Origin of the sequence: Sporosarcina jiandibaonis, from assembly GCF_013184495.1 — a bacterium.
In the GTDB taxonomy this organism is placed as follows: domain Bacteria; phylum Bacillota; class Bacilli; order Bacillales_A; family Planococcaceae; genus Sporosarcina; species Sporosarcina jiandibaonis.
Window position 1 is genome coordinate 1 of sequence record NZ_JAAOIY010000005.1, and the last position, 57671, is coordinate 57671.

Genomic DNA, 57671 nt, shown 5'->3' on the forward strand with positions numbered 1-57671 from the left:
TCTCGGCACCAGTTATTTCGTATGCGCCCGTAGCTCAATTGGATAGAGCGTCTGACTACGGATCAGAAGGTTGTGGATTCGACTTCTGCCGGGCGCGCCATTATTTTTAAAATTATAAAATTATAAACTTATAAATCTCGGGAAGTAGCTCAGCTTGGTAGAGCACTTGGTTTGGGACCAAGGGGTCGCAGGTTCGAATCCTGTCTTCCCGACCAATTTCCGGGGCCTTAGCTCAGCTGGGAGAGCGCCTGCCTTGCACGCAGGAGGTCAGCGGTTCGATCCCGCTAGGCTCCACCATTTATTTCTAAGGAATATATCAACTATCAACTTATCTAAATATCCTGGCGGCGTAGCTCAGCTGGCTAGAGCGTCCGGTTCATACCCGTAAGGTCGTGGGTTCGACTCCCTCCGCCGCCATCATAAGGACCTTTAGCTCAGTTGGTTAGAGCAGACGGCTCATAACCGTCCGGTCGCAGGTTCGAGTCCTGCAAGGTCCACCATCAATATTTATAAATCTCGGAGGAATACCCAAGCCTGGCTGAAGGGACTGGTCTTGAAAACCAGCAGGGGTGTTAAAGCCCGCGGGGGTTCGAATCCCTCTTCCTCCGCCATTTTTAATTGAAATGGTGAAATGAATAAATGTTGATTTAATAAGTTGTTTATTTAATAATATTGTCGCGGGGTGGAGCAGTGGTAGCTCGTCGGGCTCATAATCCGAAGGTCACAGGTTCAAATCCTGTCCCCGCAACCAATTTTAAAACTTTATATACTTTACGTTTTATCTTAGCTTGATTTTAATAATATTGTCGCAGGGTGGAGCAAATCGCATCACGAAGAATGCGATTAACACCGATAGCGAAGCGTAAGGTGTCAAACACAATAAATGCGTGTAAGTTAAAATTTAATACCAATAATATTATCGCGGGGTGGAGCAGTGGTAGCTCGTCGGGCTCATAACCCGAAGGTCACAGGTTCAAATCCTGTCCCCGCAACCAAATGGTCCCGTGGTGTAGCGGTTAACATGCCTGCCTGTCACGCAGGAGATCGCGGGTTCGATTCCCGTCGGGACCGCCATTATGTATTTAATACATACTCATCTTAATAGGTAAAGTTACCAGAATTCAAGTATGGCTCAGTAGCTCAGTCGGTAGAGCAAAGGACTGAAAATCCTTGTGTCGGCGGTTCGATTCCGTCCTGAGCCACCATTTTGCGAGTGTAGTTTAATGGCAAAACCTCAGCCTTCCAAGCTGATGATGAGGGTTCGATTCCCTTCACTCGCTCCAATATGGGCCTATAGCTCAGCTGGTTAGAGCGCACGCCTGATAAGCGTGAGGTCGGTGGTTCGAGTCCACTTAGGCCCACCATTCCGCAGTAGCTCAGTGGTAGAGCAATCGGCTGTTAACCGATCGGTCGTAGGTTCGAATCCTACCTGCGGAGCCATTTATTCGGGGAAGTACTCAAGTGGCTCAAGAGGTGCCCCTGCTAAGGGCATAGATCGCGTAAGCGGTGCGAGGGTTCGAATCCCTCCTTCTCCGCCATATTTGTTTGGCCCCTTGGTCAAGCGGTTAAGACACCGCCCTTTCACGGCGGTATCACGGGTTCGAATCCCGTAGGGGTCATAAAACAATAATAAAAAGCTGTTTCATTTACTGTGTATCAGTAAATGAAACAGCTTTTTTGTTATTTAGGTAATTCTATAAACTACCCGAAGAACTTTGTATTTTATCTTTATTCAGGAATTGTTCGTATTATTTGTTACGCTCTTCCCTACAATATTATCTATTCTAGATATATCGTCGTTCTCACGATCATTATCATTATCGTCCATGTACGAACGTTTTTCACTGTCAATAAAGTCCGATGGAGCGTCGGATGTCCCAAATTCTGCAACCGCGTGAAAACTGTTCTGATAATCAATTGAACGTGTATCTCTCGTACTCTCAAATGGGTTTTCAATTTCATTTATAGCTACATCTTCATCAACCGACTGCTCTTTGATTTCGGCATGTTCAACACAAAAAGTAGTGTAAGGTACTATGAGTAGTCGGTCAAAAGGAATGTCTTTATTACATACTTGGCATTTTCCATAGGAGCCCTCTGCCATTGCATCTAGTGCAATATTGACTTTGCTCAGTTCAGATTCTGCATGTTCATGAAGTGCTAAATCTTTTTCCCTGTCATATAAAGCGGTCCCCATATCAGCTGGATGATTATCATAAGAAGATAGTTCGCCTAAAGATTCTTTTTCACTATCTTTAGGGTATGTTTCTTGTTCACGTGTCGTCGATTTTTCTTTAAGATCTAACAGTTCTTTTTTTAATATAGAAAACTCTTTTTCAGATAACATTATATATCCCAACCTTTTCATATTTTTTATAGTATATCCATCTTATTAACACTGATTCCCTATTTTATGGTTGTGTAAAACATAAATAAAAAACCTATCCAATATAACTGAACTTAATCAGCTTTTTGGATAGGTATAAATATTAAAACAGGTGACCAATAAGAATGCCGGTACCAAGTAATAAGCCAAATAATGTGTTGGTGATTGCAGTTTCTTTCATTGCCGGAGCAACATCTAATGGTTGATGATGTTCTTTAAAAACCGCGATTGCAGTTTTCGGTTTTGGAACGCTTAGAAACACGAGTAAAGCCCAAGCTGTAAGATGACCAAACAAAATAAGTCCGATTATCCAGGCATATGACACGATAAAGAACATCGTAAGAATTGTAATTGCGTTCGAACGCCCCGAAAGAATTGCTAGTGTTTTTCTGCCACTTTTTTTATCACCTTCAAGGTCACGAATATTGTTTGCCATCATGATCGCTGCTACAAGTAACATACTAGGAACTGATAACAAGATGGCCTCTGTGGTCACCGTTCCAGTTTGAATATAAAAAGCAATAAGGATTAGAAGCATTCCCATAACAACGCCAGAAACGAGTTCTCCAAATGGCGTATATGCAATAGGGTATGGTCCTCCAGTATAAAGATAACCAATTAACATCGAAACCAATCCAACGACTGCAAGACTCCAGGATGTTTCCAAACATATGTATATGCCTATTAGTACTGAAATTCCGTATAATAAAAACGCAAGGTTAAGTACTGTTTTCGGTTTAACGCCATTTCGAACGATTGCTCCACCAATTCCGACAGATTTTTCCGTATCTAGACCTCTTTTGAAATCGTAGTATTCATTAAACATATTTGTCGCCATTTGTATTAATATACTTGCAATCATCATTGCAATAAATAATGGAAAATGAATCGCTTCATAAGTCAAAGCAATCATTGTTCCTAAAAATACTGGAGCAAAAGCAGCTGTTAACGTATGCGGTCTAGTTAATTGCCACCATATACGCCATCCAGTATCGGCTTTTATAGTTTGTTGCAAAGTAATTCTCTCCTTATGATTATATTCGCCTTATTTATTATACTCTAAATTGGTACTTCGGGGTATGCTATACGCTTATTGTAGAAGATGGTGTGGTAGAATAGAGATATGAGAATTATTATGGATCCATTAAGAAGGATGTAGTAAAAGCCTTCCTGGAGGGAAAAAAATGAGTCGAAAAATAACGGAAATGCAAAAATTAGAGAGTAAAGAGATTGTTTCAGATTATCGGTTTTTTTCCGAAACAATCGAAATTGGTCGCATATCTCCGCTTTCTTTTTTAGAAGCTGGAAATTTTGCATATAAAGAAAAACATTTTTATTGGCAAAATGCTGATCGAACTTTAACAATTGTCGGTCTAGGTCATGCTGAGGTAATCACTAGTACTGAAGATGACAAACGTTATTTGGAAGTTTCAAAACGTTGGAAAGAATTATGTGATGTTTTAATTAAAGAAGAGAAAGATATTGCACCAGTACTCTTCGGGGGCTTTTCATTTGATCCGAAAAGCGTCCAAACATTGGAGTGGGAGAGTTTTCCGTCTGCTTACTTTGTCGTCCCCTCATTTCAATTGATTAGTAAGAATGGTCAAATGTTTGTATCGATTAACTTGATTACAACGGCTAGCAATGCTGTCGATGAATTCGAAGCATTACGGGAGGAACGGGATCGTTTAATCCATTTAGCAGAAGTAAATGAATTTGCGCCATCTATAAAGCCGACTGTTAGTCATGTTGAAGAAATTAGGAAAAGTGCTTATCTAAAGGCAGTTCAAGATGTAACAGATCAAATTAAAATAGGGGAAGCAGAGAAAGTCGTTATTGCACGTTCAATCCGCATGGATTTTGAACAAGAAGTATCGAATGTAGCAGCCCTTCATCATATTACGAGCGAGCAACAAGAAAGTTATCATTTTGGATTGCAAAAGGACGGCCAGTTATTTTTTGGAGCAACGCCAGAGCGTCTTATTGAAATTGTTCATGGACGAGCCTATTCTGCTTGTGTTGCTGGGTCTATTGAGAGAGGGAAAACTGCCTCTGAGGACCGGAAGCTAGGCGAAGAGTTATTGAATGATGATAAAAATCGTGAAGAACATCATTATGTTGTCAAAATGATTTCTGATGTTTTCGATAAATATTGTACGGACATCCTAATGCCTAAGGAACCGAAACTAATGAGAATTCGTGATATTCAGCACTTGTTCACTCCTATTGAAGGCAAGCTTGAAAGTGGAACGGATATATTTAATTTAGTTGAAGACCTTCATCCGACGCCTGCATTGGGTGGTGTTCCAACGAATAAAGCATTGGAAGTAATTCGTCGCGAGGAACAGATGGACCGCGGTTATTATGCTGCTCCAATTGGTTGGACAGATAGCGATGGGAATGGCGAGTTTGCGGTTGGAATACGTTCTGGACTGTTAGACGGCGATAAAGCTTATTTATATGCCGGCGGGGGAATTGTTGCCGACTCAGAACCGCAGAAAGAATATGACGAAACGTGGGTAAAGTTCAGACCGGTTTTACGGTCGCTTGGAGGAAAATTGAATGGGTGACAAAAAGTCTTTAACGAATTATGTGCGTCGGATGACTAGTGCATTAATGAATGCCGGAGTAAAATCAGTTGTCATCAGCCCGGGTTCAAGATCTACGCCTCTAGCTTATGCATTTGCCACAACAAAGTCATTGGACGTTTATATGCAAGTTGATGAACGCTCTGCGGGTTTTTTTGCGCTAGGATTAGCTAAGGCAACAGGTAAGCCTGTTGTTCTTCTTTGCACGTCGGGAACGGCTGCATCGAACTATTTTCCAGCGGTTACAGAAGCCCATTATGCACGTATTCCGCTCATAGTTATTACAGCTGATCGCCCGCATGAATTGCGAGAAGTCGGTGCTCCTCAAGCAATTGATCAAATTCAATTATACGGCAATCATGTGAAATATAGCGTTGATTTTCCATTGGCAGAGGATAACAGCGATGTCGATGATTATATTGAACGACATGTACAACGAGCAGTATCGGTTTCGATAACCGCGCCAATCGGCCCGATTCATCTAAATGTGCCATTTAGAGAACCATTGCTCATTGATTTTGAAATGGAAACACCATCTACAACTTTTATCCAACATATGAAGGGGATAGATTTGCTAGATGCTTCCGCGACACAGTTCATAGCGAGCGTCTTAAATAACGCGGAAAAGGGTTTACTAGTCGTTGGCGAGCTGCCTGTTGGAATTAATAATGAGTTGTTTTGGAAATTTGCAAAAGCACTGAATTGGCCGGTTTTATGCGATCCACTTTCAAACCTGCGTTCAAAAGTTCCGAAGAATTGCATGGACCTTTGTATTGATAAATACGATGCATTGTTAAAGAGTGATTTATTTAAAGAGAAAGTAATTCCGGATACTGTGATTCGCATTGGTGCACAACCCGTTTCAAAACCGTTATCACTTTTTCTTAAAAAAGTGAGACCTCAAACTGTGGTGTTAGTTGACGAATCGCCTCAGTTTCGGGATCCGCTTGGGATCGTTACTCATCATATTCAATCATCAGTTGAGGCATTTCTTCAAATCAATGTCCAAAAAGAAGAAAGCTCTTATGCAAGAATATGGAGCGAGGCAAATGATGAAGCAACCATTGTTATGGAAAATTCATTAGGCAGTGATGAAGGGGCCTATATTCAAATGCTATTCACTAATTTACCGGATGGATCGGACCTGATTAGTGGTAGCAGTATGCCTATTCGCGATGTAGATACATTTTTCGGCAAAACAGATCGGGATATTACTATTTTTGCGAATCGCGGCACGAATGGGATTGATGGTGTTGTTTCGACTGCATTAGGAATTCAAGAAGCGCGTCAGCGACCAACTTGGTTATTAATCGGTGATTTATCATTTTTACATGATGTAAATGGGCTGATTGTGTCGAGATTCCATGAAACCGATTTAACGATTGTTATTATGAATAACGATGGCGGCGGTATTTTTTCCTATCTTCCGCAAGCTGAATCAGGCAATCATTTTGAAAGGCTTTTCGGGACGCCGACGGGTTTGACGTTTGAACATATTGCGGCAATGTACGATGCACAATACAAGGCTATTGAAACGTTGGAAGAGTTTGAGCAAGAATTGAAGATAGAAAAAGCGAAGAATGTCCGTATTATCGAAGTCTTTACTAACCGTGAAGCGAATGTAATCGCACATCATGCACTTTGGAATGAAATTACGAAAAGAATTGATGCAATTGAATGAAGAAATCATACCTATAAATGGAATTGATTATTATGTGCGGCGCAGTAATGATTTTACTTTGCCAGTCATCGTATTTTTACATGGATTTACGGGAAGTGCAGGGACATGGTCTGAAATAACCGGCTTGTTAAAAGAGAAATTTCATACAATTGCTATTGATTTGATAGGCCATGGAAAAACAACTGCGCCTCGGGATCCAGGTCGGTATTCAATGGAAAAGCAAATTGCTGATTTGGAAACATTGTTTAATGAATTAAATATTGAAAAGTTTATCCTTTTAGGCTATTCGATGGGCGGGCGGATTGCATTAAGTTATACGATTATGTACCCAAAGCGCGTGGAATCTTTAATACTTGAAAGTTCAACTCCCGGTTTGAAGACGAATAATGAACGAATGGAACGAATGAGCAACGACAAATTGCTCGCACAGAGAATTAATAGTGAAGGAATTCGATCATTTGTTGAGTTTTGGGAAAGCATTCCTTTATTTTATTCCCAAAAGAAGTTATCAGCAGAACACCAACAAAGAATTCGAGATGAACGTTTATCGCAAAATGAAGTTGGGTTAAGCAATAGTTTGCTTGGAATTGGAACGGGTAGTCAGCCTTCGAATTGGCATAGGCTTAAAGAAATAAACGTACCAGTGTTACTTATTACGGGGGAATTCGACAGGAAATTCATAAAAATTGCCCAGGAAATGAAAAAAGCACTTCATTATTCGAAGCATTGCTCTGTAAAAGATGCGGGGCATGCAATACATGTGGAAAAACCGACTTTATTTGCTACAATGATAGAGGAACATATTCAAAAGATAAAAATGGAGGAGGAAAAACTATGACTCGTCAATGGGAAACATTACGTACATATGAGGATATAAAATACGAAAAGCATAGTGGCATTGCTAAGATTACAATTAATCGTCCTGAGGTTCGCAACGCATTTCGTCCGAAAACGGTTACGGAACTAATCGATGCATTTTCACGTGCGCGTGACGATGAAAGCATCGGCGTCATCGTTCTGACTGGAGAAGGTGAAAAAGCATTTTGTTCAGGGGGCGATCAAAGAGTTCGCGGTCATGGCGGATATGTCGGGGAAGATGAAATACCGCGTCTGAACGTGCTTGACTTGCAACGGTTAATTCGCGTGATCCCAAAACCGGTTGTAGCTATGGTTGCAGGATACGCGATTGGCGGCGGACATGTCTTACATGTTGTTTGCGACTTAACGATTGCTGCGGACAATGCCATCTTTGGTCAAACAGGTCCGAAAGTGGGATCGTTTGATGCTGGATATGGTTCTGGCTATCTTGCACGCATTATCGGACATAAAAAAGCCCGCGAAATATGGTTCTTATGCCGTCAATACAATGCACAAGAAGCGCTTGACATGGGGCTGGTAAACACGGTGGTTCCTTACGACCAACTTGAAGATGAAACGGTTCAATGGTGTGAAGAGATGCTTTCAATGAGCCCTACAGCACTCCGTTTTGTTAAAGCAGCTATGAACGCAGATACAGATGGTCTTGCGGGGCTTCAACAAATGGCTGGAGATGCGACTTTACTTTATTACACAACGGATGAAGCGAAAGAAGGGCGCGATGCGTTTAAAGAAAAACGTAAACCGGACTTCGGTCAATTTCCGCGCTTCCCTTAATTTAACGAACAATGAGCTGCCCGAGTATATGGGCAGCTTTTTTCTAAATGGAAGGTGATTTTTTTGATACCTAATTGGCTGAAACAACGGGTTTATTTAACGCCGCATAAAATTGCGTTGACGTATCATGGCGAAAGTTGGACTTTTAAGCAGGTGGAAGAAAAATCGATGACGCTTGCGCGAAAATTAAAGGCGAACGGTTTAACTAATGGAGATCGCATTGCATTACTCGGGCCATCCAATGATGAAATGGTCTTTATTATCCATGCGTGCATGCTTCTTGGCCTTGAAATTGTGATGTTGAATAGTCGCTTGACGAAAAAAGAGATTGAATGGCAAGTGGATGATTCAGCGGCATCAGTTGTTCTTATTGCGGATGAATTTGAGAAACTATTGGGAGAATCTACTTCTAAGTTATCATTCTCCGAAATTCAGGCAAGTGATGAATGTATGTTTGAAGTCGAGGAACTCTGGGATCCGGAGCGGACAATTACAATTATGTATACCTCGGGGACGACTGGTTTTCCTAAGGGAGTTCGACAAACTGCAAATAATCATACTTCGAGTGCGCTTTCTTCCGTGTTGAATTTGGGTCTTGAGGAAAACGATGTTTGGCTTTGCTCGATGCCGTTATTTCATATTAGCGGTTTTTCAATTCTTGTCCGCTCAGTTTTGTATGGCATGGAAGTGAAGCTTTATGATAAATTTGATGCTCAAAAAGTATATGAGGATATCCGGCAAGGATCGGTGACACGAATTTCGGTTGTATCGGTTACATTGGATAAAATACTACGTGAATTTGAGAAGCACGGAACGGTCGCCCACGCTTCCTTTAAAACAATGCTTGCGGGTGGAGGACCTGTTCCGATTGACTATTTGGAGAGAGCACAAACTTGCGATATTCCTGTGTTGCAAACGTATGGGATGACGGAAACAAGTTCTCAGACTGCAACTCTCTCATCGCAAGATGCGATTCGGAAAATAGGATCTGCCGGGAAACCGCTATTTTTCAATCAAATAAAAATTAATGAGGCAAGAAGTCCGAGGGAAAATGGTGAAGTCTATATTCGTGGTCCTCATGTAACACCTGGCTATATCGGACATGTTTCAGATCAAAATCCATTAATCGATGGGTGGCTTCCAACTGGAGATATAGGATATTTTGATGAAGAAGGTTATCTATATATTGTGGATCGCCGTTCTGATTTGATTATTTCGGGCGGGGAGAATATTTATCCTGCTGAAATTGAAAATGTACTGGCTTCACATCCCTTCATATCTGAAGCGGGTGTTTGCGGGAAAGATGACGATGAATGGGGAAGTGTGCCGATTGCGTTTGTCGTTGTAACAGAAAATGTGTCGGATGAAGAATTGAGGGTGTTTTGTAGAGAAAGGCTTGCATCATATAAAGTGCCAAAAGCATTTTGTTTTGTCGAAGAGTTACCGCGTAATGCATCCAACAAATTATTACGGCGGGAGTTGAAGAAATGGGCAGATTTACAATAACAGAAATTCGCTTGTATCGTGTTTCGGTTCCTTTAAAAAATCACTTTTCAACTCATCTTCAAACTGTGACTGATCGGGAAAGTATTTTAGTTGAGATGGTTGATTCGGACGGAGAAATCGGGCTTGGCGAGTGTGTGGCATTTTCCTCACCTTGGTATACAGAAGAAACGGTGCAGACATGTTGGGATGCACTTGTAAATTGGCTGATACCTGTATTAGTCGATAAGGAATTTATACATCCGTCTGCGTTAAATGACGAATTTTCGCATATAAAAGGAAATCGGATGGCAAAGGCATGTTTGGATCAGGCAGCTTGGGATTTATTTGCAAGGAAAAAAGGGTTGCCTTTATGGAAGCTTCTTGGTGGCATTCGACATGAGATCGATGCCGGGGTTGTATTGACGGGCGGTATTGATGATTGGATGGTTTCGGCTGTTCAAGAAGCACGGGATGCTGGCTATAAGCGTGTGAAATTGAAAATTGATGAGAACACGAATCCGATGGAATTGAAAAAACTAGTTGAGTCGTCAGATGATCTGTTGTTTTTTGGAGATGCCAATGGGATATTCGACAAACTCGGACTTGAAGCGCTAATAAAATTTGATAGAGCGGGTTTGGCTTTAATTGAACAACCATTTGGAGAAGACGAGTGGGAGATGCATACTGAGGCTGTGCAACGCATGGTAACGCCGATCTCGCTCGATGAAAGTGTTCGTTCAGTACGGGATGCAAAACGCATGGAAACTAGCGGTGCGGGATCAGTTATCGTGTTGAAACCGGGACGAATCGGGGGAACGACTGAAGCGCTGAAGGTAATACAAATTGCGAAGGAGAATGATTTGGCTATCTGGATTGGCGGGATGATTGAATTTGGTATTTCGAAAGCGCATAATTTAGCATTGGCTTCACTTCCGCAGTTTTCACTGCCCGGAGATTTCAGTGCATCCGATCATTTTTGGCATGAAGATCCAGTCGAACCTCCTGTTGTAATTGAAAATGGTGTTATTCATCTTTCGGAGCGTCCTGGGATTGGTGTGATATTAGATAAAGGGCTTGTCGAAAAATATTTGATTGACTCGTACCGATAAAAAGAAGGACTGCCCTTTGGACAGCCCTTTCTTATTTTCCGCTTAATGCTTTTTGGAGAGTTTCTATATTGTATTCCATTAGTGAAAAATAATCTTCGTTATTTTTTATGTCTTCAGTTGTCAATACGCCTAGATTGTGCAGCATTAACGATTCTGCGCCGATTTCTTTACGAATAACATCGGTTAGTTTTGATGACACGTTTTGTTCAAATAAGACATATTTCACATCATGTTTTTTCGCATCTTTGACAATTGTCGTCAATTGTTTTTGGGAAGGTTCGCTTTGGGAATTCAGTCCCGCAATCGCGATTTGTTCGAGTCCGTACGTATCTGCAATATATCCAAAAGCGGCATGGGACACAAAAAATGTTTTTGTCGGTGCATTTGATGCCATTTCCATAAATTGACGATCTAGTTTTAGTAAATCATTTTGCAATTCTTCATAGTTTTTCTCGAAAGCCGCTTTTTTGTCAGGGGCTATCTCAATTAGTGATTCTTTTATTGAATAGGCGAGCGCTTCACTTAAAATTGGAGACATCCATACATGCGGATCCAAATTTCCATGGTGATGGTCTTCGTCCTCATGAATATCCTCGTCCTCATGACCTAGCATTTCTTCGGTAATAGAATCCGCCGTTGCAACCATTTTTACATGTTCATTTTTCATCGTCTTTTCAGCTTTCTCGACAAAACCTTCGAGTCCTAGCCCGATATAAAAGAATAAGTCCGCGTCCGCAAGTGCAATCATATCTTTTTGTGTTGGGTCGAAAGTATGCTCATCGGCACCTGGCGGGTAGATTGATTGGACAGAGACCAAGTCGCCGCCAATTCGTTCTGCAAAATATTGTAGTGGATAAACAGTGGTATAAATTGAGATTACATCTTTTCGTTTTTCTTCTGTTTTATTACAAGCAGTAAGTGCAAATAGCACCAAGGCTACTAGGGAGATTATAAATACTTTTCTCTGTTTCAAATGAATTAATCCTCCGTTTTCTAAATAGTAATCGTTACGATTTAAGTAGATTTCTTTTTTATCATACAAGAAGAAGAAGGATTTCGCAACATAAATATAAAATAAAAAAGTTCAGCTTAGCGCTGAACTTTTTTATATTTTTTATCTTTGTCGGGAACTGGATCGTATCCGCCCTCATGGAATGGGTGGCATTTGGAAATCCGCCGTATCGCTAGCCACGATCCTTTTAATGCGCCGTGAGTTTCAATTGCCTCGAGCCCATAATTCGAACAAGTCGGATGAAACCGGCACGTGGGCGGCATCAATGGTGAAATCGCTTTTTGATATATTTTAATGATCCCTTTGAGTATCGTTTTCATATCATTTCTCCTTAATGTTTATTGTAGGGCCGATTGTGGTAAATTAACAGCGAGACGAATTATATAAGGAGATGTTTTAATGTCAACGGAACTTATTAAAGAAATGAACGTTCAAGTTTCAACATGGTCGGTCATGTATACGAAATTGCACAATTACCATTGGTATGTGAAAGGGCATCAATTTTTCACATTGCACGCGAAATTTGAAGAACTATACAATGAAGCGACTGCTCATATGGATGAAATTGCTGAACGCATTTTAACCCTTGGCGGTGATCCAGTTGCAACGATGAAAGAACATTTGGAGCAATCTGTCGTAAAAGAAGCTACTGGTGACGAAAAAGCTGATAAAATGGTAGCGACGATTGTCGATGATTTCAGCGCAATTATGGAATCATTAAAGAAAGGAATGGACGAAGCCGCTAAAGTTGGAGATGATATGACTGAGGATTTATTAAATGCAACGTACCAAAGCATTGAGAAACACCAGTGGATGTTAAATGCATTCCTAGGAGAAGATAATAATTAATTAATCATGAACATGCATTCCAAATAAAAGGGATGCATGTTTTTTATTTTTCAGACCATCCTATCGGTAAAAAAGGATGGTTTTTACATGGAAAAATATCATATGTATGTGTCGATTGCTCAGCAGCGCGTACATCATCACCCGGATGATTCGATATGGGACTATAAAGTGACAGTTCCGGAGCAGTATGTGCCGATATTTCACGCTTTATTTAGGCAGACGAGTGAATTAGAATTTCGTAATTTTTTAAGAGCGCATCTACCATATATACCTTATCACTATGACAAGGATAATGACGAAATCGATAAGAGAACTAAAATGGTTTATGCGTTAATTCATGAATTCACGGATAATGAGTCGAAAGTATTTATTGAACAACTGCCTTATTTCCGTTGAATCAAATCCTTTCGTTCGCTACACTGAATGAAAGGACGTGATTTCGATCGTGAAATTTAAAGATTTGAATGGAGCACAGGTCGACCTGACATTCGGAGAAAACCGATTTGGCATGGAAGCTCGACATGTGCTTGTTGTATTAAAATATAAAGGGAGATGGTTACTTACTCGACATACTAGCCGAGGGATTGAATTTCCGGGTGGCAAGGCTGAAAAAGGGGAAACGATTGAAACGGCCGCAATTCGAGAAACCATTGAAGAAACCGGCGTGACGATAACGAATCTTATGAAGTTTGCGGAATATGTCGTTCATAGCAATGTGACATTTTGCAAGGCTGTATTTACGGCGGATATTATACATATCGAAAAGAACCCTGTTCTTCATGAAACTGAAGGTGCAATTTGGATGACGGATAGAGAATTGACTGATTGTGTCGAGTTAAGTTTCCATATGAAAGACGATGGGATGGCTGCAATTCGAAAGTGGGTGGATATGTATGAAAAGCGACGGAATGATTGAGAGCAGGCGGCTTTATCCATCTCCAAATCCACATGTACGGCTTGAGGAAATTGTTTATTGGTCGGATGGTTTGAGAGTGAAAGGGTTACTTGCCGAACCGATTGCGGACGGAAAGTATGAAGGAATTATATATTTACGAGGCGGTATTCAACATGTGGGGATGGTGCGGCCTTCACGTATGGCGCAATTGGCTTCGAATGGATTTGTTGTGTTTGCGCCTTACTATCGTGGAAATCGCGGCGGGGAAGGGCGCGATGAATTTGCGGGAGATGATCGCCTGGATGCGGTGAATGCTGTTGACGTTTTGAAACAGCAGCCGAAGACAATCGCTGATCGCATTCATTTATTGGCGTTTTCGCGCGGCGGGATCATGGCGCTTTGGACAGCGATTCTTCGGGAAGATATTACATCTGTTGTGACGTGGGCAGGTGTGTCGGATGTTGTGTTTACATATCATGAACGTGTAGATTTAAGGCGGATGATGAGACGTGTGATCGGCGGGACGCCTAATAATAATCCGGATGCCTATCGTGAAAGGACTGCACTGTTTCGAATTAATGAACTTGATGCGAGTGTTCTAATTATCCACGGTGAGCTTGATGAACATGTTTCTGTTGAACAGGCAAGGTTATTGGAAAATGCGCTTCGTGAGCATAATAAAGACTATGAAACTTGGTATTTTCCGGAGTATACGCATTATATTCCGCCTGTGAAAAATGCTGAAATTGTTCGGAATCTTTGTGATTGGATGAGAAGACAGGGGAAATAAAAGTTAATTGGGACAGCGTTGCTTTCCGTTCCGGGCGGACGCGTTCCTGCGGGCATCGACTAAGCCTCCTCGTCGCAAAAACCGTGCTCCCAAACGCTACGCTTTTCGGTCGCAAAAGCCGTTCTTCGTTACGGCTCTTCCTGCGGGGTCTTAGGCTGAAAAGGAAAGAGTGATCTTCTCTTTCCATCTTTGCCCTCTATTCCGGCGGGAGTCGCCAACCTGCACTTCAATCAACTAGAGATTCCACTAAACTAAATAAATTTAAATAGTGACTGTCCAACAATTGTGGAGTCGTGACTAATGCTAAACTTTCAAAATTAAATAAAAAAGTAGATGAGGGGATTTATTATAATCTCCTCATCTGCTTTTATTTTTTTACTATTATGCAGTTGGACCGCCTTTTAAGATGATTTCTTCTGATACGGTGCCGAATTTTTTGAAGTTTTCACGGAATAAGTCTGCTAATTCATTTGCTTTTTTATCGTAAGCGGCTTTGTCTGCCCAAGCATTGCGCGGATTTAGTATGTCAGATGGAACGCCTTCGATAGTCTTTGGCATATTTAGACCAAATACGCTGTTTTCTTCAGTTTCTATGTCATTCAGTTTTCCAGCGAGTGCCGCGCGTACCATTGCTCGTGTGTATTTTAGTTCCATGCGATTGCCTACGCCATATTCTCCGCCAGTCCAGCCAGTGTTTACGAGGAATACTTGAGCGTCGTGCTCGTCGATTTTCTTTCCAAGCATTTCTGCATAAACGGTCGCATGTAATGGAAGGAACGGTGAACCGAAGCAAGTCGAGAATGTTGCTTCTGGTGATGTGATGCCGCGCTCAGTTCCTGCTAGTTTCGAAGTGAAACCGCTAAGGAAATGGTACATCGCTTGTTCTTTCGTTAATTTTGAAATTGGCGGCAGTACGCCGAACGCATCCGCGGTCAAGAAGACGATTGTTTTCGGATGACCTGCGACAGACGGTGAAACAATATTATCAATGTTTTGGATCGGGTAAGCTGCACGTGTATTTTCCGTCAACGAACCATCGTCATAATCGGGAATACGCGTATCTGGATCAATGACTACGTTTTCTAGAACGGAACCGAAACGGATCGCGCCGTAGATTTCAGGCTCTTTTTCTTGCGATAAATTAATGCATTTCGCATAGCAGCCGCCTTCAATATTAAAGACGCCGTTATCGGACCAGCCGTGCTCATCATCTCCGATAAGTTTACGGTTTGCATCTGCGGAAAGTGTCGTTTTCCCTGTACCCGAAAGTCCGAAAAACAACGCAACGTCGCCATCATCACCAACGTTTGCTGAACAATGCATTGGCATGATACCGTTTTCAGGTAGCAAGTAATTCATAATGGAGAAAATGGATTTTTTCATTTCGCCGGCATATTCAGTACCGCCTATAAGGATAATACGTTTTTCCATATTAACAATAATGAAAGTTTCAGAGTCAGTTCCGTCGACATCTGGGTCTGCTTTGAATGTTGGCGCCGAGACAATCGTGAATTGCGCATCATGCGTTTCAAGTTCTTCTTTAGTCGGGCGGATGAATAATTGATGGACAAACAAGTTATGCCAAGCATATTCATTCACGACTTGAATAGAAAGACGAGTGGCGTGATCCGCACCGGCGAATCCTTTGAAAACAAATAGTTCATCTTTTAATTGTAAATAAGAAATTACTTTTTCATATAATGCATCAAAAATTTCTGCAGAGATTGGACGGTTTACAGCTCCCCAATCGATTTTATCTTTTGAAGAAGCTTCTTCAACGATATACTTATCCTTGGGAGAACGACCCGTATATTTTCCTGTCTGCGCCGTTACTGCACCATCTGCAGTTAATAAAGCCTCACCACGTGAAGTTGCTTTTTCAACAAGTTGTGGAACTGAAAGTTGAATATTCACGTTGCTGCCAGATAGAAGATTCTTAAGCTCGTTACCAATTTTCGCTGAAATCATATTTGTCCCGTCCTTTGCAAGTTAGTCCCATTGATTGGGGTAGTTTGTCATCACATTCATCGATTAGTATAACACATTTAAAATAATATACTATACTAATTAGAAGTGCAACTACAATTTGTAAAGAAATTTGACTTATTTGATACAGTTTCGTAAAATGTACTATTGAACGGATACTCTTATCCCGAGCTGGTGGAGGGGCAGTCCCTATGAAACCCGGCAACCTGCATGAACCTATGATGTTCATGCAAAGGTGCTAAACCTGATGCAAGGTGAAACTCCTTGGATGATAAGAGTGAAGGGTGCTTTGAAATTACGCCTTTCCTCATGTAGTAACGTGAGTGAAGGGCTTTTTTAACTTGAATCAGCATGTTGATTCAAGTTAAGCCTCCGGCGGATGTCATAAATTTTGAGGGATTGATTGCGCTAGCGCAATTCAAAATTTGGACGCAATTACGCCGAGGCGTAATTGATTAAACTTTTACCCTTTATCCTCGTGTGCAAAGCTCGTAATGGTGATTAAAACCATTCCCCTGTATGAATTGGGGCTTGACATGGGAAAATGAGTACCGTATCAATCTCGTAGGATATAAGGAGGAAATAATATGACAAACCGCCGTCTGTTTACGTCAGAATCAGTGACAGAGGGACATCCGGATAAAATGTGCGATCAGATTTCTGATGCCATTCTGGATGCGATTTTAGAAGAAGATCCAAATGCACGTGTCGCATGTGAAACGACCATCACGACAGGACTCGTTCTTGTTGCCGGTGAAATAACGACATCGACATATGTTGATATTCCAAAAGTAGTTCGAGAAACAGTAAAAGAAATAGGTTATACCCGTGCGAAATTCGGTTTTGATTGGGAAACGTCAGCAGTTTTGACTGCGATTGACGAACAGTCGGCAGATATCGCAGCAGGTGTCGACCAAGCGCTTGAGGCTCGGGAAGGTTCAATGTCTGAAGAGGATATCGAGGCAATCGGAGCAGGAGATCAAGGACTAATGTTCGGATTTGCTTGCAATGAAACACCGGAACTCATGCCGCTTCCGATTAGTATGTCACATAAGCTTTCAAAAGAGTTGGCAAGAGTACGAAAAGAAGACATTCTTCCGTATTTGCGTCCAGATGGAAAGACGCAAGTCACTGTAGAATATGATGAAGACAATAAACCGTTACGAATTGACACAATCGTTATCTCCACTCAACATGATCCAGAAGTAGCGCTTGAAGAAATTCAGCGAGACATAAAAAAATACGTGATTGAACCAGTCGTGCCAGCTGAATTAATCGATGAAGATACTAAATACTTCATCAACCCAACTGGACGTTTTGTTATTGGTGGTCCACAAGGTGATGCTGGACTGACAGGACGTAAAATTATTGTCGATACATATGGCGGATATGCACGTCACGGCGGGGGAGCATTCTCTGGGAAAGATCCGACGAAAGTAGACCGTTCCGCATCATACGCAGCACGTTATGTTGCGAAAAACATCGTTGCAGCAGGTCTTGCGGAGAGTTGTGAAGTTCAACTTGCTTATGCGATCGGTGTTGCACAACCCGTATCGATTTCGATCAATACATTCGGAACAAGCACTGTAGAAGAGAGCAAGCTTGTCGAAGTTGTTCGTGAGCTATTCGACCTTCGTCCGGCCGGCATTATTAAAATGCTCGACCTTCGTCGCCCGATTTACAAACAAACAGCTGCTTATGGTCACTTTGGCCGTACGGATATTGATCTTCCGTGGGAAAAAACGGACAAAGCTGAAGCATTGAAAGAACTAGCTTCCAAATAAAATAAAAGCGTTAGAAGAGGAATATTCCCCTTCTAACGCTTTTTAGATATAACGGTGATGCAAGAAGGAATTATCTTTCTCCCTAAGTTTAGCTTTATCTATTTCTGCAAACTCTTATAATATTGTCCTTTTTCTACATATTCTTTAACCACGCGTTCCATATCAGCGCGGTCTTCGTCATTTAATTCGCGGACAATTTTTGCAGGGGAGCCGAGTGCTAACATGTTTGGGGGAATCTTCTTTCCTGGCGGCACTAAACTGCCAGCTCCGATGAACGCGCCTTCGCCGATTTCTGCTCCGTCCAAAATAATTGAGCCCATGCCGATCAGTGCACCTTTTCTTACGGTGCAACTATGTAGCGTTACTTGGTGTCCTATTGTTACTTCGTCTTCGATAATCAGTGGAAATTTTGGACTTTGGTGAAGGCAACTTAAATCTTGGATACTAACTTTCTTTCCGATGATAACGGGTGATACATCGCCGCGAATCACAGTGTTGAACCATACGCTTGTCTCAGCGCCGATTGTCACATCCCCCGTAATTGTCGCATAATCTGCGATGAAAACGGACGGATCGATAATTGGCGTTTTATCTTTATAAGGGTAAATCAAATATTTTCTCCTCTTTTCTTTCTGTAGTGTATAATCATCATAACAAAGAACATGTTTTTATTGAGAAATATTAGGGGAAATTAATAGAGTATAACAAAAAAGGGGGATTTGTCCATGTGGAAATGGGAAGCAGAAGGCCAGCCAAAAGCCGTTGTTGCAATCGTGCACGGTGCTTATGAACATCATAATCGATATGCTTGGCTTATTCAAAAACTGCGAAATAGTAATTTTCATGTTGTCATGGGCGATTTACCAGGACACGGGGCACAAACTGGTCGTAATATTCACGATGAAAAGTTTGCTACATACACTGAGTATGTCAAAGAACTTCTGAAAATCGGGATTGTCGATGGACTTCCGTTATTCATTATGGGGCATGGTCTTGGTGCCACGCTTGTTATGCGTGCTTTGCAAACGGAGGAAATCATTTGCGCGGGCGTGATTTTAAGTTCCCCGTGGTTGCAACTTGAGCATCAACCTTCAAAATACGCAGGTGTTCTAACGAAACTGTCATCTTCTATGAAAATCAATCATAATATAAATGTTGAGTTACTAACAAGGAATTATGAATTTTATATCGAAGCACGTGATGATAATAATTTCAGTTCGATGGTAACCGCAGGATGGTATAAAGAGTTGCAAAGTTATATGAAGACTGTCAATCAGCATGAAGGAACAATCCGAAATGTGCCGGTCTTGCTGCACACAGGCGGACAAGACAAAATTACGGACATCACAGCCTCGAAAATTTGGCTTATGAAACAACAGCTTACAGAATTTCAATATAAAGAATGGCCAAAACTATACCATGATATTTACCAAGAGCCAGAGCAGGAAGAAGTGTTTTTATACACCGAATCTTTCATGCACAGTGCTCTGCGATCACTAGGCTATATTGTCTGAAGATAAGGTGGAGATAAAATGAGTGAAGCGGGCAAGAAAGAACTTTTTTCATGGGTGAAATCAGCAGGCATTGCACTTATCCTGGTCGTCCTTATTCGGCAATTTCTATTTACACCTGTTATTGTATCTGGAGAATCGATGACACCGACATTTGAAAATGACAATATAATCGTGATTTCGAAAATCCATTCGATTAATCGTTTTGACATGGTTGTGTTTCATTCGCCGATTGCTGATGATAATCTTATCAAACGGGTGATTGGACTTCCTGGAGATCACGTCGTAATGGATAACGATAATTTGTATATAAATAAACGAAAATATACCGAAGACTATCTTTCTTCACATAAAGAGGAGATTTTCATCGGTGAAAGATTAACGGAGGATTTCGAAGTTGTTGTTCCCAAGGGAAAGTTATTTGTACTTGGAGATAATCGAAGGTATAGCAAAGATAGTCGGGAGCTTGGGTTTATCGATGAAAAACTGATCGTTGGGAAAGTGGCATTTCGGTTTTATCCTTTAACGGATATCGGCATACCAAAATAATCGAATCGATGGAGTATTGGTTATTCATTCGAGTCGATTGGGTATACTTTCACTAGATGCAATTATGTGAAGGAGTGATGGTAGTGTCGAATCAAGGAAAAAAGCCACAGCCTAAAGATAGCCTAGATGTGTTGAAAAACACGAAAATGAAGGGCGAAGAATTTTCACACGAAGAACGAATGACCAACGAAGTCGCTTCAACAGAGTATATGGGCGGCGGAAAAAAACGAGGTTCGTTGAAAGAAGACAAGCTGGAATCTGGTGGATTTTAAATATCGATAGCCTATTGCATATATGATATGCAATAGGCTTTTTTTGAATAAAAAAGAACAAGCTATGGGGAGCTTGTTCTTTTAGGATATTTAGAACATCGGGAATATGAACTTGATCAAGAACCAAAGGAATCCGAAAAAGATAATGATGTACGCAGCATATTTGATGAATGTAGCGCCGACAAGGCTATTGTCGGTTTTTTCTTCTCGTTTAACTTCGATATTCTTTTTTTCTTCCATTGTAAAACATCTCCTCAATGTCTATTGCTTATTTAATACCCCGCCGATTAATTTCATAAACAAATGAATTTCATTTGTTATGAATAATGAAAGTGGGGTATTGAAGTAGAGAGGCGATGCGACAGGAAACTTATGAAACTCATAAAAAAGTGAGTCCAGTTTGTTTCCTGTTTGTGTTTGCAAGTTTGAAAATGGAGGGAAATCGTATGTATGAAATTGTAAATGACTTTCCGAATGAATTATTTAAAACAGAGGCGAAACCATGTATTTCATTGTACCAACCTACATTTCGCCACGGACCTGAAAATCAGCAGAACACGATTCGATTTTCTAACCTTATGAAAGAAATTGAACAATCATTAAATCAGAAGTACTCGAAAAAAGAAGCAGAAACTTTATTAAAACCATTTGAAGCACTGTTGATGGATAAACCGTTTTGGGAACATGCCGGTGATGGAGTTGCGGTATTTGCTAACAGTGAAAAGTGTATCGTTTATCGACTTCAACGGTCTGTAAAAGAATTTGCTGTTGTTGCGGATAGCTTTCATATCAAACCGCTAATTCGGACATTCCAATCCGCAGACCGTTATCACTTATTGGGACTAAACAGAAAAGAATTTACATTATTTGAAGGAAATCGCTATGGATTTGAAGAGGTTGAGTTAGATCCAGAGCTCCCCCGTACAATTGAAGACGCGTTAGGAGAAGAGCTAACGGAATCTTACCTGAGCGTTGGAGCAGTTAGCGGATCTGGCGGCCAAGCAATGTTTCATGGTCATGGAAGTAAAAAAGATGAAATTGATAAAGACATTGAACGATTCTTCAGGTTCGTCGATCGAACTGTTTTAGAAAACTATTCAAAACCAACGAACTTACCGCTTTTTTTAGTCGCTTTGGATGAATATCATACGCCTTTCCAACGAATCAGTCATAATCCATTGTTGGAAAAAGAAGGCATTAAAATTGCTTACGATGCATTATCCATTAAACAATTAGAAGATAGTGCATGGGAAAAAATCGAACCGCAATTATTAGCAAAAACAAAAAAACTAGTTGACGAATTTGAAAATGCACGAGCAAATGACAAGGGCTCTGATGACATTGCTCAAATTGTACGTGTAGCGACGGAAAATCGGATAAGTAAGATTCTGATTGAAGCGGATCGGATCATTCCCGGCAGTTTGGACATAGAAACTGGCGATTTAGTGGATGGAAAGATTGCGAATCCTGAAGTTAATGATGTTCTTGACGATTTAGCAGAAATGGTATTTAACAATAGCGGAGAAGTTGTCGTTTTACCAAAAGAGCGAATGCCTTCAACTACGGGTGCCGCCGCGATATACAGGTATTAAGTAATAAACAATGGTCGGATTCTCATTAAGCGGGAATTCGACCTTTTTATTTACTGAGGTGAGGATATCCGTATATTTGGACATATATCCGAAGAAATCCAAACCATAAATGACGTCGCAATCAATAATAGTGTCATATCACTTCAGGAATGTGGTCTCAATCCATTAAAATGTCGTCGCAATCAATAATAATGTCATCTCAATTCAGGAATGTGATCGTTTCCGCACATTAAGGCATCGGCAAATAGTTGGCCCAATATACGAATCGATTCTAAATCCTCATCTTCTTCAGGATAAAGTTCTACTTTCACTGTATGCTCGAGTACAGTGGCGTTTGTTTTTTTAAATTGCTCTTTAAATAAATTAACCGCATTGCAAAAAAATGAATATGACCTATCACCGGACCCAAAAACACCGACGATTTTATTAGTTAAATCAACATTATCCAACTCGTTGTGAAAATCTTCAATCTCATAAGGCAAATTTCCGTCATCATACGTATACGTTCCGACTAGAATTCCGTCAAAATCCTGTAGATCATTTACCTCAATATTTTCATAACCGATATCCTTCGTCGTGATATCGAATCGCCCGTCATCCAATTGTGTTTTTAACAAATAAGCGATTTGTTCTGTATTTCCAGTCAAGCTTGTATGCAGAATCAGTATTTTTTTCATCACAACCACTCCTCATCGAAAGGATTCCTTTCAATTAGTATAAGTAGAAAAACGTTATAAATCCTTGATGCCAATCAAGAATATAAAATTTTTGAGTTCTTGCTATCTCTACATTCAGCTTGCGATATGGTAAATTAGAGACATCGTAAGTTGAAGGAGTTACATTCATGACTGATTTTTTTGAACGAAAAAAGATTGAACTTGGCATTGAATTAAATGACATACAAAAGAAAGCCGTATTGCAAACAGAAGGGCCGACACTTCTTTTGGCCTGTCCTGGTTCAGGAAAAACAACGACCATTATCATGCGAATCGGGTATTTGATTGAAGAGAAAAATGTGGATCCGAGACGCATTAAAGCCATCACATTCAGCCGCGCTTCTGCGGCAGATATGACGGAGCGGTTCGCGCGTTTTTTCCCGCAAAGTAAACGAGTCGATTTCTCGACGATTCATAGTCTCGCGTTACAAATTACGCGTCGTTATTTGGATAAGCAGAAATTGACGTATGAACTTATAGAAGGCAACAGAGAATCGCGTGCTGTTAATAAATTATTTTTACTGAAGAATATTTATAAGGAAGTGCTGAAAGAAGAGTGTACAGATGATCAATTTTCATCACTTTCTACATATATTAGTTACTTGAAAAATCGTATGATTCCAATGGATAAATGGAGCGAGTTAAAGGGACCGGTTGAGAAAGCCGGGGCCATTGCCCAGAAATATGAAAAGTTTAAAGCGAAACAACCGGGACATCTATTCTTGGACTTCGACGATATGTTAGTTATTGCGGAAGAGGCGCTTCGTGTAGACGATGAGCTGGCCGCACAGTTTCGAAATAAATACGATTATGTGCTAACGGATGAAAGCCAAGACACCTCGCTCGTACAACACCAGATTGTTGAGCATCTTGTAGCGCCTCACGGAAATCTTTGCGTGGTGGCGGACGATGACCAATCTATCTACACTTGGCGAGGCGCTGATCCTGATTATCTTTTAGAATTTAAAAAAGTTTATCCCGACGCAAAAGTTTTGATGATGGAAAGAAATTATCGTTCAACGAAAGAAATCGTGGAGACATCTGCTGAATTTATTAAAAGAAATAAGAATCGCTATCCGAAAGAAATGCATACTGAAAATCCATCTGCACAGCCGATTTCAGTGAAACAATTGGATGATCCAAAACGGCAACTTGAATATGTCACGTACGAATTATTGGGAGAGAAAGAACTCAATGATGTCGCCATCTTATTTCGAAATAATTCATCGTCGACGATGTTTGTGAGTGAACTGCATCGCAGAGGAATTCCTTTTTATATGAAAGATGCGGATGATAGGTTTTTCTCGCATTGGATTGTGGAGGATATATTGAATTTCATGCGTTTAAGTTTCAATACAGAACGGAAGGATATTTTCGCGAAAGTCATATTGAAAATGAATTTGTTTATTTCGCGAAGTATGGTGACCAAATTTGAAAATAGTAAAACGTCTGGGAATGTATTTGAAGCGTTTATTCGGAGTGTAGACTTAAGGAACGATCAAATAAAAAAACTCGAAGATTATAAAAAGGGTTATCAAGTAATCCCGGAGATGCGTCCAATGCGTGTTATTCAACTCATTCGAAACGACCTTGGATATGAAGCCGCCTTGAAAAGCAGAGCAGAAAAGTTTGGTTTTAGATTCGATAGTCTTCTGAGTATTCTCGATACGCTTGAAGGAATTGCTGCGCCGCTTCGAACGATGGTGGAATTTGCAAACCAATTAAAGGAACTGGAAACCGCAGTGCAAAATGCAAAATTCAATCCGCCTGAAAATGCAGTGACGTTATCGACATTTCACAGTTCCAAGGGACTTGAATTCAGACGCGTGTTCATGATTGATTTGGTGAAAGGCATTATTCCGTCGGAGGATGATGAGGGCAGCGAAGCCGCTATGGAAGAGGCTAGGAGGCTTTTTTATGTCGGCATGACGCGGGCAAAAGAACGCCTTGAACTTCTGACTTACCGAGAAGATAATGGGAAATCTGAAGAAGACTCCCGTTTTCTGTATGAAGTGCGAAGATTGTTACTAAAGCCAAAAGAATTGACCGTCGATACGAAATCGGTTCAAGTGTCGAATAAAATCAATTTCAAAGTTCCGGTTAACCCGAATGGAATTCAAACGAGCAAAGAACTGACTGTCGGAATGAAGGTCAAACATCGGGTATTTGGTCACGGAGAAATAAATGACCTAAAAGATCAGGAAATATCAATCCAGTTCAAGAAAATGGAAAAGCGATTTGATCTGGATACGATTTTGTCGCTAGGGCTTCTTGAAAAGGCCGCATTATGAAGACGTATATATGGATTGGAATTGCGGGAGCACTAGGTGCATTATTGCGGACCGGCATTGGAGTGCTAATCCCGCATGAAACTGGATTTCCGATTGCTACGTTTTCGGTTAATATGATTGGCACATTTTTATTGTGTTTTTTGGTTACAGGTGTTGTTCGAAAGATTAGCGCTGCCACACATTTTCAAGATGCCATCACAACTGGTTTTCTCGGTTCGTTCACGACGTTTTCAGCGTTGAGTATGGAGACTGTTCTGCTTATTGAAAATGGAGAGCTTGTCATGGGCGCTCTATACATTATCCTTAGCATCATTGGTGGACTTGCAGTTGGCTTGCTCGGATTTCATTTCGGTCAAAAGAAGGTGGCGGAATGAGTCTTCTTGATATGATGATGATTGGATTAGGCGGATTTCTAGGTGCTGTCACTCGGTATTTCATTTCCAAGAAGATGAATGAAATCGGGCGTTTTCCTTCAGGGACATTGCATGTGAATTTGGCAGGTTCTTTATTAATAGGTTTTGTTTTTGGTTCTGATTTGTCTCGAATTTGGACGCTGTTCTTGGCTTCTGGGCTAGCAGGGGCGTTGACGACGTTTTCTACGTTGATCAAAGAAATTATCGAGTTAAGGCGTAGGAGGAAAGGTAGTCAAGCGATTCTTTACGTTCTGATTACTTTTGGCGGCGGGATTATTCTTGCTGTGCTTGGATATTATTTAAGTTCCAACTAATCATAAACCGCTCTTCCTTCACATAAAAAACTAGTGACACATAATCGAAGGATGATGGATTGGGCCATGTTTGGTTTATTGGATTTATAGCTACTTTTTTCGGTGTAGGAATTGGTGGAGTCCTTTCGCATGTTATAAATGGATTTAAGAAGAGCTTGGGCACGGTTTATGCTGTATGTGCTGGATTGATTTTGGGCTTGATAAGTTTTGGGATTGCGCCGGAAGCGATCGAATTGGGGAATTGGATTGTATTGTCATCAGGATTTATCGTTGGTGTATTCTTATTTAGGTTTATTCATGCTATGTTGGAAATCCGACTTCACAAGCGGCCTGATTTGAAGAGTGGTTTACTGCTAACGGTCATTATCACGTTTCATAATTTTCCAATCGGTATAATTTTAGGAACGAACGTAGAATCAGACTTAAGTAGATCATTACTGCAAACGCTAATCTTGCACAATATTCCCGAAGGCATGGTCTTATTTACGTTATTGTTTATTACTGGATTTCGTCTATATCCTTATTTCTACTGTCTTTTATTGTTGCGGTACCAGTTGCTTTTGGGGCAATCATCGGAGAAATGCTTGGCACGCAAAACACCATTTTATGGGCATTCTTGATGAGTTTGACTGTTGGAACGATTTATATGGTGGCGGTGAAAGAAATTTTGCCGGAATCGATAAAACATTCTTCAAATGCCTATAGCCTCCTGGTCGCTATCATTTCATTTTTCTTGATCGGCGCTTATTTGCTTTATTTATAAGGATAGAAAAAGCCTTATGAATCTCACCTGTAATGGGTGAAATTCATAATGGCTTTTTTGTGTTTTTATAAATCTATCGGAAAAACCTTGCTGATTGTTTTGTCAGAATATGATTAAAGACATAATTTCGCCAAACTTTGGACAAAGAATCGAGACTGATTAGTCAATACTCTGGCATATAAACTTCATAGTTAGTGCATATATACAATGTAAAATTAGGTGTGTATTGAAAAAATATCATTTATTTATTATTGAGAAATACTATTGTCAGCGATGTTTAAAAGGAGTGAATGCGACATGGATCCTCTCATATTAGCAAGAATTCAATTTGCTTCTACAACATTATTTCACTATATTTTCGTTCCGATGTCGATTGGTCTAGCATTAACCATTGCGATCATGCAAACAATATATTATCGGACGGGTAATGAGCAGTATAGAAAGTTAACGAAATTTTTCGGGACGCTGTTTCTCATCAATTTCGCGGTTGGTGTAGTGACCGGAATCTTGCAGGAATTCCAATTCGGCATGAACTGGTCAACGTATTCCCGATTCGTTGGTGATGTTTTCGGTCCATCACTAGCGATCGAAGGATTGCTCGCTTTCTTTATGGAGTCAACGTTCATCGGATTATGGGTATTCGGATGGAATCGATTACCGAAGCGAATTCATTTACTATCAATTTGGCTCGTTCTATTTGGAACGGTCCTATCCGCGTTTTGGATATTAACAGCAAATTCATTCATGCATCACCCGGTCGGATTCGAGTTCTTTGAAGGCCGCGCACAAATGAATGATTTCTTTGCATTATTAAAAAATCCGCAATTATGGGTGCAATTCCCGCATGTCTTATTTTCAGCGTTCGCAACGGGTGCTTTTTTCGTAGCGGGTGTTAGTGCGTGGAAAATCCGCAAGAAACAACAAATAGATATGTTCAAAAAGTCTTTTCGCATTTCAATTGTGATCGCAACGCTATCAACTGTTGTCGTTCTTCTCGTCGGTCATCAACAAGCGCTTCATTTGATGACGGCGCAACCTATGAAAATGGCAGCTGCAGAAGCGTTATGGGAAGACAGCACGGACCCTGCACCGTTTACAGTCGTGGCTAAAATAAACCCTGAGGAGAAAACGACGACAAATGAAATACAAATTCCGTATATGTTAAGTATTTTGTCGTTCAATAAATTTAGCGGACAAGTTGAAGGGATGAATACAATCCAAGCCCATTATGAAGAAAAATACGGACCCGGAAACTACATTCCACCTGTTCGTACAGTCTTTTGGAGTTTCCGCACAATGGTCTTCACCGGCACAATTATGGTTCTCCTTGGAGCATACGGTTGGTATATATCGCGCAAAAACAAACTCGAGACAAAACCATTATTTATGAAAGTCATGGTGTTTGCTATCTCGTTACCATTTATTGCGAACTCAGTCGGTTGGCTAATGACAGAAATGGGGCGTCAGCCTTGGGTCGTCTTCGGCGTGATGAAAACAGAGGATTCCGTATCTCCAAATGTAACAGCAGGACAAGTGCTGTTTTCTCTGATTTCATTTTCAACGTTGTATGCGATTTTGGCTGGGGTGGCGATTTATTTATTCGTCAGAACAATTAAGAAAGATGCCAGTCAAGAAGAAGCCGCCCAGGTTGCTTCGGTTGATCCATTCGATAAGGAGGATGTCGAGATTGCAACTAAGTGAGTTATGGTTTTTACTGATTGCTTTTATGTTCACATTATTTTTTGTCCTAGAAGGATTCGATTTCGGCGTTGGAACAGTTGCAAGATTTCTAGGGTGGGATGATTATGAAAAGCGCGTTTATCTAAATTCTATCGGCCCTTTCTGGGATGCCAATGAAGTATGGCTCATCTCGGCAGGGGCTGCGATGTTTGCGGCTTTTCCGCATTGGTATGCAACGTTTTTCAGCGGTTTTTATATCGCTTTTGTCTTTATGCTGCTCGCGTTAATTTTACGAGGGGTGGCTTTCGAGTTTAGAGGGAAGGTCGATAACCCCCTATGGAAAAAGGTGTGGGATGGAGCGCTATTCTTCGGAAGTGTAGTTCCTCCATTCCTTTGGGGCGTGGCATTGACGAATTTCATGACAGGGGTTCCCATTGATGAAAATAAAGAAATGCTTGGCGGGTTTTTACAGTTGCTCCATCCATTTGCATTACTCGGCGGCGTGATGTTTACGCTGCTTTGTATCGTTCATGGGTTGCAATTCATTACGCTTCGTACAGTAGGGGAGTTGCAACAGCGTGCGCGTGTGGCCTCAGCCAAATTCACACCTGTGGCATTAATATCTTTACTGGTTTTTGCGGCAATCGGACTTTGGAAAACGGATATATTCACAGCACATGGACCCGGTTGGATCGCACTTCCAGTTTTGGCTTGGGGGGCGTTACTTCTCTCAGGTGTTTTTAATAAACAACAAAGAAACGGTCTGTCTTTCTTAATGACAACAATCACAATCATTGCATTAACAGCAAGTGTATTTATTGGACTGTTCCCTCGCGTCATGATTAGTACGCTCGGAGCAGCGAATGATTTAACAGTCTACAATGCTTCTTCTGGTGACTATTCGCTAAAAGTGATGAGCTATATATCGTTAACGCTTATACCATTCGTATTAGCTTACCAAGGATGGAGCTATTACGTATTTCGTGAACGCCTTAAGGGTAAGGACCAGTTGGAATACTGATGGAGAGAAAAAAAGGACTTCCATCCTATCCTGGTAGCCGTTCACTTTACGTGTTGTTAACGATATTCATTGTAATCGAAGCGAGCGCGATCATCCTTCAAGCAATCTTTCTTGCACGGAGTGTCACGTTTTTATTCCAAGGGTCGGCTGTTTCTGCAATCGTGCAAGAGTTATTGCTATTTATGTTGTTTTTCGTGATGCGTCACGTTCTGTCGCATGTTCAACAACTGCTCGCGGAACGTTTCGCGGTTCGGACGACAAAAGCATTGCGTGAACAACTGACCAGCGCATATTTTAAACTCGGTCCGCGATTTGCGCAAGTCAACGGGACAGGTAGACTCGTCACGCTCGCAATTGAAGGCATTGACCAAATAAAAACTTACTTGGAAATAACAATACCGCGGATGATTCGAACATTTATTATCCCGGCGGTTTTAGCGATTTATATATTCACCCTCGATAAAACCTCATCCGTCATTTTAATTGCGACAGTTCCCATTATCATCATATTCATGATTTTACTCGGAATGGCCGCGCAGAAAACGGCGGATGCTCAATATAAGACGTATCGTGTTTTATCGAATCATTTTATCGATACGTTAAAGGGGTTAGAAACATTAACCTATTTAGGAAAGAGCGAGGAGCACGAAGGGAAAATCGCAAGTGTCAGTAAAAGATATCGCAAAGCAACGATGAAAACACTGCGCATTGCATTTCTATCTTCCTTTGCGCTCGATTTCTTTACGAGTTTGTCCATCGCTTTTGTCGCAGTCAGTCTCGGTTTTCGTCTCATTGAAGGAGCGGCGATGCTGTTGCCTGCTTTAACGATACTCGTTTTGGCACCTGAATATTTTTTGCCGATCCGGCAAGTTGGAACAGATTATCATGCGACGTTAGATGGACAAATTGCATTAGAGCAAGTCGAGGCGATTATTCAAGAACAAGAATTTACAGAGAAACCCGTCATTCAATCTGCCATTGAATGGGGGCCAACAAGTAAGATTGTATTTCACGAATTAACGGTTAATAAAGACGACGAAAATGAACCGATTTTAAACAGCCTGCATTTTTCATGGGAAGGAAACGGAATCATTGGGATTGTAGGAGAATCTGGCGCCGGAAAGTCAACATTCATCGATATTATTGCAGGTTTCTTGCAGCCTGCAAGTGGAACGATTGAAGTGAATGAAGAGCAAACGACTTCGCTCATGCGACCGGATTGGACAACGCAGATTGCTTATATCCCGCAACATCCTTATATTTTCCCGACTTCCATTAAAGAAAATATTCGCTTTTACGAACCGACTGCAACTGAGGAAGAAGTCAAACGGGTTATTGAAGAGGTCGGACTCGACTCGCTTATCTCTCAGTTGCCCAATAAGTTGGATGAACAAATCGGTGAAGGCGGGCGACCATTAAGTGGCGGTCAAGAACAACGAATTGCCATGGCGCGCGCATTATTAAGTAAGCGTCCGATTATAATTCTCGATGAACCGACTGCCCACCTTGACATCGAAACAGAATATAAACTTAAACAATCGATGCTTCGTCTTTTTGAAGGCAAGCTAGTCTTTCTTGCGACTCACCGTATTCATTGGATGAAAGAAATGGATCATCTAATTGTATTGAAAAATGGACATCTCGTTGCTAACGGTACTCATAAAGAACTGCTGAACCGTGAACATTCGTATAAAGAACTAATTAGACATAATACGGGAAGGGGAGGAGCGCTGTGAATACTTGGATTAGACCTTATGTGAAAGAGCATAAGGGACGCATGTTGCTTACAGTATTGCTTGGTGTTCTCGGCATTGGATCGAGTGCAATGTTGTTGTTCCTATCAGGCTATTTAATCTCGAGATCAGCGCTTCGCCCCGAAAATATTATGATTGTATACGTTCCCATCGTCGCGGTTCGCGCATTTAGTATTAGTCAAGCAGTCATGCGGTACTTAGAACGTTTAGTTGGCCATGACGTCATTTTACGAGTGCTAGAGAAAATGCGCACGCGGCTTTATGGTGTGTTACGACCACAGGCTATATTTTTCCAATCTCGCTATAAAACAGGCGATTTATTAAGCGTGTTGTCGGAGGACATTGAGCATCTGCAAGATTTTTATTTAAGAACTGTTTTTCCGAGCGTATTGTCGCTGTTTATTTACGGTGTATTCATCGGTGTACTAGGTTTATTTGATTGGGTTTTTGCAGTTCTGATGGCGCTTGTGTTAGCTGTCATCGTGTTTTTCATTCCATTTATTTCTTTGAAGGTGACGCGTCGTAAATTTATTGCATTAAAAAAAGGACGCAAGAAATTATATGAACAATTAACAGATGCTGTCTTCGGTTTATCTGATTGGATTGCGAGCGGGAGAGTTGCGTCGTTTTTAACAAATTATAAAAATGATGAACATGACTTGCTAGAAACTGAAAAGAAACTGAAGCGTTGGCAACATATTCGAAGCGGGATGATTCAATTTTGTATCGGAATCGCTGTCATGATAATGATCAGTTGGACTGGAAATCAGGTGAATGCAGGACAGCTAGAGCCGACTCTGATTGCTGCATTCACATTGATGATGTTGGCGATTACGGATGCACTATCACCTACTTCTGAAGCCGTTGAACGACTCCCGGCTTATGAAGATTCTTTACGACGGTTAACGGAAATTGAAAATGCGGAAATTCCAGCCGAAGCACGATTTAAAAATGTGCAAGATTTGAGGCAGGATGGTGGAGTTGCAATTGAACTCAGAAATGTATCTTATCGTTATCCTGAAAGCAGTGAAAACGTCATTCACAACCTTTCGCTAACTGTAGATGCTGGGAAGAAAATTGCGGTCTTAGGTCGAAGCGGAACGGGGAAATCAACATTATTAAAACTATTAACCGGAGCCCTTCAACCGACAACAGGAAATGTTTTAATCGCTGGTGAACAAGCAAATCAAAATCTGCTTGCAACATCGATTTCAATCTTGAATCAAAAATCGCATCTTTTCAATACGACGGTTGAAAATAATATTCGCATTGGACGACCTGAAGCAACCGATACAGAAGTTGCTTCAGTCGTGGGTCAAGCCCAATTAACGAAGTTAGTAGCTTCCATTCCCTTGGGACTTCAAACCCCGATGGAAGAAATGGGGCACCGGTTTTCAGGCGGCGAGCGACAACGAATTGCATTTGCTCGCGTCCTTTTACAACAAACCCCGATTATTATTTTCGATGAACCAACAATCGGTCTTGATCCGAAAACAGAAAACGACCTTCTGCAAACGATGTTCACCGCATCAAAAGAAAAAACAGTCATTTGGGTGACGCATCATTTAGCGGGAGTTGAACAGATGGATGAAATCATCTTTCTAGAAGACGGGAATATTGCCCTGCAAGGAAATCACGAAGAGTTGCTTGCCACATCTTCAAAATACCGTGCTTTGTATGAAATGGATAGAGGCGAATAAAAAGGAGTGTTAAATGAGTAGAAATCATCTCATTTAACACTCTTTTTACCTGAAAATAATAAAGTGTGCGATTATCACGATAATTGGTAGTGTAATAATTGTACGTTGGATGAAAATGACGAATAAATCTAAGAAACTGACCGGAATATTTGAACGCAGGATCAAGATTCCGATTTCAGACATGTATACGAGTTGCGTTAATGATAGGGCCGCGACAATGAACTTGGTTAATTCGCTTTCAAGCCCGCTTCCGATGACCGCGGGCAAGAACATATCCGCAAAACCGACGAGCATAGTAGGGGCTGCGTCCGCTGCTTCAGGAATGCGCATCCATTCAAGAAGCGGAACAATCGGGTAGGACATAATCTGGAATACAGGCGTGAATTCAGCGAGAATAAGTGCAATAGCGCCTAAGCTCATGACGAGCGGGATAAGCCCGAGCCAAATGTCTAGTACGGTTTCAACGCCGTCTTGTAAAAGCCTTTTCGGACTTTTTCCTTTGTTTGCTGTTTCAAGCGCTTGTTGCCAGCCCCATTGTAATGCAGATACCCCTTCTGGGATGATTTCATCGATTTGCTGTCCGACGGGTTCGTAATAGGTATCAGCCTTTCGCGATAGTGGGGGAATACGCGGCATAATAATAGCTGCCACAATACTAGCGACTGAAACTGTTAAATAAAACGGAATAAATAGATGACCGATCCCGATCACTTGTGCAATGACAAGAGAGAAGGCGACAGATGCGATTGAAAAAGTTGTTGCAATGACGGCAGCTTCACGTTTCGTGTAGTATCCTTGATCGTATTGTTTCATTGTCACAAGCACGCCAACTGTTCCCGCTCCCATCCATGAAGCCATCGTATCAATTGATGAACGACCTGGCAGCGTGAATAGGGGACGCATGACTTTTTGCAACAGCGAGCCGACGAATTCCATTAATCCGAATTCCACGAGAAGCGGCAATAAGATTCCTGCAAATAAAAACCACGTAAGGAGGACGGGCGCTAAATCATAGAGCACAACACCGCCTGTATTTCTGGATGAAATAAATTCTGGTCCGATACTGTAAAATGCCATGACCCCTACTAAGAATCCAATAACGCGCATCGTGATCCCGAAAGGACCTGTGTAAAAAACAGACTTGAAGAATGGTTGATTCATAATGAACTTCGGCTTTAATAGGACTGCGTATAAAGTGAAGAAAACAGTCACACCTAACATAATAACTAGAAACGCGGGTATTTGATTTTCAAATGTTGTAAGCAGAGATGATGCGAGCACGCCGATCCCGATTGTAATTTCCCCATTAACTTTAATCGGAACGAGAAATAGCAACACACCTAGTAATGATGGAATAAGAAACTTCCATACGTTTAAGCTTTTGACTTTTACCGTTTCTGTGCCTTTTACTGTCGTCATTTAATTTCCCCCTTTAGTTTCCATATGTCTGTAAGACCTTTTCAAGAACGTCTAATCCGTCATCAATTTGGCTTTTTGAAACCGTTAGCGGAGGAATCATACGGATCACTTCCCCAGAGTTTCCGCATAAATAGAAGAGCACGCCGCCTTCGAGACAACCATCCAAGACTTCCATTACAGCTTTCCCGTCCGGTTCGCCAGTTTCAGGATTTCCGAGCTCTATGCCAATCATGAGGCCGACGCCACGTACTTCTCGAATGATTGGATAATTTTCTTGCATGGTGCGCAAGCGTTTCATTGCATATTCGCCCATTTTAGTTGCATTTTGCAGTAAGTTTTCTTCTTTCATCACTTCAAGTGAAGCGAGTGCCGCAGAGCAAGCAATCGGATTGCCGCCGAAAGTTGTCCCGTGTGAACCGAGCGGCCACTGATCCATCAATTCTTTGGAAGCAATCGTTGCGCTTAATGGAAGCCCAGCCGCAATCCCTTTTGCCACTGCCATAATATCTGGCGCCACATCAAAGGTTTGTGCCGCGAACCAATTGCCGGTCCGTCCAAACCCGGTTTGAACTTCATCGAAGATGAGTAAAATGCCGTGGCGGTCGCAAATCTCGCGAATCTTTTTCAACCATGCCTTCGGAGGAATAATATAGCCGCCTTCACCGAGTACAGGTTCGATAATCATGCAAGCGACTTCCTCGGGCGATACTTGATGATTAAAAAGTTTTTTTACATCTCGTTCCAGTTTTTCAGGAAAGAAAACCTCAGGATCCGCGCCTTCTGGTAAATCTTCAGGAAGGGCATACGGCAATTGATAGGTTAGCCAAGTCGGTTGTAGATGTTTCCGATAAGCACTTTTTGAGGTTGTGACACTTAACGCACCAATGGATCGACCGTGAAAACAACCCGTGAACGACACGACATAAGGGCGTTTTGTCGTATATTTTGCAAGTTTCAGCGCACCTTCAATCGCTTCAGTTCCACTATTGGCGAAAAAGAAGTTATCTAGTTTAGGCGGCAATATTTTTTGCAGTTCGGCTGCTAACTTTAAAATTGACTCATAGATGATAACGCCAGAAGGGCCGTGTATGAGATGATCTGCGCTATCTTTAATTGCTTGAACGACTTTCGGGTGACGGTGGCCGACATTTTCCACTGCGATACCTGATGTGAAATCTAAATATTTCTTTCCATCGACGCCATAGTAATAACACCCTTCGGCTTTCAAGACAGGCAAGTTCGGATGATCTTTTGCCATGCTCGGCGCTAAGTAATTTCCGATATGATCGACCATGTGAATCCAGTCATTTTTTTCTTCTATTTGCTTTGTCATTGATAAATCCCCCTTAATTTTCTTCCCCGTATTTTTGCAGTTTTCGGACGACAGTGGGTTGGCTGATGCCTAGATATTTTGCGATTTCTGTCGTGGTTCGATAACGTTCTTGTGCATTGATCAAGACTTCTTTTTCGACTCGTTCTAATATGATTGGAAGAGAGCTACCTTCTAATTCTATGTTGTAACTTCCGTGTTCTGCAGGCAGTCGGTATTCAATCGGCAAATCGTCCATTGTTATTATAGGGGACGTGCTTTGAACAACGAGTCGTTCAATCACATTCATCAGTTCGTGATGATTGTCAAACCAATTTAAATCTAGTAAATGATGGTATACATCATCACGTAATGAGCACTCCTTCTTATGTTTCAATGAAAATTGCTGTAAATAACTAGTTATTAAATAGCTTAAATCTTGTTTTCGCTCGCGAAGCGGCTTTAATTCAATTGGAACAATTTGAAGCATGTAAAATAAGTCTTTTTGAAATGATGGAATTTCATTCAAATGAACTTCTGATGAACTAATGACACGGACATCGAGGGGCATCTCTTCAGTCGCGTATAAAGGCGAATATTTTTTCTCTTGAAGAACCCGGGCTAGAATCGCTTGCAGATGCGGGGCAAGCTTATCAACGCCCTTCAAGAAAAGCGTTCCTTTGTGGGCGAGTGATAACATGCCGATTTTTTCATTCTTGATGCCCAGTAATTTCTGTTCAAATAAAGCCTCAGGGATCGTCTCGCAATCGACAGTGATGAAAGAACGGTCGCTTCTCGGGCTATCTTTATGGATATGTTTTGCCAACGTCGTTTTTCCGGTACCGTGTTCACCGTAAATTACGACGGAAACATCGAGCGGGGCGGCTTTCCCGGCGCTTTCATACGCACGGCGCGTTGAACGGTTCTCAACAACTAACCCATCAATCTTCAGATTTTTCTTCCTTAGTAAGACGAGTTCTTCTTTCGCTATCCTCATTTCATGTTCAAGTTCTTTTAAATAATCTTGAATAATGAGCAGCTCAGAAACTTCGTAAGAATAACTAATGACATATTCGATTTCATGTGATTCATTGAAGACTGGAATCCCCGTAATGAGCACTTTTTGTCCACCGGGAGTAGCCTGGACAAGGACGACTTTCTTTTGTTTTTCTAGTACAAGCGGTGTTATCGCAGGAGAAAATATACCTTCTTTTTCTAATTCGTAAACAGACCTGCCAAGTAATTGAATAGGGTCGATATCATAATGTTTACCACTAATTTTTGAAGCTTTAACGATAATTCCTTTACGATTCGTAACAATGATATCTTCTTCTGTTGTATCGATAATTTCTTGTTCTGAATTCGGGTGCAAATAAAAACCAGTCACACAATCGCCCCTATCTAATTCAAAAGTGAATTATTATTCTAATTTGAATAAACTATACATTACTGAATACCAGAATGCAATCACGATTTTAAAATATTTCTAAAATTAAAATGAAGGTGGGTTTATATGAATTTGCTAATTTAACTGTTACTATAAAGGATATAATTTACATGTTTAAAAGGATGAAACTGATGAAAAACAACGGACAACGACGAGTGACAACAAGATGGAAAGGTAAGTCAGGTTTCTCGACACTCATCGCGCTTATAGCAGTTGGGGTATTTATGTTTTTCTCACTTGATGAAGAGCCTGATGTAGATAGGACAGGTTTTATTCCAGTGGAGTTGGTGAGGACGATCGACGGCGATACGATTAAAATTCTATATAACGGGAAAGAACAAAATTTGCGTTATTTATTAATCGATACGCCCGAATTAAACCACAAACAACAAGGAAAACAACCATTCTCGGAAGAAGCGGCAAAGCGGAATGACGAACTGCTAAAGAGCGGGAAACTGGAAATTGAATTTGATATCGGGGAACGAGAGGACAAGTACGGGCGATTGCTTGCGTATGTGTACATAGACGGGCAAAGTGTTCAGCAGAAACTCGTCGAAGAAGGATTAGCGCGGGTTGCTTACATTTATCCACCGAACACAAAACATCTCGATCCGTATAAAGCCGCTGAAAAGAAAGCGCAAAATACGGGAATCGGCATTTGGTCGATCGAGGATTATGTAACGAATCGCGGGTTTAATAATTGAAGTTTCCTTGTTGACTTCTATTAAAAACGTGATATTATTCAAATCATAACATTTTGCGTGAAGTGTAATTTTTTAAAACTTAAATAGATTAATATGAGAGATGGTTTAGTAGTCATATTGTGAGCAGCAACGAGAGACTGAACAGTGCGTTTTGTGGTCTTCAAAACGCTAGGTGGTGAAAGTTCAGGCAGCAACATGTATGAAGTACGCCGTCCGATATTCTCAGGTGATTATGAAGTGGATTGTCAGCTAGCTGCTGACGAATCAATTAGGGTGGTACCGCGGAGAACTCCTTCGTCCCTTTTAAAGGGATTGAAGGGGTTTTTTTGCTTCTAAAATTATTGATGGTAGAGAGAGGTTTTCATGATGTTTCGAATAAAGTCAGTTATATCACCTACATTTATAGAAGCTGTCATCATAGTGGCAGCGATTGTTGCAATGATTAGTGTAAGTATCATTAAATTCGGTGCGGTTCCGCATTTGCCGATTTTATTTTCTATCTTATTATTAATTTGTTATGGACTTGTTAAAAATGTTTCGTACAAGAAGCTTGAACGCGGTTTAGTAGATGGCGCGGGTGCAGGGATGGCTGCTGTCTTTCTATTTTTCTTTATCGGTATTTTAGTAAGTAGCTGGATAATGAGCGGGACGATTCCAACGCTGATTTATGCGGGATTCACGTTGATTACCCCGAATTTTTTCTTTGCCATAGTTTTTATTGTTACAGCGATTGTAGGGATTTCAATCGGGAGTTCATTGACGACGGTCGCGACAGTAGGGGTTGCTTTTATTGGCATGGCGACTGTGCTTGATTTATCACTCGCAATCACGGCAGGGGCGATTGTTTCTGGTGCATTTTTCGGTGATAAAATGTCGCCGCTCTCGGATACGACAAATTTGGCTTCTTCAATTGTCGATGTTGATTTGTTTGAACATATTCGAAATATGGGATGGACGACCGTTCCGGCATTTGTTTTGTCGCTGATTTTCTTTGGCCTATTATCACCAGGTGTTACGTTGACTGAGGTTGATAAAATTACTGTATTCCAAGAAGGCTTGTTGGAAACGGGGATGATTCATTGGTATACGATCATTCCATTAATGGTTTTATTCGTACTAACAATCATGAAAATACCGGCGCTTATGACATTGGCGGTCAGTTCCGCAAGTGCGGTTGCGATTACATTTTTCCATCATAGTTATGGTGCGGCAGATGTTTTCAACATTCTTTTCAGCGGTTATGTTTCAACGACTGGAATTGAAGATATTGATGCGCTCCTGACGCGTGGCGGCATGGAAAGCATGATGTTTACTGTGGGCCTAGTGCTCTTGGCGCTTAGTATGGGGGGCTTATTGTTTACGTTAGGTATTGTGCAATGCTTGCTTGCGAAAATTGAAAGTCTGTTGCGGAAAGTGTCATCTGTCATTGCTGCATCAGCGTTAACCGCAATCGGCATTAACGTGTTGATCGGAGAACAGTATTTATCGATTTTATTAACAGGGCAAGCTTTTCAATCGCAATATGAAAAGGTTGGGCTTGCCAATAAGAATTTAAGTCGTGTGATGGAGGACGCGGGGACGGTTGTGAATCCATTAGTGCCTTGGAGCGTTTGTGGTATATTTATAACGAAGATGTTGGGGGTCGCGACACTCGCATACTTGCCGTTTGCATTCTTTTGTCTGCTATCCCCGATTTTGACTGTGTTGTTCGGATATATGGGAAAGACATTAACGTACGGAGAAGCTGAAGAAAACACTATCGTTTAATTGGAATGGGAAGGTATAGCTGTGTTAGATTCTTTTATTTATCCTTAAAGAATCCCTATTAAGGATAATTAATAACGGAGTAATAATGAGATAAACACCAATTATAACAAAATAAAATAATCCTATATAATAACCCGCCAAGTTATATCGCTCTATTATAGGTGGGAGAATTTTGTTAATCGAAAAATAAGAGATACTATAAGCATCTACAATAAACAAGGAAGAAACAACAAAAACAATGCTATATATTATTGAAATGACTAATATACTTTTAATTAAATCATTCGGGTATGCTTTTTTAATATACTGAGCAACTATTATTGAAAAAAAGAAACCCAAGACGATAATCATATATTTATAGTAAATAACTACATCCATATAAGGGATACCGCCCCATGAATGAAGTCTAACCTTTAGAACATAAAAACAAATCAAAAACAATGCTAGAGATGAAAGGAAAGAAATTATTGTGAAAGATAATCCTATTACAAATCCGGTCAACAATTTTTTCAATAATTTACCTCCTCATTTTCATTGATATCGCTATTTTTTTTCGACAATGTAATTTATTATATTATAGTTGAATCAATTGAATGTTACGCGACGGAATGCGGGTTTAATCATTAGGATTTATCAAATTGTAATTTAAGGAGGAAATGATATGAAGAAAACACCATTGTTTAATTGGGATGGAAGAACGGATCATGAAACCGATTGGAATCAGTATCGATACCATCAGATTATAGGTGAAGAAGCCGATTGTGTGCTGATCGGTTTTGAGTGTGATGAAGGGGTAAGGCGTAATAATGGGCGTGTTGGCGCATCGGAAGCACCGAATGCATTACGGGCGGCCCTTTCGAATATGGCGTGGCGACTTCCAGAAGGCAAGCAGCTGGCCGACGCTGGAAATGTTGTCTGCGAAGGAGAACAGTTGGAAGAAGCGCAACAGGAACTCGGTTCAGTTGTGAAGACGAATTTGGACGATAGTAGAACACCGATTATTCTCGGTGGCGGGCATGAAACGTTTTATGGTCATTATCTTGGTGCCCGCGGTTTCCTAGGCAAGGATAAGAAGCTGGGAATCATTAATATTGATGCGCATTTCGATATGAGACCGTATGATGAGCAGCCTTCTTCGGGCACAATGTTTCGCCAAATTCTGGAGAATGATGCAGATGCGGGCTATCTCGTTCTGGGAATTCAACGTTATGGAAATACGGAGAGTTTATTCCAAAAGGCGGACGAGCTTGGTTGTAAATATATTTATGAAGATGAACTGACTGATGAGAACATGAAAGCGGCAGTGGATGCATTTATCGCGAATCATGATGCAATTATTCTAACGCTATGCATGGATGTTCTAGAAGCGGACGCGGCACCCGGTGTGAGTGCGCCGTCTCCATTTGGATTGCATCCGAAAGTCGTTCGGTCAATCATTCGAAAAGTAACGTCGAATTCAAAAACGTTATCATTTGATATAGCTGAAGTGAATCCATCGCTTGACCCTGATGGAAGAACCGTGAAATTAGGGGCAGCTTTTGTGAATGAAGCGATCATGGGTTTCCATAAATAAAATTTAAAATGCCTGTGCAATGTATGATTAACTATCATTTGTTTGCACAGGCATTTTTATGTACTTTACATATTCAGTACGGTATATTTTGATAACGTGGATAACAGTTGTCTATATTGTGGATAGAGGTGATTTAATTGAAAATGAAAACAGGCGTTGAACAAGCAGTCTATGCTATTCTTCTACTAAATATATTGCCCGATAAAGCCGTACTTCCAGGTGAAGCAATCAGTCAACAGCTAGGGACTTCACCTTCGTACTCTCAGAAGTTATTGAGAAGGTTAGTCAATGCGGATTTGATTTCTTCTGTTCCAGGGATAAAAGGCGGTTTTAAATTGCATAAAAAACCAGAAGACATTCGGATTTATGATATTTATCTAGCGATAGAAGGGCATCAATCACTTTATTCCCCGAGCGGCATACTCGATGACATGCTTGACTTGGAAGAAGAAGATCAATGTTGCTTATTAACAGATTTAATGGACGAGGCCGAGGATGCTTGGAAAACCGTGTTAAAGCGTGAAACGATTGCCTCATTATCGGATGAAATTCAAGCAGATCGTTTTCAAGAACAAGTGACTGCATTACAGGAATTGATTCGTGAAAAAATGGTTTTATAAAAGAGATTAGCTATCAAGTGGAGAGAAGTGTGTAAAATGATAAAAGAGTTAGATCGTATCAATCAATTGGCTAAAAAACAGCGTGAAGAAGGTTTGACCAATGCTGAAAAGGTCGAACAACAAGTGTTGCGAGAAGATTATCTACGTCAAATTCGCGGGCAAGTGCTTGATACATTTTCTGGTTTGACAGTAATCGATCCATTAGGAAATGATGTAACACCAGATAAAGTGCGTGATTTCAAAAAGGAAGGAAGTTAAGTATATGAAACTTAGTGTATTAGACCAAGCACCGATAACAAAAGGAAATACTGCGCCAGATGCTTTGAAAAAAGCGGAGGAATTGGCCATTTTGGCAGATGAATTAGGCTATACGAGAATGTGGATGGCGGAGCATCACGGAACGAATACTTTCGCCAGCTCAGCGCCTGAAGTGACAGCTGCCCATTTAGCGGCGAAAACGAAGAACCTGCGAATCGGAACGGGCGGCGTCATGATGATGCACTACTCACCGTTGAAATTGGCAGAAGTATTTAAAACGTTGAGCGCGTTTTCTCCGGGTCGCATTGATTTCGGCGTGGGGCGGGCACCAGGCGGCGATAATCATTCTATTTACGCACTATCCGAAGGACGCCAGCCGATGACACACAATATGTACGAGAAATTTGAACTCGCACTGCAATTAATAAACGATGAGGTGCCGGAAGATAATTTGTACAATAAAACCATCGCGACACCTGCCCAAGTTGTGTTGCCTGAAGCCTGGCTGTTAGGGTCAACCGGGAATAGCGCAATTCAAGCAGGGCGCATGGGTGTAGGGTATTCATTTGCGGAGTTTTTCATGGGCGGCATGACAACAGAAATTTTGGAAGCTTATAGAAAGAACTTTGAACCGACCGTGTTTATGGAAAAACCAGAAATTAAAGTGACCTATATGGTAACAACTGCTGAAACTTCTGAAGAGGCTGAGTATGAAGCATTGCCGCAAGATATTTGGCGTTTATTGTTTACGAAAGGACGTATCGGTCAGCTGCTGTCGCCCGAAGAGGCTGCAAACTTTCAATTAACTGAAATGGATCGCATGACGATTCAACAAAATCGCAGCATTCACATCGTAGGTTCGGCAAAAGAAGTGGCAACCAAATTACGAGAAGAGCAGGCGTATTACGGTTTCGATGAGGCAATGATTTGCAGCATTCCGCATTCTCAGGAAAAGCGATTAGAGGTTTATCGTTTGTTGGCGAGAGAATTGTTATAACACGAATCGGGTACAGGAAAATTTCAAATGCGTTGAAAAATATCCCTATCATTCGGATTGCAATCGAACGATAGGGCTATTTTTGATATTCTTTATAACAATTTATTAGTTCTCTCCCATATGGCGATGATGTCCGCGCATTTCATCATTATGTCCGCTCAATCTTGTGATACGCCTGATTATGTGCGCGCACTCACTAAAGATGTACTCTCAAAATTCATCGGAGGCTACGAATTCCTCTCTCGTTTCTATATTCCGCGCAATCCGCTTTGAAATATTTAAATGGCTAGGTCATTCTACTCTTTTCTTAAAAGTTTTTTCAAAGTGTAATATAAAACCAGATATATTCCTGTGTAAATTAGCGCCCAGATAACGAATGGAGATAAAATGAAAAATAACTCCAACTAAACATCCCTTCTCGTTGTAATCGCGACCATATCATTTATTTTAACCTAAATTCTTCTTTGTAATTAGTAACCTCTTTCAGCGCATTTTCCTCAATAGGAATCCGAACCGATAACATCCATATATTTAATAGCGAGAAAACAATTGCTGTGAAATACGCACTGAAAATTAACGGAAGAACGAGTAATTCCGTCGCGACGATCACGTAATTTGGATGACGTATAAATTTATAAGGACCTTTTTTCACGACATCTACACCGGGTAAAATAATAATTTTCGTATTCCAAAACTTGCCCAAAGAAGTTAGGCACCAGACCCTGGCTAATTGCGCAATCAAGAATAAAGAAAGAAGCGGGATCCAAAGAAGTGAAAGAGGCCTGTCTATTACTAGCACTTCTATAACTAGCGAAATGAAAAATGCCATATGCATTGCGACCATGATCGGATAGTGTCCCGCACCAGCTTCAAATGCACCTTGGCTTCGCATCCATTTTTCATTTCTTTTAGCAATCATTAGTTCGATAAGCCGTTGTATAATGACAATGGCAATGATGATGTAAAATAGCATCCTGACTTCACCTCATTCCCATTTCAATAAAAGAAGTTCCCCGCAAAAACCTGGTCCAAGAGCTGCCATTAACCCATAGTCGCCAGTATCCGGTTTATTCTCCATGAATCGTTCAAGGACATACAGAATTGTCGGTGATGACATGTTTCCATTCTCCCGTAAGATATCTCTTGAAATATCCGTCTTAGTCGAATCGAACCCGAGCGCAGATTCATAAGCTTCCAATACTTTTTTACCGCCGGGATGCGCAACGAAATGGGCAATATCCTTTTTCGTCAATTCATTAACATCTAGAAATTCATGCACAAACGGTCCCAGCCACTTCTTAATTATGCTTGGAATACTTTTAGAGAAGATTACATGCAGACCGCTGTTTTTCACATCCCAGCCCATGACATCTTCCGAATCGGGCATGAACTTTGAAGAAGTTGCAATTACTTTTGGCATTGGTTGACTCGCCTTGATATTTGAATAATCTCCCGCGACCAATGCACAGGCTACGCCGTCAGAAAATAAGGATGCTCCGACAAGATTGCTCTTCGAATAATCATCTTTCTGAAACGTCAAGCTGCATAATTCTACGGATAAAACGAGTACATTTGCAGTGGGGTAGGCTAGACAATATTCATAAGCTCTGCTGATTCCGGCAGCGCCACCTGCACAGCCAAGTCCCCAAATAGGAATGCGCTTTGTATCGTCGCGAAAGGGTAATAGATTCATAATCCTTGCTTCAATGCTCGGCGTTGAAATGCCGCTGCTGGATATGAAGAAAATAGCATCTATTTCAGATGCGTGGACTGGCCGGTTCAGCGTATTTTCTCCTTCTAAACAGGACTCTACGGCCTGAACTCCATAATTAACGGCATGTTTTATATAAAGCGAATTGCGTTCTTCAAAATCATGTTCTTTCTCAAACCATTCTAGTGGCATGCATATATTCCGAGTCTCGATATCACCATTATCAAAAACTTTTAAGAGTCTTTCAATATTGGAAAACTTTTCGCTAAATAATGCACGTGTTAATTCGGCCGCTTGATGTTGCTGTATTTCATGAGGCGGTTTAAAGGTGCTAACAGAAAGAATTTTAGGCATAGGTCCCTCCGTAGATAATTATTTGGTGTTATTTAACAATTCTAAACTCAAGAGCATAGGCGTGTCCAATGATGAAAGGATTTCTTTCATGTAAAATAAATCATTGTGTTAGGAGAGATTTATCTAGCGGTAAAATTGAGCATGCTTGTTATGATTGTATTTGACTTCCGGAACAAGCATAGGTCTTATGAATTAATTGCAAAAGAAATGTTGAAATAATGTTCTTAGATTATATGCTTAGTTAGCAATTACTATGAACCCAGTCTATATTCAATAACCATGAAACTGCTATAAGAATGCCCATTTACCGTAAAATAAAAAACAATAAAGGAGAAATAGATATGAACAATATAAATGAAATCACAGAAGCAAGGGATTTTGTCCTTAGTAAAATAAACGTAGTTCCCAAAGTAGGAATCATTCTAGGATCGGGGTTGGGAAGTCTTGCCGATGAAATCGAAAATGCGGTTAGCATTCCGTACGAAGATATTCCATATTTCTCTAAATCCGATGCAATAGGTCATGCAAATGAACTTGTTATAGGCGAATTGCAAGGGCAAATTGTCGCGGCGATGAAAGGTCGTTATCACTATTATGAAGGATATTCTTTAAGCGAAGTGACTTTTCCGGTCAGAGTACTAAAAGCGCTCGGGATTGAAAAACTGGTCATCACGAATGCTTCCGGGGCAGTTAACGCGGAATTCAGCCCAGGCGAGCTGATGCTAATCACAGACCACATCAACTTGGTCGGATCAAATCCGCTAATCGGTAAAAATAACGATGAGTTAGGACCGCGTTTTCCGGATCTTTCGGAAGTTTATAGCCGTAACTTGCGGGCTACGGCTTCGAAAGTGGCTGAAGAGAAGGGCATAACGTTACGCGAAGGAGTATATGCATGGTGGAGCGGTCCAGCTTATGAAACACCTGCTGAAGTTCGCATGATTCGGACGCTCGGCGGAGATGCAGCGGGGATGTCAACAGTACCAGAGGCAACGGTAGCAATTCATGCTGGACTTGAAGTATTGGGCATATCTTGCTTAACCAATATGGCCTGCGGAATTTTAGACGAGCCTTTAAGCCATGAAGAAGTACTTGAAGTTGCAGCTAAATCCCGTAATTCGTTTGTAGAATTGATAAAAGCGATTTTGAAAGAGATGTAAATAATAAAATTATTTCATCTGTCAGTTTCTTGAAATTCAATCGCAACAACTTTTTCAGTCGCAGTGTTATACTCAATTCGTACAAAAACACCGAATTCACGGTCACGATCTTTCAACCAAAGCTTAAACTTTTCAATTGTTGAATCGCCTTTAGATTCGCTTCCTTCATGCAAGTAGTCAATAATATTCGCAGTAGGGTATTTCGATTGTGTTTCTTTAAAGGCAAGTTGGCCCCATTTAGCATAGGCTGGAACTTCTTGTTGTGCATGAGCAATCGATTGAATATGGAAGGGTGTAGAATTAAAAATCGTGAATATTCCAAGTGCAATAAAAGTTTTTCGCATTATTTAACTCATCTCCTTTTCGCTAGGATGAGTAATTTTCTTGAAATCATTCAATGGACAAAAATAGTATCTTATAAATGAAATGGAGGAAAGAGAATGGACCTAATCCCAACACCGTATAAACTTGAGCAGAAAGCTAAACATATCGCCAAACTTCAAACGTTAGAAAATGCGACAATTATTAATATCCAACTTAAAAAAGGCGAAACCATCGCCGAACATGATTCTAGAAAAGATGTTGTAATTGTCGTTCGAAGAGGCTCCGTTATTTTTAAAGTTGAAGGAACAGAGACAATTGTCGAATCAGATAATATGCTTCATATGAAGCCGTTCGAAAAACATAGTCTTCAAGCAGTTGAAGACACGGATCTTTTAGTGTTTCAAATAATGCCTTGAAAATGAAAAAAAGCCTGCAAAAAAATCAGCAGGCTTCAACTTTTATTTGAGGTTAATTCCTCACATAACTTTTTTAAACTATTTTCGAATTTTACTGTATTCTCCTTTAAACGTTTTTTCGGACCTCGTAATCGCCCACCGCTCATTCGAATTTTTTGTGCTGTATGACGCGCAAAGAGAAGCTGATCGATATTGTCATCGGTATAGCGGCGACCATTTTGATCGATCGGATGCCCTTGTTTCGCTAGCACCATCGCGGCTAATCCATAATCTTGCGTGACGACAATATCATTTTTTTGAACGCGGTTAACCAGAACGAAATCGACTGCATCCGCCCCTTTGGAAACAATGACCGTTTCCGCTCCTTCACGATGCATTTCATGCGCCGTATCGCAAATGAGGATGCATCGAAATCCATATTGCCTCGCAATTTGTATGGTTTCATTCACCACTGGACATGCATCTGCATCGATAAGAATTGCAGGCATAAACCCGCCTCCCTTATTTATTTCTACGTCTAGTATATCAAAAATAGAACTTTTTTCGTGATTATTATTTTTGGGCGGACAGCTTTAATACTGAATTTGTCACTAAACTTGCTACTTCGTTCAAACGCTCTTTACTTATTCGGTCGATTGTATCTTTTGGTGAATGATACCATTCTTCCGAAGGGAAATAACTAAACAATGCCGCATCGATTCCAGCTTTTTGAAATGGAGCATGATCGCTGCGATCGGTAAAATCTAGCGGGATTTTCTGGATGGTCTTGGCGGTATCTGTCACTTTATTGGAAAAACCATCAACAGTGAAAATGGTGAGCGGGCCAGCGTCCGCGCTGCCGACCATATCCATATTCAACATGGCCTCGGTACGTTGAATCTCCTTTTTAGACATCTCATCTACATATTTTTTCGAGCCTAATAATCCAAGTTCTTCAGCCCCGAAAAATAGAAAGCGAAGTTCTTTATCGTTTGAAACATTTTCTAAAACACGGGCAATTTCTAGGAGCACGGCAGTTCCACTAGCATTATCGCTCGCACCGGGCGACGACTCAACTGAATCATAATGAGCCCCGACGATGACAATTTCATCACCGGAGTTTTTGGACGATTTAGTCGCGATGATGTTTTGTGATTCATGTTTTTCTATATCGGCCCCTTCAATTGTAATCGTTCCCGTAACGGATTCATTATCTCTCATCAGGTTTAGTAATGATTTCCCCTCATTGGTAGACAATGCGATAGTTGGGATATAATCATCATGATGTTTTCCAAGCGACCACCCAGTATTTTGCAAATCATCTTTGAAGTTAATAATTATGCCGACAGCACCTGCTCCAGCTGCATTCAAAACCATTTCCTCAAAATAAATATCGCTAATTGTAGCAACCGCAATTTTACCTCTCACATCGATGTTTTCATAATCGGACGTCAATCCATTATTCACATATATTAATTCGCCAGTCACGTTTCCAGAAACCGAGTATTGAAATGGTGCGGGGGAGAAAGATTTATCAAAACCTTCAATAGTTAATTCAACAAGTTTTGGAAAAATATAATGGTCAAAATCGAAGGGTTGAGATTCTACAGAATAACCATAGGTCTCTAATTCCTCGGTAATGAAATTCGCTGCATTTTTTTCAGATACAGTGCCTGCGACCCGAGGCTCTTTTGATAGCTCTTTTACATTCGAATAAATCTTGTCAGCATCCAAATTATCTATAATAGCTGATTCAATGTTGTTAGATGAAGGACTTATTATTTCTTGGACATGCTGCGGGGAGCACGCCGAAATGAGGATGCTAAGTACGAATAAGACGGGGAGATAAAGAGATTTTCGAACCATATGATTCCTCCATTCTATTTATGGGAATTATACCACAAGTCAAATAATACAATGTCCAAAAGACAAGGCTCGTATGCGTTTCAAATGGTTTAATTCGGGGGATAGTGAAACAAAGAAGGAAATTGGAAGGAGTTTTACAAAATGTTCGAGAAACCTGAAGAAGCTCGTATGACCGAAGAGGAAACAGCCAAATACGGAAGAGAAATCGACGCGAAAAATGCCTTATATGAAAATGTGGTTGTTGAAGACAGCGTAAATGCATTATCTGCGGATGAAATACCGCCACCCATTTCGGAAGAAGAAATAAAACGCCGTGTCGGAGAGCAAAATTATAAGAATACAAAAGACAGCGGTGTCATGAATTCAATCAATAGTTAATGATTAAAAAGAAGGAAACATCCAATGTGGTGTCGAAAGATGCCTTTACACTAATTATTGGAGGTTTTAGTTTATGTTTAAAACAATCGAAGAATTCCTTAATCACTGGGAACATGAAAGCGGATCGACACAGAAAATCTTGAATACGCTTACCGATGAGTCATTAGCGCAAGAAGTGTCGCCAGAAGACCGTACACTTGGCCGAATTGCTTGGCATATTGTACAAACACTCCATGAAATGATGTCGCAAACAGGTTTGGAATTCACTGGAACACCGGAAGATGCACCTGTACCAGAAACCGCAGCTGAAATTGCAGATGCCTATCGTTCGACCAATGAAGCGATGGTTTCAGCAATAAAAACACAATGGACGGACGAAATATTAGGTGAAATGAGAGACATGTACGGAGAACAATGGTCTGTCGGAACTGTTCTTGGCATCTTAACAGCACACGAAACTCATCACCGCGGCCAAATGACAGTGCTCATGCGTCAAGCAGGTTTACGAGTACCGGGTGTTTACGGGCCGGCTCGGGAAGAATGGGCAGCTTTTGGCGGACAAGCACCTGTTATTTGAATGAAATGAAAGCCAAGTCTATTACATTCGGCTTGGTTTTTATCGTAATACTGGATATGTTAAATACTGCCAATGTAATAATAGGACAGTTCCATATAACTCTTTAACGTTATGTGGAATTGTTTTTTATTATTTATAAAGAAATTAATTGAATAAATTGAACTTTCGGAAATATGTTTTGTAAAAGTGCAATAAATACGCTTTTTCAATAAAAATGTCCCAAGTGAATGGGGTTAAATTTACTAGTTTCATCGCATACTGTTAATTAACGAGAGGAGGAGGTGTATTTCATAAAGTAGAATAATTGGAACTAGTGGAGCCAACTTCCACTGCCGGTCGCTAAAGCCAAAAAACAGGAAAGTAAAAGGTCTCGAGTTGCTGCCGCCATGTCATGGTTTTTATGTTGAGAAGCCTCTTAACCACGGGTTATATTCAGCAAAAAAACATTGGAGGGGTCTTTTGTGAGAAAAATAATTTACTTGTCATTTGTTTTCCTGATGATGTTGTCCGGTAGTGGAATGAATGCATATGCGTCAAACGTAGACATGAATGATGGGTCAAGCAAGGATTTTAGCGCCTTCGTCGAATCGAAAGTGACGGAGATTAACAATTTAATAAGTCAAAGTGCAAATGATCTTGAAGATAAAGCGAATGTCATCCATGAAGAAGTCGATGAGTACGTCAAATCATTACCTTCAAAAGAAATCGAAAACAACTTAAATCTTTTGGAAACATTAATTGACAACCTCGATGCCATAGACGAAAAAGTTAATGCGGAAAACGAATCGAAGAATGGATTAACTGCCACGTCATGGCGTTATGGAGATATTTTATATTACGGAATCGGTAATACGAACGCAGTAGGAGAAAAATCTTTTACTGGCCATACTGCAGTATTAACGACGACAAATTATTATGTCGTTGAAGCATCAAAAACTAAAAAAAGCGGAAATAAAGTTTTCCATTGGAATAGAACAAACATGTGGCAGGGTGCATCTGGCATCAAGCAATATAAAGTGACTACTAAACTAGGAACGAATGCCACAACAACACAACGGAGAACAGCCGTAACCTTTGGATTAAATCAAGTCGGAAAACCTTACTCAATGCTAACGACCATTTTTGCGAACGATAAATGGTATTGCTCAAAACTAACGATGAGAATGTGGTATAATGCCGGCTATGATTTGAGAGGGACTAGGGGCCTGACAATCGGGGGAATCATAGCTGTGATTCCGTATGATATAGTAATCGATTTAAACACACGTTTGCACAAAACGTGGGGTAGTAGCACGCCAGGTTATTCATGATCTAAATTATTGGAATGAGGCTGAAGAATGAATAGGAAGTTAGGCTTTTTCGTACTAAGTATAGTTGTAATTACGACAGTAATTGTTCTTTTGCAAGTTTTTAAAAAGCATGGCGAAGCGAGTGCGCGCAGCGTAATTAATGGAATAGAAAGCTTTACCGTTGAAAAAGTTGGAACAGATGATCACTACTACTTATTCTACCCGTCAGATCATCGTGTATCGCAAGGATTTACATTAGTGAAAGAAGTCTCGAATACTGGAGAAGTGATTAAAGAGTTCGAGCTTAAAGATGATGATTTTAGACGTGCTGCAATACACCAGAAGCCAAATGATACCAATCGATTATTTATTTCACTTTTCGGTGAAGCAGTAGTAGAAGATTGGTACTACACGTATGATTTGAATGAACAGAAATTTCAAAAAGTTCCACTGAATTATTTCAAGCACAATGTCGGTGTCAATCATATCATGCATTACGGTCCCGATGTTATATTTAACACAATTGCATCCCATAAAACAGGGGATCAGGACTACAATAGCCATACCGGCGATTTTAAGATGTCGATCTCCAATTACACGCAGAAAAAAAGCTATGAAACGGAATGGGGGCATGCTCCCGATTGGTCACCGATCTTACAATTTAACGGTAATTTTATTTACGCGGGCAGTGGCCAGGTGAACGACGCTGGAATTGCGGAAAATACTTTTGTCGCGATTGCCGACCCTGATCTAGAATCAGCGAAGTATATAAATTTTGATAGAAAAGCAGTCGAATTTGCACCGATTTTCACAACAGAAGAAAATGCCTATATACTTGCGGATACGGGTGAACTATTCGTGATGAACAAGGATTTAAGTTATGAAACGTACGAACCTTATAAAGGATTGCCAAAACAAGATTTATATTACAGCGCTGGTCAATTTCTTATGTTGAATGAAGAGTTGGCATTACAGGGTATACATGCTAACGGAAAAACAATACTCGGTTTGTTATCTTTATCAGAGGAGCCAAAGTTCGACATTCTTGAAAAAGACTATCTGAATCCAACTAACTCATACAAAATTTTATATCAAGACTATAATAATAAAAGGATATATATCATAGAAGGGGATAGCGATGATAAGGATGGCAATTTACTGGTCATCGACAATACTAATTTCGATCTAATCCATAAAATTCCGATTGAGTATCATTACTTGTTGGATATGGTAATTAAAAATTAATTAAAAAAAGAGCAGTTCCGCTTAACAGTTATAAGAGGATCTGCTCTTTATTGTTTATGGTTTATTTACTTAACTGTGATTCTTCCATTATCTGATTTCAATCGAATGGTATTTTCTCCTGCGCCAATGACTGTGCGCGAATTACGTTCCCCAAAAATATCAATTCGACCATGACCTGTTTTCGCATGGATGGAAACGTTAGTCGGTTCCATTCTCGAATCCACTAAAATACTGCCATTATCCGTTTTCAAATCGATGTTTCGATCTAAACTATCGGTTTGCAATATAATTCGCCCGTTGTCCGTAATTCCGACGACAGAACCTTTCACATGTTCGAGCACAATTCGACCGTTATCCGATTCAGCACCGACGCTTTCTGCATCGACATGGCTCATTTCAATCCGTCCGTTATCTGTTTTCGTTCTGACATGATCCACTTGAACTTTCTCAAGGACGATGCGGCCGTTATCCGTTTCGGCAGTCAGAGAAGTGGCGGCAATTTCTTTTAATTGAATCCGTCCATTGTCCGTGTTTGCAGTCACGGTTTTCCCAAGTACTTTAGTAGCGTCAATTCTTCCATTATCAGTTTTCATCGCAAACGATTGGTATAACTTCTTTGGAATGAACACGTTAAGTGTCACCGCCTTCATATTGAAATTGAACATGAATAGCCAATGGCGTAAACTTTTCAACCGAACCACTAAGGTGTCGCCAACTATGTGCGCAGTCAATTCTAGCTTTTCATTCGAGCCGATTAATTCCACAGTAGTAGTCGAGTCATTTGAAGGTCTGACAAAGAGTGCGCCGTGTTGAACATTGATGTCGACATTGGTATAGCTGTTATCGGTGATTGTAATTAATTCATCGCTAATTTCAGCAGGTGTTTCATTTTCAACAAATGGATAAGAATCGAGAAGGTCTGCAGCGATTTTTGCAGGAGAACCAAGGGAAATAGCAATCTCATCGTCAGTTTTTCCATCCTCGCGTCCATTTGAAAAGTATTCGCGGATATCAATGAGAATATCGTTTCGTTCCTCTTCGGGTAAGCGGCTGATCGCCGTTTCGAGTTCACTTATAAATTGATTTTCAGTCATTTCGCACACTCTCCTCGATTAATGTATTTACACCTTCCGTGAAGCTCCGCCATTCCTCTAATTGCTCGTGTAAATAAGTCCGGCCTGTATCCGTTAACTTATAATACTTACGCGGTGGACCTTCTGTTGATTCTTGCAAGTACTTTGTAAAATAACCTTCTTTTGTTAAACGGCGAAGTAATGGGTAAACGGAGCCTTCTGAGATGGAAATCTGGTTGGAAATTTTCTGGACGAGTTCATAGCCATAACGGTCTTGTTTGTCTAAAAGAACGAGAACGCATAGGTTTAGCACGCCTTTTTTGAATTGAACATTCAATTTATACATGCTCCTTTCACTACTGGTTAATGAATAGTACTACTTCATGCAAAGTACCGATTGAGATTAATATATCACATGGTACTGTACAGTGCAAGGTACTGTTGTGAAAAATGAAGCTTCTATTTTTTGAGAAGGGTTCAGTTGTCCCTTTAATGACTTTCGTAAACGTGTATCTGATTATTTTGAAGTAACTGAATTACCTATGTTAGAATAAATACAGAGTAAAAAAATATTACTAAAGGAAGGTGCAGGATGAGTAAATACCAAAAACGTTCTGTTTATATTTCAATTGTAGCACTTGCTTTCTTCTTAGTATTATCATTAATTACACGTAATTGGGGATTCTTTTTATGGAGTTTATTGCCTGTTTTTATGGTCTTGATAACTGCGTTCTCCATCAAGATTGACAATAAAAATAATGCGGGTTGAATGGTTTATAACATTAAAGCTCAGATTTCACTCTGAGCTTTTCTCTCATAAGACTGAACTCGTTACTTTTTATAAGCTAATTAATTAAATAAAATGCTTCATCGCTTCTCGTTTACTCAAAGGTTTTAAGGGATGTTCCGCTACAAATGCTTTCACGACATCTGGATTCGTCTTGGCGTATTCCCGTAAAACCCAACCGATCGCTTTCTGGATAAAGAATTCATTGGACCCCATATGTTGCCGAATTATCTCAAATAATAAATCCGTATTCATCGCCTGTTTAAATTTTAATTGGCTGAGAATAGCGGCCCGGTTTGTCCACATATTATCGGACCGAGACCATTCCAGCATCACTTTTTCACCGCGTGCAGGATTTGCTTTCACAATATCGCCAACAGACTTTGGTGCAATCGAATCCACGCTATCCCACCACGACTTTGTTTCGATCAAAGTTCGAAGCTCCGGTAAATCCTCGATGGTTAAATGCTTCTTCATCTTTTCAAGTAAAGCGATTGCTGCATAATGATATTCACGTTCTGGTAGTTCATACAGTTTCCACACTTCTTCAAACAGCTGATCAGGTTCAGGCAATGCATATTCAGCGAAATATTCGCGAAGCAATTGCTTGCGAAGGGGACTCTTGATTCCCAAGAATGTGAAACGGTTTTTCATATAGGCCGCCATCGGGCCAGCTTGTTCTTCATTGCGATTCGCCTCGAATTTCTCGACAATTCCTTTATAATTCCATGCTTTTTTCAATCAACCCACCCCCGACTAATTACCAAAAGTGTATCATATTAGCATCGACCTGAAACCTTCTGATGTTCATACATTCACAATTGACGACAAGTCCAGGATGTTTCAATTGAATGTGACTTGGCTAAATTATGAATAAAGGAGGTCTTCTCATGGGAAAGGTCACGGTAACAGGTGCGATATTAATCATAACCGGCTGGTTTGCTCTCGTTGAATTTGATAGTTTCCCCGAATCGGAACGTAAACAAATCTTACAAAGAATAAAAAGAAGTCCGGTCCTCATACTTTTGATCGCTTTAATGCCCGCTGGTATCTTCATCAATATGTTAGGGGTCTTTTTCAGTTCTCTCTTGATGGTCATTTTTGGGGCATCTTTGATATTTCTGCAAGGTATCATCGTTGCACTTTTGTTCTGGAAACGAAAACGTTGGAAAAGCATCGTGCTGCTTGCTGCTATTGTTACACTAGGAATTTTCATCTACATTCCAATATTCTGGTAAAATATTGTGAAAGCATTTTTCACACTCATAAACAATCATGTGCTATTCTAGCGAAACGAAAAGCCCGATTTCTCCATTTAATGTTGGGAAATCGGTTTTTTTAATTCCCAAGAAAGTAAAATGATTTTTCAAATAGGCTGCTTTGGGCTAGCTTGTTCCTCATTGCGATTGGCCTCGAATTTCTCGACGATTCCTTTATCATCCCATGCTTTTTTCAATCAACCCACCCCTAACTTAATATCAAAAGTGTATCATATAGAATGAGTATTGAAACTTTCTGAAAGTTCATTCGTAGAAGTAGTTAAGTGAGTAAAGGGGGATTTTCATTGAAACGAAGTAATGCGAAAGTTTTTGTGCTTGGATCTTTTCATATGTTTGAACACGAGGATTTATATTCTGAGAAAAGGCAAGCTGAAATTGAGGAATTAGTATCCACATTAGAAAAGTTTAAACCAACAAAGATTGCAGTTGAAATGGTGCCAGAAGACAATGAATATTGTAATGAAAAATATAAACAATATAAAATGGGTACATACGAGCTAGAAATGAATGAAATATTTCAAGTAGGCTTTCGTTTAGGTTTAAAGCTAGAGCATGAACAAATTTATCCAACCGATTGGATGGGTAATGCGGATATGGATTATGGAGAAGTTGTGAGTTGGGCAAAAGAAAATCAACCAGAGCTTTTAAATGAAATATATGAGGGACTTGTAATCCCTGAATTAACGGAAGATAAAAGTATAATAGATTATTATAAAGAGTTAAATGATCCCTGTTTTCTTAATATGTTGCATAAAATGTATGTAAATATAGCTCGTGTTGGCGATCTTAATAATAATGTTGGTATGAACTGGCTAAGTTGGTGGTATAAAAGAAATTTAATCATGTTTGCAAATTTGACACGTCTTATCAATTCGGAAGACGAACGTATTTTATTCATTGTAGGTGGCTCACATTCAGTTATAGTTACTAACTTCCTTGAAGAAAGTGAAGTTTGTGAGATCATTCAACCACTTAGTTATCTATCTTGAAAGGAGTAATATGCTCTAGATGGATATTCCTTATAAAACAAATAGGCCAGGTTGTTTTACAAAGGATAAAAAACAATGGCGGTAATAACAGAGAAAATATTGAACCAAAGCTGGGAGAGTTTATCGGGGGCGGTCTGAGTGAAGTAGCAGACAGTATTAATCGACAAGAGATGGAAAGTGATGATTTATATAGAGTGATTGTACAAGATGGAATCGGGGAGTTTTAATTGCTTATAACTTCCTAACGAAGATCAAGTATACCATTACCTTCGTTAAATGTTTTTGTATCCATTGTGCAATGTAGTACTTACTACTAATAACAATAAAACATGACAATAGGGAGGAAATAAAATGGCTGGCATAACGGATATAACCTCTAAAACTAAAAAAAAGACAATCATTTTGTTGACTGGTATGTCCGGTACTGGTAAATCAACAGTCCTAGGTGAACTTTCTTGTAGGGGGTATGAAGTGATTGATACCGATTATGATGGGTGGAGTATTTATGGTGAGGATCCAAGGTGGGACCATGGGTGGATATGGCACGAAGTACGAATGAAATCGTTACTTAGTGAACATATCAAAGGTACATTATTCATTTCCGGTACCGTATCAAATCAAGGAAAATTTTACCCCTATTTTGATTCAATTGTTCTCTTAAGTGCCCCACTAAATGTCATGCGTGAACGTATAGAAAATCGAACCATAAACAATTATGGAAAAACGCACGAAGAATGGAAGGAAATTGTGCATTACAAGGATACAGTCGAACCGCTATTAAGAGACGGAGTGAATTTTGAGATTGATACAAGAAAACCTCTCAATCAGGTTGTAGATGAACTTGAAAAGATTGCTAATACTAATTGAAGTAAGAATCTGCGCCAATTCAGTAATCGGGCCATATCACAGAATAACTTGTTATTTCATGGAAACGGGCGCAATTCTCTAACCAGGAATTCCTTCAAATTTATATTGGACATAAAGAGCGACAAAAAATAAAAGCGCCAACTGGCGCTTTATTATACCAAACTCCATTCTCCTGATTCTGATTCATGAGTGATGTCAATGTCAACAGTATTTCTAATTTCTTCTTCAAGGCAATCGGTGAATTTAAGTACAAAAGCAGCCTTGGCAGCAGGTATGATAGCAGGTATTGCCTCAGGAGCTACAACACTTACAGCTATTATTCCTGCAGCATAAACAGCTCCTTCTAAAGCACATTTAATAATTTTGTCTTTTGCATCCTGAGCAATATCAGCAGGATAACTAACACGTAATTCTAACCAATGTTTAGAAGAACGAGTATATGCGCAAGGATATGGAGCGTCAAAAGATTCGCCAAATATTCTTACTCG

Annotated in this window: 62 protein-coding genes, 15 tRNA genes and 1 riboswitch (1 of these 78 running past the window's edge); of the genes, 56 read left to right on the forward strand and 21 right to left on the reverse strand. The window is 40.4% G+C overall.

The window, feature by feature from the left end:
- Positions 1-23 precede the first annotated feature (23 nt).
- The 15 genes from G8782_RS12790 to G8782_RS12860 all read left to right on the forward strand — a co-directional run bounded on the left by G8782_RS12790 (position 24) and on the right by G8782_RS12860 (position 1619).
- Positions 24-100 (forward strand) — tRNA-Arg (locus G8782_RS12790).
- 38 nt (positions 101-138) lie between these two features.
- Positions 139-215: transfer RNA gene (locus G8782_RS12795), tRNA-Pro, on the forward strand.
- Between the two features lie 6 nt (positions 216-221).
- Positions 222-297: transfer RNA gene (locus G8782_RS12800), tRNA-Ala, on the forward strand.
- 46 nt (positions 298-343) lie between these two features.
- Positions 344-417, forward strand: a tRNA-Met gene (locus G8782_RS12805).
- A gap of 6 nt (positions 418-423) precedes the next feature.
- A tRNA-Ile gene (locus G8782_RS12810) sits at positions 424-500 on the forward strand.
- Between the two features lie 18 nt (positions 501-518).
- A tRNA-Ser gene (locus tag G8782_RS12815) sits at positions 519-611 on the forward strand.
- Positions 612-676: 65 nt separating this feature from the next.
- Positions 677-751 (forward strand) — tRNA-Met (locus G8782_RS12820).
- A gap of 169 nt (positions 752-920) precedes the next feature.
- Positions 921-995 (forward strand) — tRNA-Met (locus tag G8782_RS12825).
- 3 nt (positions 996-998) lie between these two features.
- Positions 999-1074, forward strand: a tRNA-Asp gene (locus G8782_RS12830).
- A gap of 55 nt (positions 1075-1129) precedes the next feature.
- Positions 1130-1205: transfer RNA gene (locus G8782_RS12835), tRNA-Phe, on the forward strand.
- 4 nt (positions 1206-1209) lie between these two features.
- Positions 1210-1283: transfer RNA gene (locus G8782_RS12840), tRNA-Gly, on the forward strand.
- 4 nt (positions 1284-1287) lie between these two features.
- Positions 1288-1364, forward strand: a tRNA-Ile gene (locus G8782_RS12845).
- A gap of 1 nt (position 1365) precedes the next feature.
- Positions 1366-1440 (forward strand) — tRNA-Asn (locus G8782_RS12850).
- 7 nt (positions 1441-1447) lie between these two features.
- Positions 1448-1538, forward strand: a tRNA-Ser gene (locus tag G8782_RS12855).
- Positions 1539-1547: 9 nt separating this feature from the next.
- Positions 1548-1619, forward strand: a tRNA-Glu gene (locus tag G8782_RS12860).
- Between the two features lie 113 nt (positions 1620-1732).
- Here the strand turns inward: G8782_RS12860 and G8782_RS12865 are convergent.
- The gene (locus G8782_RS12865) at positions 1733-2347 is read right to left on the reverse strand and encodes a TraR/DksA C4-type zinc finger protein (protein ID WP_172371814.1); all 615 of its coding nucleotides are present in this window, start codon (positions 2345-2347) and stop codon (positions 1733-1735) included.
- Positions 2348-2489: 142 nt separating this feature from the next.
- A complete protein-coding gene (locus G8782_RS12870; RefSeq protein WP_172371816.1) occupies positions 2490-3401 on the reverse strand; it encodes a 1,4-dihydroxy-2-naphthoate polyprenyltransferase in 912 nt (303 codons plus the stop codon).
- Positions 3402-3570: 169 nt separating this feature from the next.
- Between G8782_RS12870 and G8782_RS12875 the strand changes: the two genes are divergently transcribed.
- The 6 genes from G8782_RS12875 to menC all read left to right on the forward strand — a co-directional run bounded on the left by G8782_RS12875 (position 3571) and on the right by menC (position 10902).
- Positions 3571-4956: an isochorismate synthase gene (locus tag G8782_RS12875; protein ID WP_172371818.1), complete on the forward strand. Its 1386-nt coding sequence runs from the start codon at positions 3571-3573 to the stop codon at positions 4954-4956.
- Complete coding sequence (gene menD, locus G8782_RS12880; protein WP_172371820.1) at positions 4949-6655, forward strand: 2-succinyl-5-enolpyruvyl-6-hydroxy-3-cyclohexene-1-carboxylic-acid synthase; 1707 nt, start codon at positions 4949-4951, stop codon at positions 6653-6655. The genes G8782_RS12875 and menD overlap by 8 nt, the downstream gene beginning before the upstream one ends.
- Positions 6621-7493 carry a 2-succinyl-6-hydroxy-2,4-cyclohexadiene-1-carboxylate synthase gene (gene menH, locus G8782_RS12885; protein ID WP_246231678.1) on the forward strand — a complete coding sequence of 291 codons (873 nt, stop codon included), beginning with the start codon at positions 6621-6623 and terminating at the stop codon, positions 7491-7493. The genes menD and menH overlap by 35 nt, the downstream gene beginning before the upstream one ends.
- A complete protein-coding gene (gene menB, locus G8782_RS12890; RefSeq protein WP_172371822.1) occupies positions 7490-8308 on the forward strand; it encodes a 1,4-dihydroxy-2-naphthoyl-CoA synthase in 819 nt (272 codons plus the stop codon). Before menH ends, menB begins: the two co-directional genes overlap by 4 nt.
- Positions 8309-8371: 63 nt before the next feature.
- Entirely contained in the window at positions 8372-9814 is a 1443-nt protein-coding gene (locus tag G8782_RS12895) for an o-succinylbenzoate--CoA ligase (RefSeq protein WP_172371824.1), read from the forward strand.
- On the forward strand, positions 9796-10902 hold the full coding sequence (menC, locus tag G8782_RS12900) for an o-succinylbenzoate synthase (protein ID WP_172371826.1): 1107 nt from the start codon (positions 9796-9798) through the stop codon (positions 10900-10902). Before G8782_RS12895 ends, menC begins: the two co-directional genes overlap by 19 nt.
- 31 nt (positions 10903-10933) lie before the next feature.
- On the opposite strand, the gene G8782_RS12905 is transcribed toward menC, so the two are convergent.
- Together G8782_RS12905 and yidD are read right to left on the reverse strand one after the other, a co-directional pair.
- Positions 10934-11875, reverse strand: coding sequence for a metal ABC transporter solute-binding protein, Zn/Mn family (locus G8782_RS12905; RefSeq protein ID WP_172371836.1), 942 nt, complete (start codon positions 11873-11875; stop codon positions 10934-10936).
- A 116-nt stretch (positions 11876-11991) separates the two neighbouring features.
- Entirely contained in the window at positions 11992-12234 is a 243-nt protein-coding gene (gene yidD, locus G8782_RS12910; RefSeq protein ID WP_172371838.1) for a membrane protein insertion efficiency factor YidD, read from the reverse strand.
- 79 nt (positions 12235-12313) lie between these two features.
- Between yidD and G8782_RS12915 the strand changes: the two genes are divergently transcribed.
- The 4 genes from G8782_RS12915 (at position 12314) to G8782_RS12930 (ending at position 14448) form a co-directional block, all read left to right on the forward strand.
- A complete protein-coding gene (locus G8782_RS12915) occupies positions 12314-12763 on the forward strand; it encodes a Dps family protein (RefSeq protein WP_172371840.1) in 450 nt (149 codons plus the stop codon).
- Positions 12764-12850: 87 nt separating this feature from the next.
- Positions 12851-13159 carry a transposase gene (locus G8782_RS12920; RefSeq protein ID WP_172371842.1) on the forward strand — a complete coding sequence of 103 codons (309 nt, stop codon included), beginning with the start codon at positions 12851-12853 and terminating at the stop codon, positions 13157-13159.
- Positions 13160-13208: 49 nt separating this feature from the next.
- Positions 13209-13679, forward strand: coding sequence for an NUDIX domain-containing protein (locus G8782_RS12925; protein ID WP_343035062.1), 471 nt, complete (start codon positions 13209-13211; stop codon positions 13677-13679).
- Positions 13657-14448: an alpha/beta hydrolase family protein gene (locus tag G8782_RS12930; protein WP_172371844.1), complete on the forward strand. Its 792-nt coding sequence runs from the start codon at positions 13657-13659 to the stop codon at positions 14446-14448. The genes G8782_RS12925 and G8782_RS12930 overlap by 23 nt, the downstream gene beginning before the upstream one ends.
- Positions 14449-14829: 381 nt before the next feature.
- On the opposite strand, the gene pckA is transcribed toward G8782_RS12930, so the two are convergent.
- Complete coding sequence (gene pckA / locus G8782_RS12935; RefSeq protein ID WP_172371846.1) at positions 14830-16416, reverse strand: phosphoenolpyruvate carboxykinase (ATP); 1587 nt, start codon at positions 16414-16416, stop codon at positions 14830-14832.
- A gap of 176 nt (positions 16417-16592) precedes the next feature.
- Positions 16593-16712: riboswitch (SAM riboswitch) on the forward strand.
- Positions 16713-17021: 309 nt separating this feature from the next.
- Here pckA and metK point away from each other — a divergent pair.
- Complete coding sequence (gene metK, locus G8782_RS12940) at positions 17022-18218, forward strand: methionine adenosyltransferase (protein WP_172371848.1); 1197 nt, start codon at positions 17022-17024, stop codon at positions 18216-18218.
- 98 nt (positions 18219-18316) lie between these two features.
- On the opposite strand, the gene G8782_RS12945 is transcribed toward metK, so the two are convergent.
- Entirely contained in the window at positions 18317-18829 is a 513-nt protein-coding gene (locus tag G8782_RS12945; RefSeq protein WP_172371850.1) for a gamma carbonic anhydrase, read from the reverse strand.
- A gap of 114 nt (positions 18830-18943) precedes the next feature.
- On the opposite strand from G8782_RS12945, the gene G8782_RS12950 reads away from it, so the two are divergent.
- The 3 genes from G8782_RS12950 (at position 18944) to G8782_RS12960 (ending at position 20550) form a co-directional block, all read left to right on the forward strand.
- Positions 18944-19732, forward strand: a complete 789-nt coding sequence (locus G8782_RS12950) for an alpha/beta hydrolase (protein WP_172371852.1) — start codon at positions 18944-18946, stop codon at positions 19730-19732.
- 18 nt (positions 19733-19750) lie between these two features.
- Positions 19751-20278, forward strand: coding sequence for a signal peptidase I (lepB, locus tag G8782_RS12955; protein ID WP_172371854.1), 528 nt, complete (start codon positions 19751-19753; stop codon positions 20276-20278).
- Between the two features lie 83 nt (positions 20279-20361).
- Positions 20362-20550: a hypothetical protein gene (locus G8782_RS12960; RefSeq protein WP_172371856.1), complete on the forward strand. Its 189-nt coding sequence runs from the start codon at positions 20362-20364 to the stop codon at positions 20548-20550.
- Between the two features lie 90 nt (positions 20551-20640).
- On the opposite strand, the gene G8782_RS12965 is transcribed toward G8782_RS12960, so the two are convergent.
- Entirely contained in the window at positions 20641-20790 is a 150-nt protein-coding gene (locus G8782_RS12965) for a hypothetical protein (RefSeq protein ID WP_172371858.1), read from the reverse strand.
- Between the two features lie 206 nt (positions 20791-20996).
- On the opposite strand from G8782_RS12965, the gene G8782_RS12970 reads away from it, so the two are divergent.
- Positions 20997-22142 (forward strand): baeRF3 domain-containing protein, encoded by a 1146-nt coding sequence (locus tag G8782_RS12970; protein WP_172371860.1) that lies wholly within the window; start codon positions 20997-20999, stop codon positions 22140-22142.
- Positions 22143-22336: 194 nt separating this feature from the next.
- On the opposite strand, the gene G8782_RS12975 is transcribed toward G8782_RS12970, so the two are convergent.
- Positions 22337-22819, reverse strand: coding sequence for a flavodoxin domain-containing protein (locus G8782_RS12975; RefSeq protein ID WP_172371862.1), 483 nt, complete (start codon positions 22817-22819; stop codon positions 22337-22339).
- Between the two features lie 167 nt (positions 22820-22986).
- On the opposite strand from G8782_RS12975, the gene G8782_RS12980 reads away from it, so the two are divergent.
- The 9 genes from G8782_RS12980 to cydC all read left to right on the forward strand — a co-directional run bounded on the left by G8782_RS12980 (position 22987) and on the right by cydC (position 32794).
- Positions 22987-25149: an ATP-dependent helicase gene (locus G8782_RS12980; protein ID WP_172371864.1), complete on the forward strand. Its 2163-nt coding sequence runs from the start codon at positions 22987-22989 to the stop codon at positions 25147-25149.
- Positions 25146-25523: a fluoride efflux transporter FluC gene (locus G8782_RS12985; protein ID WP_172371866.1), complete on the forward strand. Its 378-nt coding sequence runs from the start codon at positions 25146-25148 to the stop codon at positions 25521-25523. The genes G8782_RS12980 and G8782_RS12985 overlap by 4 nt, the downstream gene beginning before the upstream one ends.
- On the forward strand, positions 25520-25876 hold the full coding sequence (gene crcB, locus G8782_RS12990; RefSeq protein ID WP_172371868.1) for a fluoride efflux transporter CrcB: 357 nt from the start codon (positions 25520-25522) through the stop codon (positions 25874-25876). The genes G8782_RS12985 and crcB overlap by 4 nt, the downstream gene beginning before the upstream one ends.
- A 59-nt stretch (positions 25877-25935) precedes the next feature.
- Positions 25936-26496 (forward strand): ZIP family metal transporter, encoded by a 561-nt coding sequence (locus G8782_RS12995; RefSeq protein WP_246231679.1) that lies wholly within the window; start codon positions 25936-25938, stop codon positions 26494-26496.
- Entirely contained in the window at positions 26496-26639 is a 144-nt protein-coding gene (locus G8782_RS18530) for a hypothetical protein (protein WP_246231680.1), read from the forward strand. Before G8782_RS12995 ends, G8782_RS18530 begins: the two co-directional genes overlap by 1 nt.
- A gap of 297 nt (positions 26640-26936) precedes the next feature.
- A complete protein-coding gene (locus tag G8782_RS13000; protein WP_172371870.1) occupies positions 26937-28340 on the forward strand; it encodes a cytochrome ubiquinol oxidase subunit I in 1404 nt (467 codons plus the stop codon).
- A complete protein-coding gene (cydB, locus tag G8782_RS13005) occupies positions 28318-29340 on the forward strand; it encodes a cytochrome d ubiquinol oxidase subunit II (RefSeq protein ID WP_172371872.1) in 1023 nt (340 codons plus the stop codon). The genes G8782_RS13000 and cydB overlap by 23 nt, the downstream gene beginning before the upstream one ends.
- Positions 29340-31076: a thiol reductant ABC exporter subunit CydD gene (gene cydD / locus G8782_RS13010; protein WP_172371882.1), complete on the forward strand. Its 1737-nt coding sequence runs from the start codon at positions 29340-29342 to the stop codon at positions 31074-31076. Before cydB ends, cydD begins: the two co-directional genes overlap by 1 nt.
- Positions 31073-32794, forward strand: a complete 1722-nt coding sequence (gene cydC / locus G8782_RS13015; RefSeq protein WP_172371897.1) for a thiol reductant ABC exporter subunit CydC — start codon at positions 31073-31075, stop codon at positions 32792-32794. Before cydD ends, cydC begins: the two co-directional genes overlap by 4 nt.
- 45 nt (positions 32795-32839) lie before the next feature.
- Here cydC and G8782_RS13020 read toward each other — a convergent pair whose 3' ends face one another.
- Genes G8782_RS13020 through G8782_RS13030 form a run of 3 tightly spaced genes read right to left on the reverse strand, consistent with a single transcriptional unit; the run spans position 32840 to position 36909 of the window.
- Positions 32840-34213, reverse strand: a complete 1374-nt coding sequence (locus G8782_RS13020; protein ID WP_172371899.1) for a YjiH family protein — start codon at positions 34211-34213, stop codon at positions 32840-32842.
- A 13-nt stretch (positions 34214-34226) separates the two neighbouring features.
- On the reverse strand, positions 34227-35546 hold the full coding sequence (locus G8782_RS13025) for an aspartate aminotransferase family protein (protein ID WP_172371901.1): 1320 nt from the start codon (positions 35544-35546) through the stop codon (positions 34227-34229).
- Positions 35547-35559: 13 nt separating this feature from the next.
- Positions 35560-36909 (reverse strand): sigma 54-interacting transcriptional regulator, encoded by a 1350-nt coding sequence (locus G8782_RS13030; RefSeq protein ID WP_172371909.1) that lies wholly within the window; start codon positions 36907-36909, stop codon positions 35560-35562.
- A 191-nt stretch (positions 36910-37100) separates the two neighbouring features.
- Here G8782_RS13030 and G8782_RS13035 point away from each other — a divergent pair, with 191 nt between their 5' ends.
- Positions 37101-37673, forward strand: coding sequence for a thermonuclease family protein (locus tag G8782_RS13035; protein WP_246231681.1), 573 nt, complete (start codon positions 37101-37103; stop codon positions 37671-37673).
- A 366-nt stretch (positions 37674-38039) separates the two neighbouring features.
- The gene (gene nhaC, locus G8782_RS13040; protein ID WP_172371912.1) at positions 38040-39440 is read left to right on the forward strand and encodes a Na+/H+ antiporter NhaC; all 1401 of its coding nucleotides are present in this window, start codon (positions 38040-38042) and stop codon (positions 39438-39440) included.
- 24 nt (positions 39441-39464) lie between these two features.
- Here nhaC and G8782_RS13045 read toward each other — a convergent pair whose 3' ends face one another.
- Positions 39465-39953 (reverse strand): hypothetical protein, encoded by a 489-nt coding sequence (locus tag G8782_RS13045; RefSeq protein WP_172371914.1) that lies wholly within the window; start codon positions 39951-39953, stop codon positions 39465-39467.
- Positions 39954-40101: 148 nt separating this feature from the next.
- On the opposite strand from G8782_RS13045, the gene hutG reads away from it, so the two are divergent.
- The 4 genes from hutG to G8782_RS13065 all read left to right on the forward strand — a co-directional run bounded on the left by hutG (position 40102) and on the right by G8782_RS13065 (position 42888).
- Positions 40102-41013 (forward strand): formimidoylglutamase, encoded by a 912-nt coding sequence (gene hutG / locus G8782_RS13050; protein ID WP_172371916.1) that lies wholly within the window; start codon positions 40102-40104, stop codon positions 41011-41013.
- A 137-nt stretch (positions 41014-41150) separates the two neighbouring features.
- Complete coding sequence (locus G8782_RS13055) at positions 41151-41633, forward strand: RrF2 family transcriptional regulator (RefSeq protein ID WP_172371918.1); 483 nt, start codon at positions 41151-41153, stop codon at positions 41631-41633.
- A gap of 36 nt (positions 41634-41669) precedes the next feature.
- Positions 41670-41891 (forward strand): DUF896 domain-containing protein, encoded by a 222-nt coding sequence (locus G8782_RS13060; RefSeq protein ID WP_172371920.1) that lies wholly within the window; start codon positions 41670-41672, stop codon positions 41889-41891.
- 4 nt (positions 41892-41895) lie between these two features.
- Positions 41896-42888, forward strand: coding sequence for an LLM class flavin-dependent oxidoreductase (locus G8782_RS13065; RefSeq protein ID WP_172371922.1), 993 nt, complete (start codon positions 41896-41898; stop codon positions 42886-42888).
- Between the two features lie 442 nt (positions 42889-43330).
- Here the strand turns inward: G8782_RS13065 and G8782_RS13070 are convergent, their stop codons facing one another.
- Both G8782_RS13070 and G8782_RS13075 read right to left on the reverse strand, forming a co-directional pair.
- Positions 43331-43861 carry an isoprenylcysteine carboxyl methyltransferase family protein gene (locus G8782_RS13070; protein ID WP_172371924.1) on the reverse strand — a complete coding sequence of 177 codons (531 nt, stop codon included), beginning with the start codon at positions 43859-43861 and terminating at the stop codon, positions 43331-43333.
- Positions 43862-43873: 12 nt separating this feature from the next.
- Positions 43874-44953, reverse strand: coding sequence for a type III polyketide synthase (locus G8782_RS13075; RefSeq protein ID WP_172371926.1), 1080 nt, complete (start codon positions 44951-44953; stop codon positions 43874-43876).
- A 341-nt stretch (positions 44954-45294) separates the two neighbouring features.
- Here G8782_RS13075 and G8782_RS13080 point away from each other — a divergent pair, with 341 nt between their 5' ends.
- Positions 45295-46113: a purine-nucleoside phosphorylase gene (locus tag G8782_RS13080; protein ID WP_172371927.1), complete on the forward strand. Its 819-nt coding sequence runs from the start codon at positions 45295-45297 to the stop codon at positions 46111-46113.
- 14 nt (positions 46114-46127) lie between these two features.
- On the opposite strand, the gene G8782_RS13085 is transcribed toward G8782_RS13080, so the two are convergent.
- Complete coding sequence (locus tag G8782_RS13085; RefSeq protein WP_172371929.1) at positions 46128-46457, reverse strand: DUF3889 domain-containing protein; 330 nt, start codon at positions 46455-46457, stop codon at positions 46128-46130.
- Between the two features lie 96 nt (positions 46458-46553).
- Between G8782_RS13085 and G8782_RS13090 the strand changes: the two genes are divergently transcribed.
- Positions 46554-46853, forward strand: a complete 300-nt coding sequence (locus tag G8782_RS13090; protein WP_172371931.1) for a cupin domain-containing protein — start codon at positions 46554-46556, stop codon at positions 46851-46853.
- A gap of 35 nt (positions 46854-46888) precedes the next feature.
- Here G8782_RS13090 and G8782_RS13095 read toward each other — a convergent pair whose 3' ends face one another.
- On the reverse strand, positions 46889-47341 hold the full coding sequence (locus G8782_RS13095) for a YaiI/YqxD family protein (protein ID WP_172371933.1): 453 nt from the start codon (positions 47339-47341) through the stop codon (positions 46889-46891).
- A gap of 64 nt (positions 47342-47405) precedes the next feature.
- On the reverse strand, positions 47406-48698 hold the full coding sequence (locus tag G8782_RS13100) for a M28 family peptidase (RefSeq protein WP_172371934.1): 1293 nt from the start codon (positions 48696-48698) through the stop codon (positions 47406-47408).
- 141 nt (positions 48699-48839) lie between these two features.
- On the opposite strand from G8782_RS13100, the gene G8782_RS13105 reads away from it, so the two are divergent.
- The 4 genes from G8782_RS13105 (at position 48840) to G8782_RS13120 (ending at position 52187) form a co-directional block, all read left to right on the forward strand.
- A complete protein-coding gene (locus G8782_RS13105; protein WP_172371936.1) occupies positions 48840-49076 on the forward strand; it encodes a hypothetical protein in 237 nt (78 codons plus the stop codon).
- 73 nt (positions 49077-49149) lie between these two features.
- Positions 49150-49653 (forward strand): DinB family protein, encoded by a 504-nt coding sequence (locus tag G8782_RS13110; protein ID WP_172371938.1) that lies wholly within the window; start codon positions 49150-49152, stop codon positions 49651-49653.
- Positions 49654-50114: 461 nt separating this feature from the next.
- Complete coding sequence (locus G8782_RS13115) at positions 50115-50963, forward strand: YiiX/YebB-like N1pC/P60 family cysteine hydrolase (protein ID WP_172371940.1); 849 nt, start codon at positions 50115-50117, stop codon at positions 50961-50963.
- A gap of 27 nt (positions 50964-50990) precedes the next feature.
- Positions 50991-52187, forward strand: a complete 1197-nt coding sequence (locus G8782_RS13120; RefSeq protein ID WP_172371942.1) for a hypothetical protein — start codon at positions 50991-50993, stop codon at positions 52185-52187.
- Positions 52188-52252: 65 nt separating this feature from the next.
- Here G8782_RS13120 and G8782_RS13125 read toward each other — a convergent pair whose 3' ends face one another.
- Positions 52253-53281: a DUF4097 family beta strand repeat-containing protein gene (locus G8782_RS13125; RefSeq protein ID WP_172371944.1), complete on the reverse strand. Its 1029-nt coding sequence runs from the start codon at positions 53279-53281 to the stop codon at positions 52253-52255.
- On the reverse strand, positions 53274-53597 hold the full coding sequence (locus G8782_RS13130) for a PadR family transcriptional regulator (RefSeq protein WP_172371946.1): 324 nt from the start codon (positions 53595-53597) through the stop codon (positions 53274-53276). The genes G8782_RS13125 and G8782_RS13130 overlap by 8 nt, the downstream gene beginning before the upstream one ends.
- A gap of 255 nt (positions 53598-53852) precedes the next feature.
- On the opposite strand from G8782_RS13130, the gene G8782_RS13135 reads away from it, so the two are divergent.
- The gene (locus G8782_RS13135) at positions 53853-54029 is read left to right on the forward strand and encodes a hypothetical protein (protein WP_172371948.1); all 177 of its coding nucleotides are present in this window, start codon (positions 53853-53855) and stop codon (positions 54027-54029) included.
- An 84-nt stretch (positions 54030-54113) separates the two neighbouring features.
- On the opposite strand, the gene G8782_RS13140 is transcribed toward G8782_RS13135, so the two are convergent.
- Entirely contained in the window at positions 54114-54788 is a 675-nt protein-coding gene (locus G8782_RS13140; RefSeq protein WP_281357936.1) for a DNA alkylation repair protein, read from the reverse strand.
- Positions 54789-54937: 149 nt separating this feature from the next.
- Between G8782_RS13140 and G8782_RS13145 the strand changes: the two genes are divergently transcribed.
- The 4 genes from G8782_RS13145 (at position 54938) to G8782_RS13160 (ending at position 57183) form a co-directional block, all read left to right on the forward strand.
- Positions 54938-55285: a hypothetical protein gene (locus G8782_RS13145; RefSeq protein ID WP_172371950.1), complete on the forward strand. Its 348-nt coding sequence runs from the start codon at positions 54938-54940 to the stop codon at positions 55283-55285.
- 326 nt (positions 55286-55611) lie between these two features.
- Positions 55612-56316, forward strand: a complete 705-nt coding sequence (locus tag G8782_RS13150; RefSeq protein WP_246231682.1) for a DUF5694 domain-containing protein — start codon at positions 55612-55614, stop codon at positions 56314-56316.
- Complete coding sequence (locus G8782_RS13155; protein WP_172371952.1) at positions 56313-56543, forward strand: hypothetical protein; 231 nt, start codon at positions 56313-56315, stop codon at positions 56541-56543. The genes G8782_RS13150 and G8782_RS13155 overlap by 4 nt, the downstream gene beginning before the upstream one ends.
- 124 nt (positions 56544-56667) lie before the next feature.
- Positions 56668-57183, forward strand: coding sequence for an AAA family ATPase (locus G8782_RS13160; RefSeq protein ID WP_216667882.1), 516 nt, complete (start codon positions 56668-56670; stop codon positions 57181-57183).
- Positions 57184-57335: 152 nt separating this feature from the next.
- On the opposite strand, the gene G8782_RS13165 is transcribed toward G8782_RS13160, so the two are convergent.
- Positions 57336-57671, reverse strand: the 3' portion of a protein-coding gene (locus tag G8782_RS13165; RefSeq protein WP_172371954.1) for a hypothetical protein. Its footprint extends 171 nt past the window's final position; only the last 336 of its 507 coding nucleotides appear in the window; the start codon falls outside the window, past its right edge; it ends in the stop codon at positions 57336-57338.

Coding starts and splice junctions, on each gene's coding strand:
- G8782_RS12865 (WP_172371814.1), bottom strand. CDS start 2,347: ATGTTATCTGAAAAAGAGTTTTCTATATTAAAAAAAGAACTGTTAGAT.
- G8782_RS12875 (WP_172371818.1), top strand. CDS start 3,571: ATGAGTCGAAAAATAACGGAAATGCAAAAATTAGAGAGTAAAGAGATT.
- menD (WP_172371820.1), top strand. CDS start 4,949: ATGGGTGACAAAAAGTCTTTAACGAATTATGTGCGTCGGATGACTAGT.
- menH (WP_246231678.1), top strand. CDS start 6,621: ATGAAATTACGAAAAGAATTGATGCAATTGAATGAAGAAATCATACCT.
- menB (WP_172371822.1), top strand. CDS start 7,490: ATGACTCGTCAATGGGAAACATTACGTACATATGAGGATATAAAATAC.
- menC (WP_172371826.1), top strand. CDS start 9,796: ATGGGCAGATTTACAATAACAGAAATTCGCTTGTATCGTGTTTCGGTT.
- yidD (WP_172371838.1), bottom strand. CDS start 12,234: ATGAAAACGATACTCAAAGGGATCATTAAAATATATCAAAAAGCGATT.
- G8782_RS12915 (WP_172371840.1), top strand. CDS start 12,314: ATGTCAACGGAACTTATTAAAGAAATGAACGTTCAAGTTTCAACATGG.
- G8782_RS12920 (WP_172371842.1), top strand. CDS start 12,851: ATGGAAAAATATCATATGTATGTGTCGATTGCTCAGCAGCGCGTACAT.
- G8782_RS12930 (WP_172371844.1), top strand. CDS start 13,657: ATGAAAAGCGACGGAATGATTGAGAGCAGGCGGCTTTATCCATCTCCA.
- pckA (WP_172371846.1), bottom strand. CDS start 16,416: ATGATTTCAGCGAAAATTGGTAACGAGCTTAAGAATCTTCTATCTGGC.
- metK (WP_172371848.1), top strand. CDS start 17,022: ATGACAAACCGCCGTCTGTTTACGTCAGAATCAGTGACAGAGGGACAT.
- G8782_RS12950 (WP_172371852.1), top strand. CDS start 18,944: ATGTGGAAATGGGAAGCAGAAGGCCAGCCAAAAGCCGTTGTTGCAATC.
- lepB (WP_172371854.1), top strand. CDS start 19,751: ATGAGTGAAGCGGGCAAGAAAGAACTTTTTTCATGGGTGAAATCAGCA.
- G8782_RS12965 (WP_172371858.1), bottom strand. CDS start 20,790: ATGGAAGAAAAAAAGAATATCGAAGTTAAACGAGAAGAAAAAACCGAC.
- G8782_RS12970 (WP_172371860.1), top strand. CDS start 20,997: ATGTATGAAATTGTAAATGACTTTCCGAATGAATTATTTAAAACAGAG.
- G8782_RS12975 (WP_172371862.1), bottom strand. CDS start 22,819: ATGAAAAAAATACTGATTCTGCATACAAGCTTGACTGGAAATACAGAA.
- G8782_RS12980 (WP_172371864.1), top strand. CDS start 22,987: ATGACTGATTTTTTTGAACGAAAAAAGATTGAACTTGGCATTGAATTA.
- G8782_RS12985 (WP_172371866.1), top strand. CDS start 25,146: ATGAAGACGTATATATGGATTGGAATTGCGGGAGCACTAGGTGCATTA.
- crcB (WP_172371868.1), top strand. CDS start 25,520: ATGAGTCTTCTTGATATGATGATGATTGGATTAGGCGGATTTCTAGGT.
- G8782_RS18530 (WP_246231680.1), top strand. CDS start 26,496: ATGAGTTTGACTGTTGGAACGATTTATATGGTGGCGGTGAAAGAAATT.
- G8782_RS13000 (WP_172371870.1), top strand. CDS start 26,937: ATGGATCCTCTCATATTAGCAAGAATTCAATTTGCTTCTACAACATTA.
- cydB (WP_172371872.1), top strand. CDS start 28,318: ATGTCGAGATTGCAACTAAGTGAGTTATGGTTTTTACTGATTGCTTTT.
- cydD (WP_172371882.1), top strand. CDS start 29,340: ATGGAGAGAAAAAAAGGACTTCCATCCTATCCTGGTAGCCGTTCACTT.
- G8782_RS13020 (WP_172371899.1), bottom strand. CDS start 34,213: ATGACGACAGTAAAAGGCACAGAAACGGTAAAAGTCAAAAGCTTAAAC.
- G8782_RS13025 (WP_172371901.1), bottom strand. CDS start 35,546: ATGACAAAGCAAATAGAAGAAAAAAATGACTGGATTCACATGGTCGAT.
- G8782_RS13035 (WP_246231681.1), top strand. CDS start 37,101: ATGAAAAACAACGGACAACGACGAGTGACAACAAGATGGAAAGGTAAG.
- nhaC (WP_172371912.1), top strand. CDS start 38,040: ATGTTTCGAATAAAGTCAGTTATATCACCTACATTTATAGAAGCTGTC.
- hutG (WP_172371916.1), top strand. CDS start 40,102: ATGAAGAAAACACCATTGTTTAATTGGGATGGAAGAACGGATCATGAA.
- G8782_RS13060 (WP_172371920.1), top strand. CDS start 41,670: ATGATAAAAGAGTTAGATCGTATCAATCAATTGGCTAAAAAACAGCGT.
- G8782_RS13065 (WP_172371922.1), top strand. CDS start 41,896: ATGAAACTTAGTGTATTAGACCAAGCACCGATAACAAAAGGAAATACT.
- G8782_RS13070 (WP_172371924.1), bottom strand. CDS start 43,861: ATGCTATTTTACATCATCATTGCCATTGTCATTATACAACGGCTTATC.
- G8782_RS13075 (WP_172371926.1), bottom strand. CDS start 44,953: ATGCCTAAAATTCTTTCTGTTAGCACCTTTAAACCGCCTCATGAAATA.
- G8782_RS13080 (WP_172371927.1), top strand. CDS start 45,295: ATGAACAATATAAATGAAATCACAGAAGCAAGGGATTTTGTCCTTAGT.
- G8782_RS13085 (WP_172371929.1), bottom strand. CDS start 46,457: ATGCGAAAAACTTTTATTGCACTTGGAATATTCACGATTTTTAATTCT.
- G8782_RS13090 (WP_172371931.1), top strand. CDS start 46,554: ATGGACCTAATCCCAACACCGTATAAACTTGAGCAGAAAGCTAAACAT.
- G8782_RS13095 (WP_172371933.1), bottom strand. CDS start 47,341: ATGCCTGCAATTCTTATCGATGCAGATGCATGTCCAGTGGTGAATGAA.
- G8782_RS13100 (WP_172371934.1), bottom strand. CDS start 48,698: ATGGTTCGAAAATCTCTTTATCTCCCCGTCTTATTCGTACTTAGCATC.
- G8782_RS13105 (WP_172371936.1), top strand. CDS start 48,840: ATGTTCGAGAAACCTGAAGAAGCTCGTATGACCGAAGAGGAAACAGCC.
- G8782_RS13110 (WP_172371938.1), top strand. CDS start 49,150: ATGTTTAAAACAATCGAAGAATTCCTTAATCACTGGGAACATGAAAGC.
- G8782_RS13120 (WP_172371942.1), top strand. CDS start 50,991: ATGAATAGGAAGTTAGGCTTTTTCGTACTAAGTATAGTTGTAATTACG.
- G8782_RS13125 (WP_172371944.1), bottom strand. CDS start 53,281: ATGACTGAAAATCAATTTATAAGTGAACTCGAAACGGCGATCAGCCGC.
- G8782_RS13135 (WP_172371948.1), top strand. CDS start 53,853: ATGAGTAAATACCAAAAACGTTCTGTTTATATTTCAATTGTAGCACTT.
- G8782_RS13145 (WP_172371950.1), top strand. CDS start 54,938: ATGGGAAAGGTCACGGTAACAGGTGCGATATTAATCATAACCGGCTGG.
- G8782_RS13160 (WP_216667882.1), top strand. CDS start 56,668: ATGGCTGGCATAACGGATATAACCTCTAAAACTAAAAAAAAGACAATC.